Source organism: Actinoplanes sp. NBRC 103695 (assembly GCF_030269485.1).
Taxonomy (GTDB): Bacteria; Actinomycetota; Actinomycetes; order Mycobacteriales; family Micromonosporaceae; genus Actinoplanes.
Genome location: NZ_BSTL01000044.1, coordinates 1 through 55,343, shown reverse-complemented (window position 1 = coordinate 55,343; position 55,343 = coordinate 1). Strand labels below are relative to the sequence as shown.

Genomic DNA, 55,343 nt, shown 5'->3' with positions numbered 1-55,343 from the left:
CGCCACCGAGCAGGATCACCACGACCGCCGCCAGCGCGGTCAGGATGTTCGCCCGGCGCCGCTTCTTGGCCGCCTTGGTCCGGTCCTTACCCGGCGGCGGCGGACCACCAGGACCTGCCAGATCGTCATAGACCGGCCCGGGCACCGGACCGGGGCGGACCGCGGCCCTGGCCACCGGGGCCGCGCCCACCGACGCACGCCCACCGACCCGGGCCGACCCGACCGAGGCCGAGCCCACCGAGGCACGACCGCCGGGAGCACCCGCCGGGACACGGCCACTGTTTCCGCCCACGGAGGCCGAGCCACTCACGCCGGCGCGGCCGGAGCCACGCCGATAGGCGTCAGGCGTGGGAGCAGGCCCGGACCCGGGCACGCTGGCCCGGGCGCGCGCGGACTGCGGATCGCCGTACGAGTTCATCGGTCACACCTACCGGTCATGGTGTCGTGGCCGGGAAGCCCTGGAGGGGCTGCCACAGTCCGCGTCACAGACTGACGTTATGGGCTGCGCGGCGGCAGCCACCCTGTCGGATGTCCAGAATGACCGATTTCGGCGCTGGATGCCCGCACCGGTCTCAAACGTGTCCACGTTAGCGAGGGCGGATCGGTTCATCGACGACCCTCCCATCCGTGTGACATCGACCCCGCTGCCGCCGCGTCCCGTCCGGGCTCGTCGGCGTCCAGGGCATCCCGTCCCAGCAGGTACTGCTCGGTCAGGTGGTTCCACGCGCAGGACTGGCACACCTCCACGACGAACACCTGGAACTCGCGCAGGGTCATCGCCAGAACCGGCAGCTCCGCCACCTTGCGGGCCTGCCCGGCGGACTGCTTGAGCTCGTCGCCGTATATGTAGTGCACCAGAGTCAGGTTGTCGAGGCGGCAGACAGGACAGCGGTCGTCGGTGGGCTCACCGTGGAACCTCGCCGCGTTCTTCAGGTACGGGGATGCATCGCACACCTCGAGGGTGCCGATCCGCCCGTTGTGCAGGTCACGCAGCAGCGCTCGCTTCTGAAGCGAGTAGTCGACGACCTGCCGCTGGGTTCGCACGGCGTAGAGAGTACGCGGTCACCCCCGCCCCGGCGACCGTCATCACGCACCGTGGCGCGGCGATCGCGTACGCATGATCTGGTTGCTGTTTCGGTAAAGCCGATCTACGGTTGCGATGTATCGGGCCGATACATCGGAGAGGGGTGACGCGAGATGCTCGAGCTCGCCATCCTCGGCCTCCTCCAGGAAGCGCCGATGCACGGTTACGAGCTGCGCAAGGAGCTCGCCACCAAGCTCGGCACGATCCGTGCCGCGATCAGTTACGGAACGCTGTATCCCACGCTCAAGCGCTTGCAAACCGCCGGCTGGATCACCGCTGCGGGCAATGCGGACGCCGACGTGGTTCCGCCCCTGACCAGCAAGCGCGGCCGGGTCGTCTACAAGATCACCGCCGAGGGCAAGGAACGGTTCGCCGCCCTGCTCGCCCAGGCGGGACCGGAGACGTACGACGACGCCGGTTTCGGGGTGCACTTCGCCTTCTTCGCCCGGACCGACCGGGCCACCCGGCTGCGGATCCTCGAGGGTCGCCGCCGCCGGGTCGAGGAACGTCGAGAGGGGCTGCGCGACGTCCTGTCGCGAGCCTCCGACCGGCTCGACGCCTACACCCTCGAACTGCAACGACACGGACTGGACGCCTGCGAGCGCGAGGTCCGCTGGCTGGAGGAGCTGATCACGAATGAGCGCTCCGGCCGTTCCCCGTCAGGGCCTGTGCCGCCCGAAGAATCCGTCCCCGCTGATCCCGGCCCACCTGAGGACCGGCATTGATGACCAAGGAGGCAAACGCGATGGGCTCCGTCCGCGTCGCCATCGTCGGTGTGGGTAACTGCGCCTCGTCCCTGATCCAGGGCGTGGAGTACTACCGCAACGCCGACCCGAACGACCGCGTTCCCGGTCTCATGCACGTGACCTTCGGCGACTACCACGTCGGCGATGTGACCTTCGTCGCAGCGTTCGATGTGGACGCCAAGAAGGTGGGCATGGACCTCGCCGAGGCGATCGTCGCCAGCGAGAACAACACCATCAAGCTCTGCGACGTGCCGCCGACCGGCGTGACCGTCCAGCGTGGACCGACGTTCGACGGCCTCGGGCAGTACTACCGGGAGATCATCGACGAGTCGTCCGCCGAGCCGGTGGACGTGGTCCAGGCTCTCCGTGACGCCGAGGTCGACGTCGTTGTCTCGTACCTGCCGGTCGGCTCCGAGCAGGCCGACAAGTTCTACGCCCAGGCGGCCATCGACGCCGGCTGCGCGTTCGTCAACGCTCTGCCGGTGTTCATCGCGTCCGACCCGGTGTGGGCACAGAAGTTCACCGACGCCGGCCTGCCGATCGTCGGCGACGACATCAAGAGCCAGGTCGGTGCCACGATCGTGCACCGCGCGCTGGCCAAGCTGTTCGAGGACCGCGGCGTCGAACTGCTGCGCACGTACCAGCTGAACTTCGGCGGGAACATGGACTTCATGAACATGCTGGAGCGCACCCGGCTGGTCTCCAAGAAGATCTCCAAGACCCAGTCGGTGACCAGCCAGATCCCGCACGAGATGATCAAGAGTGACGTGCACATCGGCCCGTCGGACCACGTGCCGTGGCTGGACGACCGCAAGTGGGCGTACATCCGGCTGGAGGGCCGCAGCTTCGGTGACACCCCGCTGATGGCCGAGCTCAAGCTCGAGGTGTGGGACTCGCCCAACTCGGCCGGCGTGATCATCGACGCGGTGCGGGCGGCGAAGATCGCCAAGGACCGCGGCATCGGCGGCCCGATCCTGAGCGCCAGCTCCTACTTCATGAAGTCGCCGCCGGAGCAGTACAGCGACCACGATGCCAAGGCTGCCGTCGAGGCCTTCATCAAGGGCGAGGTGGAGCGCTAAGCTCCCCGCGTGACGCGTCCGAGGGGCCGAGCCGTCGATGGTTCGGCCCCTCGTGCCATCCGCCCGGCCGTCCCTCGCGGGCCCGGTGCACAGGCCGGTCGTTCAAGGCCGGTCAAAACCCTTCTCATGTGTACGGTGACCAGCGGCGCACTGGTGGCCGCGGTGGCCGCATGCGCCCGCCCCGGCAACACGCCCGAGGGCCACGCGAGCGTCAGCACCGTCACCATGACGGCCGAGGCGCCCGCCGCCTCGATCGCCCAGCCGGACATCACCTCCTTCCTCACCCGGATGCCCGCGAAAGATGGCACGGTGTCCTGCGCCCAGGACCCGATCATCGCCCACCTGCCGTCCGGTGGCTCGGAGCTTTCCGGCGACGCCGCCGAGCGCAGCCGCCGAGCGCTCGCGCAACAGCTGACCCCCTTGCCCCGAAGTGGCGAGATCCCTGAGGCGGCCGCCCGCGGCGCCGATGCCTGCGCCCGCATCCTCAGCCTCGAGCTGAACCTGCTCCAGCACTCGGACATCGGGCTGACCCCGGCGGCGATCACCCGCGCGCTGACCAAGACCGGTCTCCTCGATCCGCTCGTCGCCGCGGACCACTTCGCCGCTTCGACCGGCAAGGCGTGCGTGGCCGGCCGGATCGTCGACGGCAAGCCCGTGCTGTCGATCGCGCCGCTGCCCTGCACGCTCTGATTTGCCGCTGCCCTGCACGCTCTGATTTGCCGCTGCCCTGCACGCTCTGAGTTTTTGTCAGACCCGGCGAGGAGAATCGGTCGCATGCATGTGGTGGTGGACTCCCCGATCGACCCGCTCGGCATCTCGCTCGACGGCGAGACCGTGATCGGCGTGCGGTTCGACGTCTCCGGCCCGACCACGGGTCACGTCTCCGGCCTGGCTGCGGGCCACCTCTCCGGCCCGACCACGGGTCACGTCTCCGGCTTGGCCGCGGGCGGCGTCTCCAGCTTGGCCGCGGGCGGCGTCTCCAGCTTGGCCGCGGGCGGCGTCGGTGTCCGGGCGGCCGACGAGTTGCGGGCCTACTTCGCCGGCACGCTGACCGAGTTCACCGTCCCGGTGGAGATGCGCGGCGGGTCCGAGTTCGAGCGTTCGGTCTGGGCCGAGATCGCCAAGATCCCCTATGGCGAGATGATCACCTACGGCGAGATCGCGACCGCGCTCGGCGACCTCGGCCTGTCCCGCGCCGTCGGCACGGCCTGCAACCACAACCCGGTCCCGATCATCGTCCCGTGCCACCGCGTGGTCGGCGCCGGCGGCAAGATGGTCGGTTTCGGCGGCGGCCTCGACCGGAAACGCAAACTGCTCGAGATGGAGGCCCGCGTCGCCCTCGAGCGCTCCTGGGCCGACCTCCGCTGACCCGCACGACTCCGACCCACCCGCCCGCGTCCACGCGCGCCGACTGCGCGAGGCCGAGCCAAGCGAGCCCCGCACGCGCGAGCCCCGCACGCGTGCCGTTTCCGCACGAGCTCATCCCGCGCAGCCGCCTTCCGCGAGCCCAACCCGCGCGAGCCCAACCCGCGCAGCCGCCTCCACGCGAGCCCGAACCGCGCAGCCGCCTCCACGCGAGTCCGAACCGCGCAGCCGCCTCCACGCAAGCCCGAACCGGCGGCGAGACCTACTCGACTATGCCCTCGCCGCGGGCCCACTTCAGCAGTTCGGCCTCGGCTTCGTCGCGGGCGAGCGGCCCGCGCTCCAGGCGCAGTTCCCGCAGGAACTTCCAGGCCTTGCCGACGACCGGGCCGGGCGGGACGCCGAGCAGTTCCATGATCGCGTTGCCGTCCAGGTCCGGGCGGACCCGCGCCAGATCCTCCTCGGCGGCCAGCCGGGTGATGCGCACCTCGAGGGCGTCGTAGTCGGCGGCCAGCTGCGCCGCCTTGCGCCGGTTGCGGGTGGTCACGTCGGATCGGGTCAGCTTGTGCAGCCGGGGGAGCAGCGGTCCGGCGTCGGTGACGTAGCGACGCACCGCCGAATCGGTCCACTCGCCCCGCCCGTACCCATAGAAGCGCAGGTGAAGGGCGACCAGCTCGACCACCTCGGCGGTCACGTCCTTGGGATAGCGCATCGCCTTCATGCGCTGTTTGGTCATCCGCGCGCCGACCACCTCGTGGTGGTGGAAGCTGACCCGCCCGTCGCGGCCGACATCCTTGGTGGCGGGCTTGCCGACGTCGTGCATCAGGGCGGCCATCCGCAGCGTGAAGTCGGGCCCGCTGTCGCCCTCGAGGCGGATCGCGTTCTGCACGACTATCAACGTGTGCTCGTAGACGTCCTTGTGCTGGGCGTGCTCGTCGATCTCCAGTTTGAGACCGGAGAGTTCGGGCAGGAACCGGTCGGCCAGCCCCGTGTCGACGAGCAACCGCAGCCCGGCAACCGGGTCGGCGCCACTGAGCAGCTTGGTGAACTCGTCCCGGATCCGCTCGGCGGTGATCCGGTCGAGATCAGCGGCCATGTCTCGCATAGCCGAGATGACCGATTCATCCACAGTGAACTGGAGCTTCGACGCGAATCGGGCGGCCCGCAGCATCCGAAGTGGATCATCGGAGAACGACATCGCCGGGGTGGCCGGGGTCCGGATCAGGCCGGCGGCGAGATCTTCCAGCCCACCGTACGGATCGGTGAACTGATGCCCCGGCACCGAGACGGCCATCGCGTTGATCGTGAAGTCCCGCCGCTGCAGGTCATCCAGCAGATTGTCGCCGTAGGTGACGGTCGGGTTGCGGGTGACGCCGTCGTACGCCTCGGCCCGGAACGTGGTGATCTCGATCCGCAGGCCGTCCTTCTGCACGCCGATCGTGCCGAAGTCGCGCCCGGTCTCCCAGATCGCGTCCGCCCAGCCCTTGACCACCGCGAGCGTCTGCTCGGGGCGCGCGTCGGTGCAGAAGTCGAGATCGTCGCCGAGCCGGCCGAGCAGCGCGTCCCGCACCGAGCCACCGACCAGGTGCAACTCGTGGCCGGCGGCGCCGAAACGGCGCCCCAGCTCATCGGAGACGGGCGAGACACGCAGCAGTTCCGCAACGGCGTTGCGCTGCGCCGAGTTCAGTACAGACATGGGACGACCAGCGTATCGGTCGTGGCGGCGACCGCCCGAAGCGGGCAGGATGGGCGCCGTGCCCGTCTCCGAGGCGCTGAGCCGCCTCAGCGAGGACCCCGCGTTCTGGTCCACCATGCTGACCGGCGTCCCCTCGCCGGCTTCCGCGCCCACCGTCCGGATGTCGCTGCCGGTCGCCGGCGGTTACGGCCTGGTCTTCGAGGCCGACCCGGCGACCGGTGAGCGCTCGCTCGGCCTGCGCGGCCCGGCCACCGCCGAACCGGTCCAGCTCGGCTGGACGGGGCCCGGCCTGCCGATCCCGGCCGCCCTGCGCTGGTGGGAGCTGGACCTGTGCGCCCGGGTGATCGCGCTGGAGGACCCCACGCTGCCCCATCCGGGCCTGGTGGTGGCCTTGCTCTCGCCGTTCGCGCCGGCCCTGCCGGAGGACGACGAGCATCAGATCACCGCGGTGCGTACGGCGGCCTACCGCTCGCTGCTGCGCCCGCCACCCGCCACCGACCTGCCCGATCCGCGCCACGAGCCGCCGCTGCCGTTCTTCGCCGACGCCGCCTGGTGGCCGTCGCCGCGGGTGCTCGACGACGCCACGATCGCCGCCTACCTCGCCGGCGACCACCCCCGCGCCGAGGTCCGCTCCGGCCATCGCTTCCCCGGCGACGAGCTGGACCACATGCTCCGCCTCGCCGACAAGCGCCTGTCCGAGCTCTCCCAAGATCCAACCTTCGCCGGCGTACGCCCGTTGGCCCGCACGATCGCCGACGGCGGCGACCTGACCGCCGTGGCTGACCTGGTGCGCGTGCTGACCGAGGCCGGCTGCGACCACCCGACGGTCCTGGACGCCCTGAGCGAGCCTTTGGTCCCCGCCGAGGCCTGCTGGATGCTCGAAACCCTCGCCGGCGCCGCCCCCGGCACCGTCCTGCGCCGCCACCTCTAGCCGCTCGGGAGACCGCCGCGCGTGCGCCGGGCGTCACGGCTTTAGGCTTCGCTGCATCGCCACGACCATGGGAGGACATCGTGACCGGCGGCCTGTACCGCAGTTCGCACGCCGACCACGAGGACGGCCAGCCCGAGGCCACCTACGTCCGCCCGAGCGACCGCACCGCGGCCGACCAGCCCGAACAGGCCGCGCCTGAGCAGGGCGAGCCCGAGCGGGCCACGCCCGAGCGGGCCACGCCCGAGCGGGCCACGCCCGCGTATGCCATGCCCGACCAGTCGGCGCCGGCGCATGCCGCGCCGGACCAGGGTGTGCCGAACCAGGCCGGCCCGACCGGTCCGTCCCCGGCCGATCCCGGCGGCGCCGGCACCGTCTATCCCAGTTCGACCTATCCCAGCGCCGCGGCAGGCTACGACCCGCCCGGAGAGCCCACCGGCTACGACCGGCCCGCTGAGTCCAGCGGCTACGACCGGCCCGCTGAGTCCGGCGGCTACGACCACGCCGCCGGCGCGTCGGCCTACGACCGTCTGTCAGAAGCCACGAGCTACGACAAGCCCGACCCCCTCCCGTTCGACCGCCCGGGCCTGGCGACGTCCGCGCAGGACAGCGGCATCATCCCGATCACCGAGCCCACCCCCGGCCTCGTGGCCGCCGAGGAGAACTCCCTCCCGCCCGAGGAGCCCGGCCCCGGCACCACGAAGCAGAGCGCCATCATGGCCGTCTGGAGCTTCGTCAGCCGGATCATCGGCTTCGTTCGCAACGCCCTGCTCGGCATGACCCTGGGCTCGGCGGTCGGCGACGCGTACACGAGTGCCCAGTTCCTTCCGAACCAGATCTACGAGCTGCTCCTCGGCGGCATCCTGAGCAGTGTCCTGATCCCGTTGCTGGTGCGCCGCCGCAAGGCCGACCCGGACGCCGGCCAGGCGTACACCCAGAAGCTCTTGACCTTTGCCGTGGTCAGCCTGGGCATCGCGACAGTGCTGGTGGTCGCGGCCGCGCCGGTCATCACGTGGATCCAGTCCGGTGGCGGGACCACGCCGGAGTACCGCGATCTCGTCACGCTGTTCGCGTACCTGATGCTGCCGATCATCTTCTTCACCGGCGTGTCCGCGCTGATCGGCGCCGTGCTCAACGTCCGCGGGCACTTCGCCGCACCGATGTGGGCGCCGATCCTGAACAGCCTGGTCGTGATCGCGGCCTGCGGCGTCTTCCTGCTCGTCTTCCAGACCGAGGACGGCCTGTCCGTCGCCGACATGACGCCCGCCATGGTCGCGGTGATCGGCGGCGGCAGCCTGCTCGGCATGATCGTCCAGGCGCTGGGCCTGCTCCCGGCGCTGCGCAAGGTCGGTTTCACGTGGAACTGGCGCTGGGATCCGCGTGGTCTCGGGCTCGGCGAGATCGGCCGGCTGGCCGGCTGGATGCTCTGTTACGTCGTCGCCAACCAGGTCGCGGTCTTCATCGTGGTGCGGTTGCTGAGCAGCGTCTCCGGCAACGACAACGCGAGCACGCTGGCCTACAACTACGTCTTCCTGCTGACCATGATGGCGCACGGGATCATCGGCGTCTCGGTGATGACCGCGCTGCTGCCCAAGATGAGCGCGGCCGCGGCGGAGGGCCGGCTCGCCGACGTCAGCGCCGACCTGCGCCGGGGGATCCGGCTGGTCACGACCGCCCTGGCGCCGATCGTGGCGATCTACGCGGTGCTCGGTGTCCCGATCGCGGTCACGCTCTTCCAGGGTGGCAACTTCAATTTCGACGCCGCGTACGCCACCGGCACGGTCCTGGTCGCCGGTTCGCTCGTCGTGATCCCGCTGTCGATCAGTTATCTCTGCACCTATGCCTTCTATTCGCTCCAGGGCAACAAGACGGTCGCGCTGATCAACATCCCGGTGGTGATCCTGCGCATCGCCGGTTACCTGGTGCTCGCCGAGCTGCTGTCCTCGTCGATGGCCGCCGCGGGCATGACGGCCGCCAACGCCGTCTCGTACGCCCTGTCCGCCGTCATCTCGCTGGCCGTCCTGCGCCGGCGGATCGGGCGGCTCAACCTGAGCTCGCTCGTGCTGGCGATGCTCAAGGTCCTGCTGGCCGCCGCGGTGGCCGGCGCACTCGGCTGGCTGGTGGTGCGCCTGCTGCCGGGTGGTGCCACGCCGGACCGCCTGGAGGCCCTCCTCCAGCTGTTTGCCGGCGCCGCGGTGATCCTGGTGACGTATCTGGGCATCGCGGCCCTCCTTCGCGTTCCGGAGATCAGTCAGGTGATCAGCATGGTCCGGCGCAAACTTGGGCGTTGACGGGTGTGTACAAGCTGTGGATAACTTTCTGTTCGGCTAGTTCAGCTCCGCCATTCGGACGAACCGCCCCAGCCAGGGCTTTGTTTGGCGTTGCCGCGCCAGGGGGATGACCCGTAGGGCGCTGGCGGCGTACGGGTAAGGTCGCTCTGGACACGTGTGCACCACCGAGGAGGACGGGTGACCCAGGTCGGCGAAGGCCAGGAGACCACGGCCGATGAGGCCGGTCCGGTCATGACCTTCGGTGCACCCACCGTCGGTGAGATCCTGGCGGAGCGCTACCAACTTCAGGAACACGTCAACGATGACAGCGCCGGCCGCCAGGTTTGGCAGGGCATCGACGTGATCCTCCGACGACCGGTCGCGGTCGTGCTGCGCTATCCCGGCGGCGACTCCGCGACCGAGATGCTCCAGGCCGCGGTCGCCGCGAGCCGGGTCATTCATCCCAACCTCTGCGGTGTCTACGACGCGATCGACGAGGCCCAGCGGGCCTATGTCGTGCGTGAGTGGGTCGACGGCGAGGCGCTGCGAGACATGGTCGCCGCGAACGGTCCGCTGGACCCGGCTCGCGCCACCGCGATCGCGCACTCGATCGCCGACGCGCTGGCCGCGGTGCACGCCACCGGCATGGTGCACGGCAACGTGCACCCGGGCACCACGCTGATCGGCGACGACGGCCGGGTCGTGCTGGCCGATGCCCGGGCCGATTCCGCGGACACCGCCGAGGGCGATGTGCGCGCGGTCGGTGGTCTTCTCTACTTCGCGCTGACCGGCACATGGCCGCACGCCGAGATCGAGCAGTCCACCCTGCCGGACGCCAGCCGCGACGCGACCGGTTCGATCGTCGCCCCGCGGCAGATCCGGCCGGGCGTTCCGGCCTATCTCGACGACCTGACCATGGACCTGCTGGACAAGCGGGTCGCCGCGCCCGAGGCCGACGCCCTGGCCGCGGAGCTGGACAGGCTGGACGCCGCCGAGGACGAGTACGAGGACGTCGGCCCGCTGCGGTTCGCCCAGGCGACGTCGTCGGAGCCGGTCCGGAGCACCCGCAAGATCGTCGTCGGGGTCGGCGCGCTGGTCGTGATCGCCCTGATCGGCTTGATCTTCGGCATCCGCGCGATCAGCAACTCGGGCAAGCCCAATCCGTCGCAGACCACCCAGGCCGGCAACCCGCCCGCCGGGGCGGAGTCCGGCGCCGGGACCCCGAGCGGTCAGGCCGAGGCGCCCGCGCCTCAGAAGATCAAGTTGACCGCCGACATGGTCCGCATCGTCGACCCGCCGAACGGCACCCGCGACGACTCCGACGAGGCCAAGCTCACCGTCGACGGCGACACCGAGACGGGCTGGGAGACGCAGCGCTACAACCAGTCCAACTTCGGCAACAACAAAAAGGGCATGGGCGTCCTGATCAACCTCAAGGAGCCCCGCTCGGTCTCGGACGTGCGCGTCGAGACCTCGGTCGCCGGTGTCGCGATGGACATCCGGGTCGGCACCAGCGACCCGGGCGACAGCCGCCAGGGCGACGCCAAGATCGTTGCCGACTACAAGAAGCTCGGCGAGGCCGACACCAGCCGGACGGACGGGACCAAGGAGATCTTCCCGGTCTTCGACCCGGACCAGAAATACCAGTACATCCTGGTGTTCCTGACCGACCTGCCGAAGGCCGACGACGGCAGCGGCAAGTACCAGGTGACCGTCGGCAACATCGAGGTCTACGGCAACTGACCGGGTAAGCGGCCACTCGCCCGAGTCGACTAGATTCTCAGCGTGACCATCGGCGGTGCGACAGAGGGCGTAACCGACGCCGACCTCTTGCGCGCCCACGTCGACGGCGACCCCGGCGCGTTCGCGGAGCTGGTCCGCCGGCATCGCGACCGGCTGTGGGCGGTGGCCCTGCGCACGGTCGGCGACCGCGAGGAGGCCGCCGACGCCGTACAGGACGCCCTGCTCTCGGCGCACCGCGCGGCCGCCCGGTTCCGTGGCGACGCCCAGGTCACGACCTGGCTGCACCGCATCGTGGTGAACGCCTGCCTGGACCGCGTCCGCAAGCGCCAGGCCCATCCGACGGTGCCGCTGCCGGACGGCCGGCACACCGACGACGGTGGCACGGCCGGTGGCCCCGAGCCCGCGGCGCCCGTTCGCGACCACGAGACGGCGCTGGTGGTGCGGCAGGCGCTCGCCGAGTTGCCGGCCGAGCAGCGGGCCGCGCTGGTGCTGGTCGACGTGCAGGGCTATCCGGTGGCCGAGGCCGCTGAGATCCTCGGCGTCGCGGAGGGCACGATCAAGAGCAGATGCGCGCGCGGCCGGGCACGGATGGCCCTCCAGCTCGGCCACCTGCGCAAGGGAGACGATGGTCACGGGAACCATCAACCGACCGGCAGCGTCCCATCGAGGTCGGTGCAGGCGAGGTCCGAGGGGAGGGAGCGCCGATGACCGCGGACGAGTTCGGCACGGTCGACGTCGACCTGCTGGCCGATTTCATCGGTGACGCCCTGGACGGTCCCGAGCAGCAGCGGGTCGCCCGGCTGGTGGCGGACGACCCCGAGTGGCGGTCCGCCTACGCCCGGCTGGCGCCGGCGATGGACATGGTGGGTGCCGAGCTGGGTGCGATGGGCACGGCCGCGGAGCCCATGCCCGACGATCTTTGGGTACGCCTGGAGGACGCGTTCACCTCGCCGATCGCCGAGCCGACGACCATCGATCCCGAGCTCGCCGACCCTGCGCTGACCCATCCCACACTCACCAGCCCCGAGCTGGCCGACTCTGAGCTGGCCGACTCTGAGCTTGCCGACTCTGGGCTCGGGTCACCCTCCGAGCCGCATCTCGAACCGGTCCGCGGTGCCGGCGATCGGCACCTGGTCTCCGTACCCACCGGGGTTGAGGACCGCAAGCCGACGTCTCGCCGGCGGCGTCTCCGCTGGGCCGCACCCATCGCCGCGGCCGCGGGTGTGGTGGCCTTCGCCGGTTTCGGCGCCGCCTACCTCACCAGCGACAAGGCCGGTGACGACGCCTCCAACTCCAGCGCGGGCGCTGCCAACGCCCCGATGGCCGCCGCGGACAACGCCGAGCGGGCCGCCGGCGGCTCGTTGGTCACCGGACCCGATCAGACCCTCACCAGCGGGCTGGACTACTCCGAGCAGTCGCTGCGCTGGATGGCCTCGGCCAAGGACCCGATGCTCGAAATCCGGCCGAAGGCATCAGGGTCGGCCGCCCCGGGTTCGTCCGCCGATAACAACTCGACACGCCCCTCCGCGGCCGACTCGACAGCGCGCCCCCAGGAATTCTCGAGCCGCACCGCCGCCGGGCTGGCCCAACTGCGCAGCAGCAGCGACGCGTTGCAGGCCTGTCTGCAGCAGGTGGCGCTGGAGAACGGCGCCGGCCCGATCGCCGTGAAGTCCGTCGACTTCGCCGCCTTCGCGGGTGCACCGGCGCTGATCGTGCGGTTCACCGCGGCCCAGACGGAGTGGGTCTGGGCGACCGGTCCCGATTGCGGCGCGTCCGGTCGCGGCGCACAGGTCCGTTCAATGGTGCGGGTAGGCTGAGGGGCCCTGGATTTCCCAGTTCGTGACGCCGGACACGGGCGTGTTCGGGACGGGAATGGCGCGTCTCCACCTTGACGTTCTAGGGTTCGGATTCGCCGGTGCGTGTGCGTCGGCGGCGACAGACTTTAGGAGTCGGCAGTGGACGAGGTCCGAAACCTGATCATCATCGGCTCGGGACCGTCCGGCTACACCGCGGCGCTGTACGCGGCTCGTGCGAACCTCAAGCCGCTGGTCATCGAGGGCGTCCAGTCCGGTGGCGCGCTGATGACCACCACCGAGGTGGAGAACTTCCCCGGGCACCCCGACGGTGTCATGGGCCCCGAGCTCATGGACAACATGCGCAAGCAGGCCGAGCGGTTCGGCGCGGAGTTCCTCACCGACGACGTGACCCGGGTCGAGCTCGGCGAAAAGGTCACCGAGCCGGGCGCCGAGGGCCTCAAGACCGTGTACGTGGGCGAGACCGAGTACTTCGCCCGGGCGGTGATCCTGGCCACTGGTTCCGCGTGGCGCCCGCTGGGCATCCCCGGCGAGCAGGAGCTGCTCGGCCACGGCGTGTCGTCCTGTGCCACCTGTGACGGGTTCTTCTTCCGCAACCAGAACATCGTCGTGGTGGGCGGCGGCGACTCCGCGATGGAGGAGGCGACCTTCCTCACCCGCTTCGCCGAGACCGTGACGATCGTGCACCGCCGCGACTCGTTCCGGGCCAGCAAGGTGATGGCCGCCCGCGCGCTGAACAACCCGAAGATCAAGGTCGAGTGGAACTCGCTCGTCGAGGAGATCCTCGGCGAGGACGGCAAGGTCGTCGGCGCCCGCGTGCGCAACACCGAGACCGACGAGACCAAGGTCCTCGACGTGACCGGCGTGTTCGTGGCGATCGGCCACGACCCGCGCAGCGAGCTGTTCAAGGGCCAGATCGAGCTGGATGACGAGGGGTACGTCAAGGTGGACGCCCCGAGCACCCGCACCAACATCGCCGGCGTGTTCGCCGCCGGTGACCTGGTGGACCACACCTACCGGCAGGCCATCACCGCGTCCGGCACCGGTTGTGCCGCCGCACTGGACGCCGAGCGCTTCATCGCATCTTTCGTCGAGCTGTAATCAGGAGGTCCATCCCGTGGGAGCAACGAAGGCGGTAACCGACGCCACGTTCGCCAGTGACGTACTGCAGTCCGACAAGCCCGTGCTTGTCGACTTCTGGGCCGAGTGGTGCGCGCCGTGCCGCAAGGTCGAGCCGCTGCTGGCCGAAATCGCCACGGAGATGGGCGACAAGGTGCAGATCGTGAAGCTCAACATCGACGAGAACCCGGAGACGGCTCGCGCCTACCGGGTGATGTCGGTGCCGACGCTGACCATGTTCAAGGGTGGCGAGGCGGTCAAGTCCGTGGCCGGCGCCAAGCCCAAGACCGCTCTGATCAACCTGATCGAGTCGGCTCTCTGACAGAGTTCTCCGGCACCCCGCGTTCGATGAGCGCGGGGTGTCCTTTTTTGTGCCCCTCCGGGGTGATCGGGACTGCTGTGATTGGGTAGTACGCTCCGGACGTTCCCCCTTTCGAGCTAGAGGAGTCGCCCTCGTGCGTGCGATCCGACGTGGAGAGACCGGACCGGCCGTCGCGGAGATCCGTTCGATCCTGGTCCAGCTCGAGTTCCTCCCCGGCGACCCCGACCCCACCGCCACCGTTGCGTCGACGGCCGACGTCTTCGACGAGGACACCGAGACCGCGGTGTGTGCCTTCCAGCAGAGCCGGGGCATCGGCGTGGACGGCCTCGTCGGCACGGAAACCTGGGCGGCTCTGGACGGCGCCCGCTGGAAGCTGGGGGCACGGACGCTCTTCCACTCCGTACCCAATGCACTGGTTGGTGAGGATGTCAGCGCGCTCCAGGAACGCCTGCTGGAGATGGGCTTCGACAGCGGCCGCGCGGACGGCATCTACGGCGCGCAGACGGCGCGTGCGGTGGCCCAGTTCCAGCGCGAGGTCGGCCTCACCTCGGACGGCTCGTGCGGCCCCCAGACCATGAAGGCGCTGCGCCGCCTCGGCCGCAAGGTGGTCGGCGGGCGCCCGCAATGGCTGCGCGAGGCCGAGGCGTTCCGGCAGTCCGGCCCCAACCTGGTCGGCAAGACGATCGTCATCGACCCCGGGCACGGCGGCGGGGAAGACCTCGGCGTGGTGGTCCCCGACGGTCCGCTGCGCTGGACCGAGGCAGACCTGGTGTACGACGTGGCAGCGCGCCTCGAGGGCCGGCTCGCCGCCGCCGGCATGCGGGTGCATCTGACCCGCGGCCCGCAGCCGACCCAGCCGATGACCGGAGCGCAGCGTGCCGACCTGGCCAACGGGCTGGGCGCCGACCTGCTGATCTCCCTGCACCTGGACGAGAACATCAACCCCGACGCGGACGGCGTCGCCGCCTACCACTACGGCACCGGCAGCGGCGTGACGTCGACCGTGGGGGAGCGGCTGGCCAACCTGGTGCAGCGGGAGATCGTCGTCCGCACCGGCATGGAGAACTGCCGCATCCACTACAAGACGTGGGACTTGCTGCGCTTGACGCGGATGCCGGCCGTACGCGTGGACCTGGGTTATCTGACGTCGCCGAAGGACCGCGACCGGCTGGTGAACCCGCTGTTCCGCGAGCAGATCGTGGAGGCCATCCTGGCGGCGGTGCAGCGCATGTACTACCCCGTCGAGAACGATGTGCCGACCGGCTCGATCGACGTCCGCCAGCTGCGCATGGCAATCGCGTCCCGCCGCGCATAGCCCTGTGGACAGCTAACAACTTCGTCAAACCGTTCCGCTACGTTCAACGCCCACCCAGTGACGGGGTGGGGGCGGGGGCGGTGCGCCGCGCGATTTTAAATTTCGAACGCAATTATTCCGCTCCGCCCGCAGTCAGCTCCGCCCGCTGCGCGCGTGGGTCAGCTCCGCCCGCTGCGCGCGTGGGTCAGCTCCGCCCGCTGCGCGCGTGGGTCAGCTCCGCCCGCTGCGCGCGTGGGTCAGCTCCGCCCGCTGCGCGCGTGGGTCAGCTCTGCCCGCTGCGCGCGTGGGTCAGCTCTGCCCGCTGCGCGTGGCCGTCGCGGGTCGGACCGGGCGCAGCAGCGTGTCCGGGCTCATCGAGCCGAGCAGTTTCTCCAGCGCGTACTCGACGTCGGACTTCCAGGACAGGGCGGTGCGCAGCTCAAGGCGCAGTCGCGGGTAGCGCGGATGCGGGCGTACCGTCTTGAATCCCACCGACAGGAAGAAATCAACCGGCGAGACACAGCCCTCTTCGCCCTCGCCCGCCTCGCCGAACTTCGCGTCGCCGAACGCCTCGATCGCCTTGACCCCACGCTTGGTGAGGTCACGAGCGACGCCCTGCACGAGCATCCGTCCCAGCCCGCCGCCGGCGAACGCGGCCACCACGTGCGACGTCATCAGCAGCACGGCGTCGGCGCTGACCGGGCTGGTCGGGAAGGCCATCGAGCGCGGCACGTAGGCGGGCGGCGCGTACATCACGAACCCGGCCGGCATGCCGTCGACGTAGGCGAGCTTGCCGCAGGAGCCCCACTCGAGGAGCGTCTGCGAGACCCAGGCCTCCTTCTCCAGCCCCGGATCGCCGGAGGCGCACGCCCGCTCGGCCGACACCGGGTCAAGCTCCCAGTAGACGCACTGGCGGCATGGCCGCGGCAGATCCTCGAGAGTATCGAGGGTCAGGCTGACAAGGCGTCGCGACATGGGCGAACCCCTCAATCATCGGACGGATATATCCGGACGCCGGCCGCGTCCCCGGCGGAATCTTACGCTTCCCACTCCTTGATCGGCCCGTTAATGACCAGGCTTACGAGTGATGCCAGTGATTAACATGACCTCTTTCCGACCGTTCTTTGAGGGGTGACACGCATGTCCGGCACCACACAGGATGACTACACCGACCGCTATGCGCGGCGGGTCCGGGGGATGACCACTTCCGAGATCCGCGCCCTGTTCGCCGTCGCCAGCCGGCCCGAGGTGGTGTCGCTGGCCGGTGGCTCGCCGTACATCGCCGCCCTCCCGCTCGACGCGGTCGGCGAGATGCTCGGCAAGCTCGCGGCGGAGCAGGGCACGACCTCCCTCCAGTACGGCATCGGCCAGGGCACCGTCGAGCTCCGCGAACGGATCTGCGAAGTGATGGCGCTGTCCGGCATCCACGACGCGTCCCCCGACGACGTGGTGGTCACGGTCGGCGGCCAGCAGGCGCTCGATCTGATCGCGCGGCTGTTCCTGGATCCGGGTGACGTGGTGCTCGCCGAGGGGCCGACGTATGTCGGCGCACTCGGCGTGTTCCAGGCCGCCCAGGCACAGGTGCGGCACGTGGCAATGGACGCCGACGGCCTGATCCCCGCAGCACTCGTCGAGGCCATCGCCGCGACGGGCGGGCGGGCCAAGTTCCTCTACACGATCCCGACCTACCAGAACCCGGCCGGCGTGACCCTGTCCGAGGCTCGCCGCGAGGAGATCCTCGACATCTGCGCCGCGCACGGACTGCTCGTGGTCGAGGACGATCCCTACGGGATGCTGAGCTTCGAGGGGGATGCGCCGCTGCCGCTGCGCGCCCGCCGTCGCGACGGTGTCTTCTACGTGAGCACGTTCTCCAAGACCTTCGCGCCCGGGCTGCGGGTCGGTTGGATTCTGACACCCCATGCCGTACGCGAGAAGCTGGTCATGGCCTCCGAGGCGATGATCCTCTGCCCGAGTGCGTTCGCCCAAGGCGCCGTGACGCAGTACCTCTCGACGATGCCGTGGCGGGAGCAGATCAAGGTCTACCGCGAGGTGTACCGCGAGCGCCGGGATGCTCTGCTGTCGGCGCTCGAGGACATGATGCCGGCCGGGACGTCCTGGACCACGCCGGCGGGCGGGCTCTTTGTGTGGGCGACGCTGCCGGAGGGGCTGGACTCGAAGGCGATGATGCCGCGCGCGATCGCGGCCCGGGTGGCGTACGTGCCCGGGACTGGGTTTTACGCCGATGGGGTCGGGACGCAGAACATGCGGTTGAACTTCTCGTTCTCGTCGCCGGAACGGCTCCGCGAGGGCGTACGTCGGTTGTCCGGGGTTATGGAGCAGGAGCTGGCTATGCGGTCGCTGTTCGGTCCTGAGCTTGGGGACCGGCGGCGGCGCACTGCGGGGGCCGCGGATGTTCCTGGGCCTGACTTGGCATGATCGTCTCCATGCCTCGGGCGTCACGTGATTCGGTTTCACGTGAAACATGGGGGCTGTGGGGTGGTGCTTCTTCCGGGCGCGGCGGTGTCTCGCCGCGCCCGGTTGCCCCCAGCACTCTGAACTCCCTCGACCTGGCATCGCTGCCTATCTCGGCCGCTGCGCTGGTGCCATGCTCGGCGGGACCGTGAGCACCGAGCGCGACCGACGCCCGAAACCCGCACCCGCGGCCGGGCCGACATCTGAGACTTCGCCCACCGCGGTTGCCCAATGGCGCCGCCGAACACCTCGCCATCAGTCGCGCCGAAAGGCCAGCCATGCCTCCAGCACCCGACGCTCCCGCCTCGACCACCGCGGCCGGATCCACCGGTAACGCGCCCGTCGCGGCGAGTGCCCGACACCTGCCCGAGCCCGCTGACTTGCAGGTGCTCGTACTCGCGGGTGGCCTCTCCTACGAGCGGGACGTTTCGCTGCGTTCGGGACGACGGGCGCTCGATGCGCTTCGCGGTGCCGGCATCGCGGCTGAGGTGCGCGACGCCGATGCGGCGCTGCTGCCGTACCTCGAGGCGGATCCGCCGGACGCCGTGGTCATCGCGCTGCACGGCGCCACGGGTGAGGACGGCTCGTTGCGCGGCGTGCTGGATCTGTGCGGCGTACCGTACGTCGGCTGTGATGCCCGCGCCTCCCGCCTTGCGTGGGACAAGCCGTCGGCGAAGTCGATGCTCCGCGAGGCGGGCATTCCCACGCCGGACTGGGTCGCGCTGCCGCACGATCGGTTCTCCGAGCTCGGCGCCGTCGCGGTCCTCGACCGGATCGCGTCGCGGCTGGGCCTGCCGCTGATGGTCAAGCCGGCACAGGGCGGGTCGGGCCTCGGCGCCGCGGTGGTCCGGGAGGCGGCGGCGCTGCCGGCCGCGATGGTTGGTTGTTTCGGGTACGACTCGACCGCGCTCGTCGAGCGCTACATCCCTGGCACCGGCGTGGCGGTCTCGATCGTCGACCTGGGCGAAGGTCCGCAGGCTCTGCCCGCGGTCGAGATCGTCCCGCGCAACGGGGTGTACGACTACGCCGCCCGGTACACCGCCGGGCTGACGACATGGCACGCTCCGGCCCGCCTGGACGAGCCGGTGGCCGCGCGGGTGGCGGAGACGGCGCTGGCCGCGTACAAGGCGTTGGGGCTGCGGGACCTGTCCCGCGTAGACCTGATCGTCGACGCCGACGGCAACCCGCACGTGCTGGGCGCCAACGTCTCGCCCGGCATGACGGAGACGTCTCTGCTGCCGCTGGCCTTGCAGGCCGCTGACCTGAAGTTCGGCAGCGTCCTGACGTCGCTCGTGATGCGGGCGGTCACGCGCTCGGCGGCCTGATCACTAGGCCGGCACCGCTGTTGGACGGCGCTCTCTGCGCCGGCGTGCCACCGCGAGCCCAGGGTGCCACCGCGAGCAGTGGACGCTCCATCTCGTCGAGGCGAAAGCACCCGGCACTCACGGGCACACATCCCGAGTCGGCGTGCCCTTTGCCGACTCTGCGGCAACGGACGCGGCTAGACCCGGCTTGACGTTTCTCCCGTAGCTTGCCGCGGCACAGTCGGGCCGCTCGACGTGTTGCGGTCGCCGGCCGCACCGGAAGCGTCCACGCCGCCAACGTCCGACGACGGTCCGGATGCGGCGCCCGCCGCTGGTTCCACCGACGCGACGGCGGACGTGCTGTCCGCGTTTGATTCCCGGGACATCGCTCCGGACGTACTCGAAGAATCAGCCGCCGCCGAATCGCTTGGGCCGGACACCGACGGGCTGTCGCCGCTCGCGGTGGAGACGGAGGCGGTGGCGGACACGCTCGCCGACGTCTCCGCAGTCGGGGAAGTGCTGAAAGAGGCGGGCGACTCCCACTGGATGTGCGGCGGTTCGGCGTTCGCCTCGCCCCCGAACTCGGCGAGCCAGGCGGCCACGAGCGCCAGATTTTCCCGCCACTGCTGCTCGGGAATCGAGGGGAGGATGTCGTCCCAGAGCGACAGGAACGTGCCGCGCAGCTGCAGTTGGCCGTAGGGGCGCGCGAGGAACCACATGTGCAGGTGCGCCGAGCCGTCGCCCCACCGGTTGACGTGCACTCGTGCCACCCCGTCGAGCGACCGGATCGCGCGCTCCAGGCGGACCGTCATGACACCCAGCTCGGCCGCCAGCAGGTTCGGCAGATCGCCGAGGTCGAGATGCGAGCGGCATTCGAGAATCACGACCATGGGCAGCCCGGTGGGCCGGTCCATCGCTCGCACACGCCAGCGTTCGCTGTGCCAGATGTACGCGTCATCCGGCGTATTGCAGGCCACACACTCGGAGGCATCCTCGCCACTTCGCGGAGGCTCCACCGCCACGGGCGCGGCGATCTGCTTGATGCGCATGTCGCCCTCGAAAGGGAACGACGGCCAGCGCGTGAAGTCCGGCAGAGGGGCGGGGTTTTGGGGCACGAACCTGACCCTAGTGCAGGTCACAGCCCACTGTCCCGGGTCAATTTCGCGGAGCTTCACCCGAGCGAGGCACCCGCCCTCCAGATGCCGCCCCATGTAGAAGTCGATCACTATCCGTGGGCACTGCACCACGCCAGAAGTTATCCACAAAAGTTATCCACAGGCAGCCCCGTTTCACGTGAAACGCGACGTAGAACGCTTGCGCACCCTGTGGATACCCGCGTGTACAAGCGCTCGGCACCCTGCCTCGTTTCACGTGAAACGCGATCCGCCACTCTTCTCAACAGCACTGCCCACAGCCTGTGGATAACGTCGTTTCCCGATGCATTAGGCAAGCTCCATCGATCCGTCCGAGCGGCCTGGTGCCGGTCGCCGAGCCTGCCCAGCGCGACGGCCACGTCGTGCCTGTTGAGGCCCCACTTCGATACTTGCCTATTATTCGATCTCTTGGATTTCGCCCGGACCCGGCCGACCAACGCCGCTGTAACCGCCCTCAGCCGTCGGGCAAGACTGGATAGCCCTCCGGTCAGCCCCAGCCCAGCGGCCTACCTTCCAACCAACGCCTCGCCTATCGCTCGACCTCGAGCCTTCCGGCCACGTCGTCTCCGACTAGTCGCGGAGTCAACTTCGCCGACGGGCCAGCGCTCGCCTTGCCCTCTCGAACCAGACAGACGTCAGGGTCACGAACGCCGGCCGGGCAACCAAGGTGCTTCTCGGAGCCGCGGTCCGGAACCCAGCATCGCGCACGGGGGAGCTCTCGGAAAATCGCGCGGCCGAGCGCCAGAGTCGGTCCCGTCCAGTTGTGGAACCCCGCACGTTCGCTCGGCGTTGTCCCAGACCGTCTCGGCCGGGGCTGCCCGATCTCGCTCGTGCGCGGCTCCTCATGCCAATACAGAGCTAGGCGTGACATCGCCTGCGGCCGGACTATTGCTGCGGCTCCCCCTTCGCCTTCTCTGGTGCCCCAAGGGCGCGTTGCCCCCCTTAGTCATCGCGCAACCGATACATCCCTTGGCCGTCTCTCTCAACGTCACGAGTCAGGTTGAGGAGTCGCGTCAGGACCTGCGCCGCCAACGCGGGGATCGTCGCACAGAGGACCCGCTATCTAGTGGCCGTGGTGCTTGGGTAATCGCCTTCAGGGCCGTCGCCTTCGGATCACTGCACTCGGGCCGGACACACCCCGGTCCGCCGCCCTCGGAAACGCCCCCGGCTGTCCACCCCAAGCTCATCACCGCGGCAGGGCGCCTATGCCGCGCCGCCGTCCAACGGCCGATCGGCTCGCCAAGGGGCCGCCCATTAACCGGCCGTCGACCGCTGGACTCGCCGCGGGCCTTCTTGCCCCAGTCCTTTCGCGCCAGGCCTCACACTGGGCCGGCTTGAGGTCACCGTCTCCGCCCTCGACGTCGTCGCTGGCTTACGTGGCGCCCGCCTGACCCGGAGGGCCGATGACGTCGCCACCGGACGCCGGCTGGCTGCTTCTCGCGCCAGAGGGCCACTCGCCCCTCGATTGCCCCGCCCACCCGAATTCTCGACCAGTCCGCTGGACAGAGTCGCCGATCGAGATATCCCGAACCACTTGGACGGCCGCAGCGCGCTTGCTGCTCGGCTGCACCAATCGGCCGCCAAGGCCTGGCCGCCCAGTACCGTTCAGCACCGCCCGCACAGGCTCCAAGACGTCGCGGATCGTCTGCCGCTCCGGGCGGCTGCAGGGGAGACCACAGTCGGATGGCGGAGGACCATGAAACCTCATGGGTCACAGCTGGCGCACACCATCGGTAGCCCAGCTGCGGTCACGGCACCCAGACCGCCGAGGCTAGTCGGCGCTCGCTCCGACGAGGCGCTCGAATGACCGATGTAGGGATGGCGCCCCGGCCGGCCTCCTCGCCACGGTCCTCAGGCAATGAGCCGACCGCAGCGAGTCGCACGGATGAAGCACAACCCGCCCTGGCACACGTTTCACGTGAAACACCAGCCACCACCCGCCAGGACGAGGTCGAGCCACCACCCGCCAGGACGAGGTCGAGCCACCACCCGCCAGGACGAGGTCGAGCCACCACCCGCCAGGACGAGGTCGAGCCACCACCCGCCAGGACGAGGTCGACTCGGCGTTCGCCTTAGTCGACCATCGGAGTCTTCGGCCTGGGTGCGTTTCACGTGAAACGCAACGGCCGCCAAACAGGGGCAAGCGGCTTCGGGCCGCCTCCGCTGGCCCGCGATGGCGCGAACGTTGTTTCTACCTTTCGTCAGCACCAGGCCCCTCGGCCACGAGGGTCGTCTTGCCTCCGCTGACGTCAGTCTCGTCGGTCGAACGGTTCTTCAGCCTGAAGAGGTAAGGCGTTCCACCAGCCCGTCACTCAAGATGAACGCAATCGCGGACCTGTCATGGGTGCCTGGCGGGACAGCGAAGTTTCACGTGAGACAGGCCAGCGCCGTCCAAATTCGCCGTCCCGGCCCGGTTGACCCCAGAGAGCTGGCAACGTATCGCCGGGTACCAGCGACTGCTGCCGGCATCCACCGGCGAGATCCACGGACGAGGCGAAGGGGCCGAGGCGGTTCGAAAGTCCCCGTTGGTAAGCAAGGGTTCTTGTGCCTCTAGTTCCCAGCTTCGGCCAGACCCGAGCCGCTCGGACCAGAACCGAAGGCCGTGGTTTCACGTGAAACACGGAAGCCGGCAGAGCCGCCGTCAGGGTGGCACCGATCAGGTGGACCGCCTCGCTAGCCACGAGCGAACCGGTAGCCGTCAGCTTGCTCATTTCGACTGCAGAGTTCAACACCGTTGCGACTCAGTCGTCACCAGATCCGGCCGACTTGAGCACCCTGCTCGGCCTCGAAAAACTCAGGAAGCTCCGATCCTGGCGTAGAGACGAGAGGGCTGAGATTCCAAGCTTGCGGTCACACGCCTCCGGCCGGTCCATCGGGCGGTAAGAACCCTCGGCGCGAGGTAGACACCGTCGGGCCAAAAGCGCTTGGTCCCGCGGCGGACGGTAAGGCTGGGCAGCTCCGCAGCAAAGAACAACATGATCCGTTGCGCCCTACGGTCGGGTCACCTTCACCAAACCTGCCGGAGTTGTCCGCCCCGAGTTTGAGGCCGATCGAGCCCGCGGGCCAAGCAAGGTGACCAGCTCGTCGCAGCGTTCGGTCTGGGCCTGAGCGCAAGCACCCCGGCAATACCAAGGTGCCGCTGACCGCCCAGCGTCAAATGACCGAGGGCACGCAAGGCAGGGCCGATCCTCAAAGCAGTGCGCGCTGGCGGCGAAGAAGTGATCATGACCCTGGCTCGCGTTCGATACATCGGGAGCACACGACTGTCACCCCACGTCTGGAACAGAACGCGAGCTAACCGGATAGCGCTGCTGACCAATCGCGATGCGCTAGCCGTATCCAAGGCCGCGAACAGCCGTCATCGGCTGGGTGCCCGAGCAAGGGTCGGCAACGATGGAACGGCTCAATCGTCGCTTCGAGGCACCACACTTCTGCCTGAAGCGCGTCTCGCGCCTGATCCACATCGGTAAGAGGCACCCAAGGGGCCAAGCGGCTTGATCTTGGGTTTTGAAATGACATCCGGGTAGTTCGCCAGGGACCAAGAATCTCAGGAGGATCGCGTTGACAGAAGTTGTTGAAGTGTAAATCTTTGCGGGTATGAATGTGCTGGTCAGAGCATGTGTGTCTACATTGAACAAACACGACTCCGGACATGAAGAAGGCACGTGATCCGGCTGGCTCACGTGCCTTGGGGTCGACCACGGCGAATAGGCACCGCGGACGTGCGCTTCACTCCGGCGTTTCGGCCGCGCCCTCTTCTTCTACGCCGATCATGCCGACGATGCGCTCCAGATCGTCCACGGTCGCGAACTCGATCGTGATCTTGCCCTTGTTCCGTCCTATGTCGACCTTCACTCGTGTGTCGAAGCGGTCGGACAGGCGGTCGGCCAGGTCGTTGAGAGCGGGCGCGTGAACCTTCGGGCGACGTGCCGGTGTCGCCTTCTTGGCCGGGCCGTCGGCAATCGCCAGCGAAACAAGTTCCTCGGTGGCACGGACCGACAGCCCCTCGGCAACGATGCGCAGAGCCAGCTGCTCCTGCGCCTCGGTGTCGTCCAGGCTCAGCAGCGCGCGGGCGTGGCCGGCCGACAGCACGCCGGCCGCGACGCGGCGCTGGACCGGGGCCGGCAGGTTCAGGAGCCTGATCGTGTTGGAGATCTGGGGGCGGCTGCGGCCGATGCGCTTCGCCAGCTCTTCGTGGGTGGCGCCGAACTCGTCGAGCAGCTGTTGGTAGGCGGCCGCCTCTTCCAGCGGGTTCAGGTTGGCGCGGTGAATGTTCTCCAGCAGCGCGTCCCGGAGCATCGCGTCGTCGCGAGTGTCGCGGACGATGGCCGGAATGGTCTCCCTGCCGACCGCCTGGGCGGCGCGCCACCGGCGCTCACCCATGACCAGCTCGTACTTACCGTCGCCGGCGTCGCGGACGACGATTGGCTGCAGGAACCCGACCTCCTGGATGGAGATCTTCAGTTCCTCCAGCGCCTCCTCGTCGAAGACGTGGCGGGGCTGCTTCGAGTTCGGTTGGATCGCGGTGACCGGCAGCTCGGCGAAGCGGGCACCGGGAACCGGCGCCAAGTCGCTGGACGGGTCACTCGCCGGCGGCTCGGGTGTGGGCTCTTCCGGTGGTGCCGGTGCCGTGAACTGGGTCGGCGCGGAAGGCTGCGCCGGGGGAGGAGGGGCGGCCTCTTCGGTCGCGACGGCTGCCGCCGGCGCGGTTGGGATCAGAGCGCCCAGTCCCCGGCCGAGGCCTCCCCGTGGACGGTTCTTCATGCGGTGCCTCCGTTGTCACTGACCCCACGCATCGCGATCTCCAGGGCGGCCTCGAAGTAGCTGGTGGCACCACGCGAGCCCGGGTCGTAGGTCATCACGGACTGGCCGTAGCTCGGCGCCTCCGACACACGGACGTTGCGAGGGATCACCGCATGCAGAACCTTTTCACCGAAGTGATTCCGGACGTCCTGCTCGACGGCGTCGGCCAGGCGCGTGCGGCGGTCGTACATCGTCAGCAGGATCGTCGAAACGTCCAGCGTCGGGTTCAGGTGTTGGCGCACCAGGTTGATGTTATTGATCAACTGGTTGAGGCCTTCCAGCGCGTAGTACTCGCACTGGATCGGGATCAGGACCTCCTGCGCGGCGCACAGCGCGTTCACGGTCAGCAGGCCGAGGGACGGCGGGCAATCGATGAAGACGTAGTCGAACTTCTCGGGATGTGCGGAGATCGCGCGAGCGAGGCGGGACTCGCGAGCCACCACCGAGACCAGCTCGATCTCGGCGCCGGCCAGGTCGATGGTCGCCGGCACACAGAACAGGTTCGGGATTCCCTCAACCGCCTGAGCCACCTCGCTGAGCGGCACGTTGTCGATCAAACAGTCATAGACATCGGGTACGCCCGCGTGATGCGGGACGTTGAGGCCGGTGGACGCATTCCCCTGCGGGTCGAGGTCAACCACGAGCACACGGTTGCCGTGCAGCGCGAGCGCCACAGCCAGGTTCACCGTCGTCGTGGTTTTGCCGACGCCGCCCTTCTGGTTCGCAACGCAGAGGACCCTCGGATGATCGGGACGCGGCATCGTGATTTCGCCGCTCGGGTTGAGGATCTGCACAGCACGCAACGCTTCCATGGCGAGCGGCGGATCGTCCTCATCCCGCTCCGGCGTTTCACGTGAAACATGCTCGTCCGGATGACGGTTGCCGTCACCCGTAGGAGATGTTGCCGTCGGTGCTCCCTGCATCGGAGCGGATCCGGAGACGGGGGCGACCGCCGGGGTCGACAGGCCGGACCGCGGGGCCTGAGCCGGCACATGCGGCTCCGGCGCGTATCCGTAATCAACCGGCTGTCCCGCGCGGCGACCCTCGGCACCATCACTCGGTGGCGTCGGCTGCGGTCCTACCGGACTTCCGTACACCTGACCGCCGGAGGCTTGGGCGCTCGCGTAGCCGGTGCCGACATGCGGCTGAGGAGCGCCCGACCCGCCATTGCCCGTTTCGCCTGCCGCAAAGCCGATGCTCGCCGACGCTGACGAGCCAGGAGAGATCCCCGAGTACGGCGATGACGACGTTGCGTTATCTACACCAGCGAATGTGTTGGTTTCACGTGAAACACCGGGTCGACTCGAGGGGAAACCGTCGAGGCCACTGCCGAACTCATGCACCGTCTTGTCCCTGCCTGCTTGGAATGGGTCGGCACCGCGAGTGCCCACCTCGGCATCGTCGGGCGACGCAAGAGGCGGGGCGAGAGGCGGTGCACCGGGTGCGCCCGCCAACCGGTCCACACTATCGACGCGCGGCCAGCCTACGGCCGTCGGGCGGCGCTTGCCACGCCTGTCCGCCTGATAGGGCGACACGCCGTCAGCCACATCCGTCACTGGAGTGGCATTCGAGAAAGCGATCGATGGAACGCTGCCGATGGGCGTCGACGCATCGACCGGGTGATGCGATGTGGGAGCTTGGGTCGACGCTGCTGGCGCCGAGGTTGACCAGGCTAAGTCCACGACCACGCTGCCAGCAAGACCCAGATCGAAGCCTGTGGAAAACTCGCCGCCACCGTCGGGCGGCGCGGGTCGGCCGCGCTGAGCGACCCCGCCGGCGAGGACCGCAAGTCGCGGTGTGGCGTCCGTCTCAAAGACCATGAAGCCGGGTACGAGAGCCAGCACGGCACCGAAAGTCGGTCCTCGTCGGGCGGGCCACCCGGTGTCCGAAAAGGCTCGGGCCTCGAGCCGCGATCGAGGTGAATTACCCGGCCGGCTCGGATCCTGCTGATGCTCACGGTCAGCGGGGACAGAATCAGAGGCGACCGAGGCCAGCCCCGGGCGAGGAGCTCCTGGCCGTCGGCCGAGGGTTGGGTCGCTGCGGAGATCCGAGCCGACCGTCAAGTCACCCAGGAAATGCGCGGTGCTCGGCGGAGCCAGGGACGGCGCTACCCGGTCAGAGGACGCCGCGTCGCTGGACGGAACGTAGTCGGTGAACGGCGCAGCACAGGACAGCATCGGTGCGCAGTCGGGCATGGTCGGCTCGTCTGGTTCGGGAGCGGGCAATTCGAGGGTCGGCTGACCGCCAACCGAGGAGAGCTCCGCCAACTCGAACCGATCCTCCGCACGACGCCGTAAACCACCCGCAGCGCGAGACGACAGGTCGGCGGTAGGAGACCGCCCAGGTGCCCGACTCGGCACCGGCTCAATCTTGCTATCCGGCAAAGCATTCTGCGCCGGCCCCGGACGCGGAGACCGCCCCACTCGCGTGCGTGTGTCGCGTCTGCCGCCGCCCATCCGTGTTAACCCCTTCGCGTTCTCCTTCGCCCGGAGCCACGTCCATCGCCGGACGCGCGCCCCTTCGCCCCCGGCGACGCCGGGGACCGAGACGGCACCACGACCCGCTCGCGGACGATCTCCACCACCGTTGTCGGCGGCTCGATCACACCCACCCCGCACTGCAGGACCACCGGCTCGGAACCGCCGAGGCCACGCACCGCGTCGGCGTGCTCGGCCACCTCGTCGGCGGCCGACGACCCCTTCAGCGCCAGCACCCGGCCACCCACCGCGGCCAGCGGCAGGCACCAACCGGCGAGCCGGTCGAGGGGCGCCACGGCCCGCGCGGTGACCACGTCGGCCGGCTCCAGGCGGACCTCCTCCGCCCGTCCACGAACAACCGTGACGGTCGAGGACAGGCCCAAGTGGTCCACTGCTTCGTCCAGGAACGCGGTTCGTCGTGCCAGCGGCTCGACCAGAGTGATGCGCAGGTCCGGCCGAGCCACTGCCAGCACGATACCGGGCAAACCGGCACCAGAGCCCACGTCAACCACCGAAGCGCCGATATCTATCTTTTCGGACACGACGGCACAGTTGTCCAGGTGGCGTTCCCAGATGCGCGGAGCCTCACGCGGGCCGATCAGACCACGTGTCACGCCGTCCGTGACGAGCAGCTCGGCGTACGCCACAGCAAGCTCGAACCGGTCACCGAAGAGCGAGGAAGACGAAGGCCCGGGCGAACCGCCCGGGCCGAGGTCATCCCCGCTGAGAAGCGGGTCATTCATCAGTCGACCGGACGCACGACGATCCGCCGGTTGGGCTCGACGCCCTCCGACTCGCTTTCCACACCGGTGATCGCGTTGACCACGTCGTGCACGCACTTGCGCTCGAAGGCCGACATCGGCTCCAGGCGCACGGCGTCACCGTGCTCCTTCACCTTCTCGACGGCGTTGCGTGCGACCGCAGCCAGCTCCTTGCGCCGGTTGGCGCGGTAGCCGCCGATGTCCAGCAGCAGGCGGCTCGGCGTACCGGTCGCCCGGAAGATCGCCAGCCGGGTCAGTTCCTGCATCGCCTCGAGGGTGGCGCCGCGCTGGCCGACCAGGGCCTGCAGTCGACCACCCACGACCTCGACCATCGGACGGCCGGCCGACACCAGCTCGTCGATGTCGCCGTCGTAGTCCAGGATGTCCAGCAGTCCTTCGACGTAGTCAGCAGCGATCTCACTCTGCCGGAACAGCTCGCTGTCGGAAGCCACGCTCTCCGACTTCTTGGTCTCCTCGGGTGCGGCCTCCGGGGAGTCGGTCTCCTGGGCTTCGGAGACCGAGGAATCGGGAGTGCTGGTGTCGGTCACGGTGTCATCTCCGTACTAATCGGTCCCGGACCTGCTCGGTCCGCTGTTCCCACGCCGATCGAGCCGGGCGTGGAGAGGTCTGCGTCGGTCAACTCCGCGGCTTGTTCGCCGGTCGGGCGCCCTTCTTGGGGTTTATCGGCTTGGCGCCGGGTTTGGGCGCGCGCGACTTCTCGTCGACCACCGGGGACTGCTGCGGCTCGGGCTCGACGTTCTTGTTGCGGCCGAAAAGACCTCCGCCGGTACGCCCCGGCTGCACCGGACCGGTCACCTTGGTGCCGTTCTTCTTCGCCGGCGGGCCCGTCCTGGCCGGAGTGGCTTTGCTGGCGGCGCCCGTCTTGTTCATCTGCGGCGGCGGGAACTTGCGGAGCACCCACTGCTGCTGACCCAGCGTGAAGAGGTTGTTCGTCACCCAGTAGATGACCACACCGATCGGGAACAGCGAGCCGGAAACGAGCAGAGACAGCGGAATGCCGTACAGCATCAGGCGCTGGATCATCTTCTGCTGCGGGTCCTCGGCCCAGCCGGTCTTGAGGATCATCTGGCGGCTGGTGAGGTACGTGGTGGTCATCATGATCAGCACCAGTACGGCGGCGATGACCTTGACCGTGGTGCCGTTGCTCGTGTTCAGCGCGGCGAGCTGGGCGTCGGTCGAGCCGAACTGTGCGGGCAGCGGTGCGGTGAACAGGGCCGCATGCGTCGCGCTCTCGAACTGGTCGACGGTCCATCCGTACAGCGTCTTGCCCTGGTTTTCCGGGGAGAGCCGCCGCAGCACGTGGAAGAGGCCCAGGAAGACCGGCACCTGGAGGAACATCGGAAGGCAGCCCATCAGCGGGTTGGCCTTCTCGGTCTTGTAGAGCTCCATCATTTCTTTCTGGAGCGTCTCCCGGTCACCCTTGTGCTTCTCCTGCAGCAGCTTGACCTTGGGCTGGAGCGCCTGCATGGCCCGCTGTGACTTGATCTGCTTGACGAAGACCGGGAACAGAACGACCCGGACCGTCACCACGAGGAACACGATGGCGAGGATCCACGCCCAGTTGGTGCCGAGGAACGGGCCCTCGGGCACTCCGATGAAGTCCCACAGGGCATGCCATTGCAGGAGGATCCACGAGATCGCGTAGTAGATCCAGTCGAGACTCAATTCAAGCTCCAGTCACATCGGCGGCCGGCTGGTGACGGATCGGATCGGGCACCGGGTCGTACCCGCCTGGGTGGAACGGATGGCAGCGCAGGATCCGCCAGACTGCCAGGCCGATACCCCGGAGAGCGCCGTGTCGCTCCAGGGCTTCCTGGGCGTATGCGCTGCACGAGGGATAGAACCGACAGCGGGCCGGCAGAGCCGGGCTCACGTATCGACGGTACGCGACGATCGGCAGCGCGAGCAGGCGGGCGACCCCGGTCATCGCCGCCGCCGAGGGGTCCGAGCGACGGTGAGCGCGGCGTCCAGGTCGGCGCCGAGCGTCTCGGCGGTCGCGGTCGCCGCGGCGGGTAGGGCACGCACCACGATCGTGGCGCCGACCGGCAGGTCAGCCAGCCGGTCGCGGACGAGATGGCGAAGCCTGCGCCGGACGCGGTTGCGCACCACGGCGTTGCCCACCGCCTTGGACACGACAAAGCCGGCGCGTGCCGTGGAGGCGAGCGCCGGCTCGTCGATCTGCAGATGTACGACCAAGGTGCCGCGGCCGACTCGGCGGCCACCGCGGAACGCTGCGGTGAAGTCGCTGCTCTTCCGCAGTCTCTGAGCTGCGGCCAGCACGACTACCTGGGCATTTCCGGGCGGCCCGTGTGTCGGCTCAGGCCGACAGCGTGGCGCGACCCTTGTTGCGGCGGCTGGCGAGGATGGCACGACCTGCCCGGGTGCGCATGCGCAGCCGGAAGCCGTGGGTCTTCGCGCGACGGCGGTTGTTCGGCTGATAAGTGCGCTTGCTCACGTGAGGACTCCGAATCAGTGCAAAACAAAGACAAGGGGCATCGCTGCCAGACGACCACTCTAGCAGGGGCGCGGCAAGGCAACCGCTCGACCCTACGCAGGCTGCACGCGGTGGTCAACGATGCGAGCGATGGCACGCCGCCGATGATCTCCGCGTCGATCTTAGGACGGCACAGATGCACGTCTTTCTGCGCTTCAAGTGAATCTCCACGCGGGGGAATGCTTCCCGGGGTGGGACGCCGGTTGAAGCGGCGGTGGCAGCGCTGTTAGCGTGCCCGTTTGCTGGTCTCCGGCGTCGTACTCAGCAGGGCTCGTTCCGGGCAGTACCGGGCGGGCCGCTGAATCGTTCGGCACGGTGAGCCTGTTGAAACGCGCCAGCGCAGGCTCCAGGGGTCCGCCGCCAGACTCTCGGCCGGGGGGAGCGCCTGCCGACGCGCCCACAGCTTGTGGATAACCTGTGGATAGCCGGTGGATGAGGTTGGGGGAAACCGGCCAGAGCCTGCTCGGTACGACAGGTACGGGCGGACGGCCGGACAAGGCCACCGGGGGTCGGTGGTGATGGGGGTGGCGCGGCGGTGGCCGAATCGGGCGACCTGAGCGAGGTGTGGGACGCGGCGGTTGCCGAGCTCGCCGACGAGATCGTGTCGGCGCAGCAGCGGGCGTACCTCCGCCTCACTCGCCTGCGCGCGATAGTGGAGGACACCGCGCTGCTCTCTGTGCCCGACGCCTTCACCCGTGACGTCATCGAGTCGCGGCTGCGGCCGGCGATCACCGATGCGTTGTCCCGCAGGTACGGGCGGCCGATACAGGTCGCTGTCACGGTGCGTCCGCCGGAGGACGGGACCGGTATGCCGGGCAAGGTCTACGGCACCCCTCCGCCGGTTCAGCCGCCACCGCCTCCCGCGCACTACGCCGAGCCGACCGGTTCGGCTCAGCACTCCTCGCCTTCTACTCCGTACGCGCGACCGGTGCCGTCCGCCCGCGAGGCGCAGGACGGCCTGTTCGCCGCGCCCGTCCCGATGCCGCAGGCGTCGATGATGGCGCCGCCGCAGCCGACCACCGCACAGCCGACCGGTCCCACCGAGGTGAAGCAGCCCAACGAGTCGAGCCGGCGGATGGCAACCGAGCAGGCGCAGCTGCGGGACAACCTCGGCTACGACGACCGCCGCGACGACTCGATGCGGATGGGGCAGGGCGGCGACTCCGGCCCGATGCGCAACACCTCCGGCAACGACCGGCGGCCGGGCGGCGACAGCGGTAACCGGCTCAACCCGAAGTACATGTTCGAGACCTTCGTCATCGGGTCGTCGAACCGCTTCGCCCACGCCGCGTCGGTCGCGGTGGCCGAGTCGCCGGCGAAGGCGTACAACCCGCTGTTCATCTACGGCAGCTCCGGGCTGGGCAAGACGCACCTGCTGCACGCCATCGGTCACTACGCGACGACGCTGGGCCACGCCCGCTCGGTCCGCTACGTGTCCACAGAGGAATTCACCAACGACTTCATCAACAGCCTGCGCGACGACAAGACGCAGGCCTTCCAGCGCCGTTACCGCGATGTCGACATCCTGCTGATCGACGACATCCAGTTCCTGGAGAACCGCGAGCGGACGCAGGAGGAGTTCTTCCACACGTTCAACACGCTGCACAACGCGAACAAGCAGATCGTGATCAGCTCGGACCGCTCACCGCGCCAGCTGGCCACCCTCGAGGACCGCATGCGCACCCGCTTCGAGTGGGGCCTGCTCGCCGACATCCAGCCGCCCGACCTCGAGACGCGCATCGCGATCCTGCAGAAGAAGGCCGCGCAGGAACGCATGTTCGCCCCCGACGACGTGCTCGAGTTCATCGCGTCGCGGGTCTCCAACTCGATCCGCGAACTCGAGGGCGCCCTCATCCGGGTGACCGCGTTCGCCAGCCTGACCCGCAGCTCGGTCCAGCTCAGCCTGGCCGAGGAGGTACTGCGCGACTTCATGCCGGACGGCGCCGGCCCGGAGATCACCGCCGACCAGATCATGGTCTCGACGGCCGACTACTTCGGCGTCAGCCTGGAGGATCTGCGCGGCCACTCCCGCAGCCGGGTGCTGGTCAACGCCCGTCAGGTCGCGATGTATCTCTGCCGCGAACTCACCGACCTCTCCCTGCCCCGCATCGGCCAGGCCTTCGGCGGCCGCGACCACACGACCGTGATGCACGCCGACCGCAAGATCCGGCAGCACATGGCCGAGCGCCGCTCTCTTTACAACCAGATCGCCGAACTCACCAACAGGATCAAACAGAACACCTAGGGGTACGCGGGACGCACAGTCCCGCCCCCTCGGCGGCCTGCCTGCGACTCAGGGCCGTCCCACGGCATCCGGCCCGGCGGTGGGGTCACCGGCTCGGGCTTCCCGATCGCATGACCCACGCACCGCGCTGACGAATCCGCGTGATCTCCCCGGCCGGCCCTCGCTCACCAGCCGCCGGGATGCCGACCCGCCGCCGCGCACCAGAAGCCGGTGGTAGCTCCGGGCGGCATCCGCTCGTCGAACACCACTGTCCCCAAGCCGGCCGGGCCCGAGTGCACACCCGACGGCGTCGGGTCGCATGCGGGGACTCCCGGGGCCACGTTTCGCGCTCGCCCGGGTGTGGGAACAGTCGTGGCCCCGCCAGACCACGACCGTGAACCGACTTTGCCCTGGTGAGCGTGCCATTGTTATCCACCGTTCGTCCCCAGGGGTTGTCCCCAGCGGTGGATAACCTTCACCGCCGTTCCCCACAGATGTGGACAACTCCTGGGGAAATCGATGTGGACAAGCACTCACAGTCACATCTCTGTCCACCGCCTGTGGAGGAGTGTGGATTTCCTGTTGAAGGTTCTGGGGACGACGAGTCGGTAGCGTCCCGGCGTCGTCCACAAGCCTGGGCACAAACCCGGTGGACAACCGGTGGATAGCCGGTGGACAACGGTGGACAACCGCCGTCTCGTCGGAGACTGTGGACGCGGACGGGGGTTTATACCCTGGTTGCCCACAGGCAACCCACCGGTGGATAACCCGCTGACCAGCGCAAACGTGAGTTCTCCACACTGTGCACAGGACCGATGGTTATGACGAGTTATCTCTTCTAAGAAAACAAAAACCAATCACCGGCGTTGGGCAAGGTGTGGACAAGCGGCTTCGCGGTCGAAGAGGCTCCACAGCACCGGGGTCGGGGAGACGCTCGTCGCCGGAGCGCCATAGAGTTCGTGGTCCGGCCCCTCACCGAAGACCGTCAAAGAAGACCTGAGACCGAGGAAAGCTCGCGGAGGACAGCATGAAGTTCCGGGTGGAGCGAGACGCACTCGCCGACGCCGTGGCGTGGACGGCCAAGAGCCTGCCCAGCCGCCCGTCGGTGCCGGTGCTCGCCGGCGTCATGCTGCGCGCCGCCGACGGCCGGTTGCACGTCTCCGGCTTCGACTACGAGGTCTCCAGCCAGGTGAGCGTCGAGGTGCAGGCCGACGCCGACGGCGCCGCGCTGGTCTCCGGCCGGCTGCTCGCCGAGATCACCAAGGCATTGCCGAACAAGCCGGTGGACATCGCCGCGGTCGGCGCGCATCTGGAGTTGGTGTGCGGCAGCGCCCGCTTCACGCTGCCGACGATGCCGGTGGAGGACTACCCGACCCTGCCGGACATGCCGTCCAGCGCCGGCACCGTCGACGCCTCGTCCTTCGCCGCCGCGGTGCAGCAGGTGGCCATCGCCGCGGGCCGCGACGAGACGCTGCCGATGATGACCGGCGTACGGGTTGAGCTGAACGGCCGCAACCTGTCGATGCTGGCCACCGACCGCTACCGGCTGGCGATGCGGGAGATGGAGTGGTCGCCGGACGACCCGGACATCAGCCTGAACGCGCTGGTACCGGCGAAGACGCTGAACGACACGGCCAAGACCCTGGGCACCGTCGGTGGCGACGTCACGATCGCCCTGGCGCAGGGCAGCGCGGGCGAGGGCATGATCGGCTTCGCGGGCGGCACCCGGCGCACCACCAGCCGGCTGCTGGACGGCGCCAACTACCCGCCGGTGCGCTCGCTCTTCCCGGCCAGCCACAACGCCGAGGCCCGGGTGCCGGTCGCCGCGCTGATCGAGGTCGTCCGCCGGGTGGCCCTGGTCGCCGAGCGGACCACCCCGGTGCTGCTGAGCTTCAGCGAGGACGGTCTGGTCGTCGAGGCGGGTGGGACGGAGGAGGCGCGCGCCAGTGAGGCGATGGAGGCCACCTTCACCGGCGAGGCGCTGACCATCGGCTTCAACCCGCAGTACCTCATCGACGGCCTGCAGAACCTCGGCGCACCGACAGCCCAGCTCGCATTCGTGGACGCGTTCAAGCCCGCGGTGCTCTCGCCGGCCTCCGAGGACGGCGAAATCGTGCCCGGTTACCGCTATCTGATCATGCCGATCCGGGTAACCCGCTGATACTTGGGCTGAGAGAACCACACATCTAGGGGGACACCATGCAGCTCGGCCTTGTCGGTCTCGGCCGAATGGGTGGCAACATGCGGGAGCGGATTCGGGAGGCGGGACACGAGGTCGTCGGGTACGACCGCAATCCCGACATCGCCGACGTCGCCAGTCTCACCGAGCTGGTCGAGAAGCTCGAGGCGCCGCGTGTGGTCTGGACCATGGTCCCGGCCGGCGCCATCACCGAGGGAACCATCGACCAACTCGCCGACCTGCTGTCGCCCGGCGACCTGATCATCGACGGCGGCAACTCCAAGTTCACCGACGACAAGCCCCGGGCCGAGCGACTGGCGCCGAAGGGCATCGGCTACATGGACGCCGGCGTCTCCGGCGGCGTCTGGGGCCACAAGAACGGGTACGCCCTGATGGTCGGCGGCGAGGCCAAGAACGTCGAGCTGGCCATGCCGATCTTCGAGGCGCTCAAGCCGGCCGGACCGTACGGCTTCGTGCACGCCGGCCCGGTCGGCGCCGGTCACTACGCCAAGATGGTCCACAACGGCATCGAGTACGGCATGATGCAGGCCTTCGCCGAGGGCTACGAGCTGCTCGCGGCGTCGGAGTACGTGGACGACGTCCCCGGCATCATCAAGAGCTGGCGCGAGGGCAGCGTGGTCAAGTCCTGGCTGCTCGACCTGTTCGACCTGGCACTCGACGGCGACCCCAAGCTGGCCCAGCTCAAGGGCTACGCCGAGGACACCGGCGAGGGCCGCTGGACGGTCGACGAGGCGGTCCGCCTGGCCGTCCCGCTGCACGTCATCGCGTCGTCGCTGTTCGCTCGTTTCGAGTCCCGGCAGCCCGACTCGCCGGCGATGAAGGCCGTCGCCGCACTCCGTCAGCAGTTCGGCGGCCACGCGGTCGTCAGCTGAGCTGAGCCACCCAGGCGGCTTCGCCGGAATGCACGGGAAAGACAGAGGATGCACGTCCGCCGGGTCGAGCTCACCGACTTCCGCTCCTACGAGAGGGTGGCCGTCGAGTTCGAGCCCGGCGTGACCGTGCTGGTCGGCCAGAACGGGGTCGGCAAGACCAACCTCGTCGAGGCTCTGGGTTACGTGGCCACTCTGGACAGTCACCGGGTGGCCACGGACGCCCCGCTGGTCCGGGCCGGCGCGACCGCCGCCGTGATCCGCTGCGCGATCGTCCATGATGGACGCGAGCTGCTGGTCGAGCTGGAGATCGTGCCCGGCAAGGCAAACCGCGCAAGACTCAACCGTTCTCCGGTACGCCGTGCGCGTGAGGTTCTGGGCGCACTGCGGATGGTGCTGTTCGCCCCGGAGGACCTCGAACTGGTCCGCGGCGACCCGTCGGAGCGCCGCCGCTACCTCGACGACCTGCTCGTGGCACGCCAGCCCCGGTTCGCCGGCGTCCGCGCCGACTACGACCGGGTGATCAAGCAACGCAACGCCCTGCTCCGGACGGCCTATCTGACCCGCAAGGTCGGCGGCTCCAAAGGACAGGACCTCTCCACGCTCGCGGTCTGGGACCACCACCTGGCCCAGCACGGCGCCGAATTGCTGGCCGGGCGGATCGAGCTGGTCGCCGCGCTGGCGCCGCACGTCACCAAGGCCTACGACGCGGTCGCCGCGGGCCGGTCGACGGCCGTCATCGCGTACGCGTCGAAGTTGGGTGAGGGGTTGTCGCCGGACCGGGCCGCTCTGGAGGAGGCGTTGCTGGCCTCGCTCGCCGAGCGACGGCCGGCCGAGATCGAGCGCGGGACGACCCTGGTGGGCCCGCACCGCGACGACCTGCTCCTGGCGTTGGGCGAACTGCCGGCCAAGGGGTACGCCAGCCACGGCGAGTCCTGGTCGTTCGCGCTGGCCCTGAGGCTGGCCGCCTACGACCTGCTCCGTGCCGACGGGATCGAGCCGGTGCTGGTCCTGGACGACGTCTTCGCCGAGCTGGACGGCGGCCGGCGAGACAGACTGGCGGCGCTGGTGTCGGACGCGGCACAGTTGATCGTGACCTGCGCCGTGCCGGAGGACGTACCGACCGCCCTGTCCGGCGCCCGCTTCGAGATCGCTCCCGGGACGGTGACGCATGTCTGAGCCTTCAACCGAGGGGCCGCGGAGGCCGCGGTCAACGGGGCGCCCGCAAGGGCCGCCCCCGGCGCGGCAGGATGGGCCGGCCGCTGCTGGTCCGGCTTCGTCCGACGGGGCGCAGGAGCCGAAGAAGGGCCCTGAGCTGGCTCGGGCCGTCATCGAGGCGGCGTTCGCGAAGCGGCGGGCGGCGCCGAAGAAGACCCGGCAGTACGGCGCCGCCGACCCGGAGCGGCGGCTGCGTGGCTATTCCGGTCCGGGGCCGGACCCGCGGGATCCGCAGCCCTTCGGTGCCGTGCTCGAGCGGCTGATGCGCCAGCGCGGGTGGGAGAAGCCCAAGGCCGAGGCGACCGTCTTCGGCGCCTGGGAGAAGGTCGTCGGCGAGGACATCGCCAAGCACAGCCGCCCGATCAAGCTGGACGCCGGCGTGCTCACCGTGGAGGCCGAGTCGACCGCCTGGGCGACCCAGCTGCGGATGCTCGCCGCCGGCCTGCTCCGGAGCATTGCCGTCGAGGTGGGCCACAACGTGGTCACCCGCCTGAACATCCACGGTCCCGCCGCCCCGTCGTGGAGCCGGGGCCCGCGCCGCGTCCAGGGCCGAGGCCCACGAGACACCTACGGCTGAGCCTGCCGCGCGCTGAGCTGCCGCGCTCGATCGCGCGTGCGCCGCTGAAGCGGATGAGTTCGAACGGCGTCCGACGACGGCTCCGCCGGCGGCGACCGTCGTTCGAACTCATCCGCGCGGCAACGCGCTCCTCGCTCCGCCACGTGGTTCCCGCCCATCCGTGGGCCGCGCCACCTGCACTGCACGGCGGCCGCACCGCGCCTTCCGCACCGCGCAAACCACGCGGTCTCAGCGCAGGCGCGATCACGCGTTGTCAGCTCAGTGGCCCAATCTAGTAATCAGCGAAGATGGCGAAGCCGCGCTCGGCGCAGCGGCGGTAGAAGCCGGCCAGAACGACCAGTTCGGTGCGGGCGAACGTCCAGTGCGGCGCGTCGCCGGACTCGTCGCGCATGCCCTCGAGCCTCGAGTTCAGCCAGCGCATCTGCTGCTCGGCCAGCCGGCTGGCCGACACGGCGGCCCGCATCACCGCGGTCACGCTGTCGAACGTCACCAGATCGCCGTGGTCCTTGTGGCCCTCGACGAACCGCTCCAGGCCGCCGGCGATCCACGCGCAGCCGTCCGGGTCGATCACCGGGTCCTCGTCCTCGGCGGCGGCTTCAGTGGCGTACAACACACCTTCGAGCCCGAGCAGAAGATCAACCAATTCGGTGTACGCGGTGGCCCGCACCGTGCCGGTCTTGGCGATGTGCAGCGCGAGGGCGCCGGTCGGTGCGGCGATCTCCGGCCGGTCGGCGATCTCGCCGAAGTCGACGAACTCGGCGGGCGCGACGGGGTCGTAGTACTGGTTCGTCCGCGGCCAGTGGACCGCGACGTTCTCCACGCCCTTGTCCAGCGCCATCAGGCCCACCTCTCCCACTGTGGCCACAGCTTCTTCACGGGTACAGCTCCATCACGGCCACAGCTCCGTCGCGGCTCGCTCCGTCGCGGCTCGCTCCGTCGCGGCGAAGATTAAAGCACCGCCGCGTGGCGTCGTCAGGCAGTGTCGCAGTGCGTGGCCGCCGGGCCTGGCAGGCGCGCGCATTCGGATGCCGTCCGTATCATTCGTCGCCGTCGGCCAGTCGCGGTCCGTGTGGGGGGACGCGCGGGAGGCGGGGTCATCGGCGCTACGGCAATCTGAGGCACCCGGACGGGGTGCCGGACCCTCTATAAGTCGCGTCGGCGGAGTAGAATTCTCGGAGACCGGGAAACCGCCGCGCGAGGCGTCGCACAGAGTTGTCGGACGTCACGCTACGCGGTTTTCCAGCCGATCACGATCCGCGGGTGACCCGCGGCGACCGGCGTGCTCGGTTCCACCGGTGGTCCGCCTCCCCCCGCGGGTTGTCGTCGGTGGCGCCTGCGCGTTACCGGGCTGCCGAGGTCCCGCCAAATCTGTGTCGGGGCCTTCGGGCCGCGTCACGAGAAAGTGGCCGAGGGTGGCAGAGAACAAGCAGGAGTACGGCGCGGAATCGATCACCGTGCTCGAGGGCCTCGAGGCAGTCCGTAAGCGTCCCGGTATGTACATCGGATCCACCGGTGAGCGCGGCCTCCACCACCTGGTCCAGGAGGTTGTGGACAACGCTGTCGACGAGGCCATGGCCGGGTTCTGCGACACGATCGACGTGGTGCTGCTGGCCGACGGCGGCGTCTCGGTCACGGACAACGGACGCGGCTTCCCGGTCGACCTCCACCCGAAGCTGAAGAAGCCCGGTGTCGAGGTCGCCCTGACCATCCTGCACGCCGGCGGCAAGTTCGAGGGCATGGCCTACAAGGTCTCCGGCGGTCTGCACGGCGTCGGCGTCTCGGTCGTGAACGCGCTGTCCACCAAGATGTTCGTGGAGATCCACAAGTCCGGCAACGTCTACCGGCAGCACTACACGATGTCGAAGCCCGGACCGCTGGAGAAGGGCGAGGAGACCACCAAGACGGGCTCCACCGTCCAGTTCTGGCCGGACCCGACGATCTTCGAGACCGTCGAGTTCGACTTCCAGACGATCTACCGGCGTCTGCAGGAGATGGCGTTCCTCAACCGCGGCCTGGCCATCAACCTGATCGACAACCGTCCCGAGTACGTGGACGACGAGGGCAAGCCGCGTCAGGTCAACTTCAAGTACGACGACGGCATCGCCGACTTCGTCCGGCACCTGAACGCCACCAAGAGCCCCATCCACAAGACGGTGATCGAGTTCATCTCCGAGGACGAGGCCGCGGGCATGGCGGTCGAGGTCGCCATGCAGTGGAACGAGTCGTACGGCGAGTCGGTCTACACCTTCGCCAACACGATCAACACGCACGAGGGCGGGACACACGAGGAGGGCTTCCGGGCCGCTCTGACCAGCCTGATCAACCGTTACGGCGCGGAGAAGAAGTTCCTCAAGGGCGACGAGAAGCTGTCCGGTGAGGACGTCCGCGAGGGGCTGGCCGCGATCATCTCGGTCAAGCTGACGAACCCGCAGTTCGAGGGCCAGACCAAGACGAAGCTCGGCAACACCGACATGAAGGGTTTCGTGCAGAAGGTCGTCAACGATCAGTTGGCCGACTGGCTGGAACGCAACCCGGCGGACGCCAAGATGATCATCACCAAGGCGTCCCAGGCGTCCCGCGCCCGGATCGCCGCCCAGCAGGCCCGCAAGCTGGCCCGGCGCAAGTCGCTGCTGGAGTCCGGTTCGATGCCCGGCAAGCTGGCCGACTGCCAGTCGACCGACCCGACGGTGTCCGAGCTGTTCATCGTCGAGGGCGACTCGGCCGGCGGCTCGGCCAAGCAGGGCCGCGACAGCCAGATCCAGGCGATCCTGCCGATCCGCGGCAAGATCCTCAACGTGGAGAAGGCCCGGATCGACCGGGTGCTGAAGAACAACGAGGTCCAGGCGCTGATCACCGCGCTGGGCACCGGCATCCACGAAGAGTTCGACATCGCGAAGCTGCGCTATCACAAGGTCGTGCTGATGGCCGACGCGGACGTCGACGGCCAGCACATCCAGACGCTGCTGCTGACGCTGCTGTTCCGTTTCATGCGGCCGCTGGTCGAGGTCGGGCACGTCTACCTGGCGGCGCCGCCGCTCTACAAGATCAAGTGGAACGCGAAGGGCGACGACGCGCAGTACGCGTACTCGGACCGGGAGCGTGACGGGCTGATCGAGCTGCGTCAGCAGAAGAAGGCGAACGCCAAGCCGAACGACATCCAGCGGTTCAAGGGTCTCGGCGAGATGAACTTCCAGGAGCTGTGGGACACCACGATGGACCCGGCCACCCGGACGCTACGCCAGGTGACGCTGGACGACGCGGCGACCGCGGACGAGCTCTTCAGCGTATTGATGGGCGAAGATGTCGAGGCCCGGCGGTCGTTCATCCAGCGCAATGCCAAAGACGTGCGATTCCTGGACATCTGACGTGAGTGAGCGGCGCCGGTACCGGTACCGCTCACCCAGGGTTATGCACAGCTTCGGCGACTTTCCACAGTGTTATCCACAGCGATATGCGTAGTCCAGGCCGTAATGTCTGGTTTTACCTTCAGTAAGGGTTAACAAGTGACAGACACACCCGAGACCCCGGACGCCGCCGCCGATCAGCCGCAGGACGAGACCGGCGCGGTGGCCCAGCGGGTCGAGCCCGTCGGCCTCGAGGTCGAGATGCAACGGTCGTACCTCGACTACGCGATGAGCGTCATCGTCGGCCGCGCGCTGCCCGACGTCCGCGACGGACTCAAGCCCGTGCACCGCAAGATCCTGTACGCGATGTACGACTCCGGCTTCCGGCCGGACCGCGGGTACGTGAAGTGCGCGCGCGTGGTCGGCGACGTGATGGGCAACTACCACCCGCACGGCGACTCGTCGATCTACGACGCCCTGGTCCGGATGGGTCAACCGTGGTCGCTGCGCTACCCGCTGATCGACGGCAACGGCAACTTCGGCTCGCCGGGTAACGACCCGCCGGCCGCCATGCGGTACACCGAGTCGAAGCTCGCGCCTCTCGCGATGGAGATGCTGCGGGACATCGACGAGGACACCGTCGACATGCAGGACAACTACGACGGGCGTACCAAGGAGCCGACGATCCTGCCGGCCCGGTTCCCGAACCTGCTGGTCAACGGCTCCGAGGGCATCGCGGTCGGCATGGCCACCAAGATCCCGCCGCACAACCTGCGCGAGGTCGCGGCCGCCGTCCAGTGGTACCTGGACAACCCGGAGGCAGACGAGGCCACGACGCTCGAGGCGGCGCTGGGATTCGTCAAGGGCCCCGACTTCCCCACCCGGGGCCTGATCGTCGGGCAGCAGGCGATTCAGGACGCCTATCGCACCGGTCGCGGTTCGATCCGGATGCGCGCGGTGGTCGAGGTCGAGGAGGACGCCCGGGGGCGCCCCTGCCTCGTGACGACCGAGCTGCCGTACCAGGTGAACCCGGACAACCTCGCCGAGCGGGTGGCGGAACTCGTCAAGGAGGGCAAGCTCACCGGCATCGCGGACATCCGGGACGAGAGCTCCGGGCGTACCGGCATGAGGTTGATCCTCGTCCTGAAGCGCGACGCGGTCGCCAAGGTCGTGCTGAACAACCTGTACAAGCACACCCAGCTGCAGGAGACCTTCGGCGCGAACATGCTCGCGCTGGTCGACGGCGTGCCGCGGACGCTGAACCTGGCGCAGTTCATCCGCTACTACGTCGAGCACCAGATCGAGGTCATCCGCAGGCGCACCGCCTACCGCCTGCGCAAGGCCGAGGAGCGCGCGCACATCCTGCGCGGCCTGGTCAAGGCACTGGACGCGCTCGACGAGGTGATCGCCCTGATCCGGCGCTCGCCCACCGTCGAGGAGGCCCGGAACGGCCTGATCGCGCTGCTCGACATCGACGAGATCCAGGCCACCGCGATCCTGGACATGCAGCTGCGCCGGCTGGCGGCCCTGGAGCGCCAGAAGATCATCGACGAGCTGGCCAAGATCGAGATCGAGATCGCCGACCTCAAGGACATCCTCGCCAAGCCGGAGCGGCAGCGGGCCATCGTCAAGGAGGAATTGGGCGAGATCGTCGCGAAGTTCGGTGATGACCGGAAGACGCAGATCATCCCGTTCGATGGCGAGGTCTCCATGGAGGACCTCATCGCTCGCGAGGACGTTGTGGTGACGATCACACGGACCGGCTACGCGAAGCGGACCAAGGTCGACATGTACCGGTCCCAGCACCGCGGTGGCAAGGGTGTGAGCGGCGCCTCACTGCGGCAGGACGACATCGTCAGCCACTTCTTCGTGATCAGCACACACGCCTGGATCCTCTTCTTCACGAACAAGGGCCGGGTGTACCGGGCCAAGGCGTACGAGCTCCCCGAGGCGAATCGGGTGGCCAAGGGACAGCACGTCGCGAACCTGCTGGCGTTCCTGCCGGACGAGCACATCGCCCAGGTCATCCAGATCCCGAATTACCAGGTGGAGCCCTACCTTGTGCTCGCCACCAAGAATGGTCTCGTGAAGAAGACCCGGCTCGAGGAATTTGACTCCAACCGCAGCGGTGGCATCATCGCCATCAACCTGCGGGAGGATGACGAGTTGGTGGGCGCCGCGCTGGCCGCTGCGGAGAACGATCTGCTGCTGGTGTCGAAGAAGGCACAGGCGATCCGGTTCAACGCCACTGATGAGGCGCTGCGCCCGATGGGCCGCGCCACCTCCGGCGTGATCGGGATGCGGTTCGGCGACAGTGACGAACTCCTCGCGATGGAGGTGGTTCGTGACGGCCTGGACGTTTTGGTCGCTACCAACGGCGGGTATGCGAAGCGGACGCCGATCGAGGAGTACCCGGTGCAGGGACGGGGTGGCAAGGGAGTGCTGACAGCCAAGATCACGGAGCGTCGTGGTGGGCTCGTCGGTGCGCTCGTGATCGACCCGGAAGACGAGCTGTTTGCCATCACCAGCAATGGTGGTGTCATCCGGACTCCCGTGAAGCCTGTACGGCGTACACGGGATCGGAACACAATGGGGGTCAAGCTGATGGACCTCCCTGAAGGTGTAACCATCGTGGCGCTTGCTCGTAATGCCGACGAGCCTGACGAACAGGACTAGTTGATGACGGAGACAACGGCGAAGTCGGGGAGCACGGGGACCTCGACGACTCCGGCCGACCAGACGCCGGGCAAGACCGGTGCTGATCAGGCCGGACGCGAGGCCGCCGGCCGTGAGGCCGCCGGCCGCGCGGCGGTGCCCGCCGAAGGCCCGTCGTCCGCGCCCAAGTTCACCAGGGCTCCTGGCATGGCCCCGCCGCCCGGCGAACCCGCCGGCGGCAAGAGCGAGGCCAAGCCAGGCGCCCAAGGCGCGGCGAAGGGATCCGCGACTGTGCCGATCGTCACCAAGAGCGGTCCGTCCGGCGGTCAGCCCACCGGCGGACCGGCCGGTCGGTCCGGCGTCGTCCCGCAGTCGCCCCCGCAACGGCCCGGCAGCACCCCGCCTCCGTCCGCACCCGGCAAGCCCGGAACGGCACAGGGCGCGGCCGCCGTCGGCGCCGCACGGGTCACCGAGACCGTCCGGGCCGCCCGCCAGACCGTCACCTCGGCCGCCGGCCGCGGTCCCCGCCGCGCACGGCTGAACCTGAAGCGCATCGACCCCTGGTCGGTGATGAAGTTCTCGTTCGCCGTCTCGGTGGTGCTCTTCATCGTGGTCGTCGTGGCCACGTCGGTGCTCTACCTGGCCCTCGACGCCATGGGTGTCTGGGCGACCGTCAACTCCAGCCTCGGCGACCTGGTCAACGCCAGCGGCGGCGCCGCCAACGGTGGCTTCCGGGTCACCGCCTGGGGCGTCATCGGCACGTCGATGCTCGTCGGCGCGGTCAACGTGGTGCTCTTCACCGCGCTGGCCACCCTCGGCGCGTTCATCTACAACGTGTGCGCCGACCTCGTCGGCGGCGTCGAGCTCACCCTCGCCGAGCGCGACTGACCGCAGCGCACCTGACCTCGGGGGCAGCCACAGAGCTGCCCCCGATTTTGGGTGGTGCGGCGCGGTACGCTAATCTTCGGATCGCTGTTACGGGGCTATAGCTCAGTCGGTTAGAGCGCAGAGCTGATAACTCTGAGGTCGATGGTTCGATTCCATCTAGCCCCACCGTTACGGAATTCCAGGGCAGTCATCAAGAGGGGACAGCCATGCTGAAGAAGCTCCTGATCGTCGCCGGTGTCGTCGGCGTGGCGACCCTCGTCTTCAAGCGGGTCAAGGCCTCCAACGACGAGCGTGCCCTGTGGCACGAGGCCACCACAGCGCCCGACCTGCGCTGAGCGTCGGCGGTTCGCTGAGGCCGGCGACAACGGGGCCCTAGCTCAACTGGCAGAGCACCGCCTTTGCAAGGCGGGGGTTAGGGGTTCAAGTCCCCTGGGCTCCACGAAACTGCACGTTGACCTGGGCAAACTCAGTGCCTTGATCATCGGGAACACTTTGGGACCACCTCAGCTCAACTCCGGTGTTCCGGCCGATGCCCGACGCAGCATCTCTCCGACCACTCCCCGACGCCGTTCTCGGCGAGGCCAGAAGTGGACGTAGGTCTCCAAGGTGATCTGCAAAGTTCGATGACGCAGCGCCTGCTGGACTTCCTTCGGATCCGCGCGGTTCGTGATCAGCGTTGTTGCGAAGAAGTGCCGCAGCGCGTGGAAGCCGCCGTGCTCCTTCGGCCAGTCGGCCCGCTCGCGCCACTTGACCCACTCCGCCGACCAGGTCCGATCCGTGAATGGATTCCCCCGCGTGGTCGTGAATAGAAGTGGGACCAGCCGTCGGCGCGTCTGACGCTGCGTGATGTCGAGGAGTTCGACCTCCACCGGCGGGAACTCCCCGACGTGGCAGCGCAGTGCCTCATCGACCATCGGATCCAGGTCGACCGTCCCAGACGATTCGGTCGATCACCCAGACCGATGTGGCTCGGGCTTCCCGATGTCCGTTCCCGCGGACAGCTCGACCGGAACGTAGAGCGAGCTCAGTTCGACCGGTCCGATCTCGGTCACGACCAGGCGCCGTCGGGCGATGACGGGCGTGTCGGGGTCTAGCTCAAGTGCAGATGCTGCGCGGTTGGGTGCCATGACCGCACCGACGCGAAGCAGGCTGACGCTTGCGGACTCGCCTTGATTGAGCAGGTCGGTGGCGCGGCTGTCGGAACGAGGAGCTGGGGGAGTGGGCCGGCCTTTGGCGAACCGGCCCTTGCCCTGCTGCGACTCGATCCATCCGTCCTGTTGAAGGATTCCCAGAGCGCGCACGATCGTCGGCCGTGACGTGTCGAACTCGGCCATGAGCTGCGACTCGCTCGGAATCGCAATGCCAGGGAGGTAAGACCCGTCCTCGATGCGCTGCTGGATGGCGTCAACCACGACGGCGTACTTGGGCGGACGGATGTTGATGGCCACGAACTCCTCCGTCCGCTCGGCCAGTCAACTGCTTGACTTGTCGACACTGTAGAACAACGCCCTGCGTACGGGAACCGAAGGGGTGTACTAGAAACAACTAGTCGTGAGACTATTACTCGCATGGCCGGATTGTCGAGATCCGACGAAGACCCGCAAGCTGGACGAAGACTTCGCGTTGCTCGATCACGGTGCCGTCCTGGTCTACGGAGTAGCCGTGAAGCCAGACCCAGCCCGAGTACGTCGGACGAGGGTCGGCATGAGTGACGCGTAGACGCAGCGCGCGAGAGTCAGCGAACCTCACGCTGGCGCTGGCCGTCAGCTCCACCAGGTCGCCAGGGTCCAGTACGGAATTTCTTAAGGGTGCCCTGCGGCGTCGTGGGCGCCCGGCAGCGGCGGGCGCCCGGTGACTAAAGGTCTCCACGCAAGATCTGTTCCTGCCAGTGCTGCGGTACATGCCAGTCAATCAAGAGATCTTTGACGCACCGCGGGTTGCATTCGAGCGTCCACCACGCCTCCACGTCATCGCCGGCCCGTTCCAGTCCGGTGATGCCGACGTACTGCCCGCCGATCCTCGCGTCGATCTCGGCGCTTCGGGGGAGAAGCAGCAAGGCCCCGATCAGCTCATCCCGGGTGATCGTCCGACCCCCGTCCACGATGACCTTCTCTAGTGGGTCAGCCTCACGGCGGTCGAAGTCATCCACGACCTTGCTCAGCAGCACCGCCAAGGTCGCAGCTTCGGCCGTTGACAGCCGGACCCGCCCACTGGCGCCGTTGCTCGTCGTGATTTGAAGCTCAACGCGGTCGCCAAGCTGACCTAGGCTCTGCGGTTCCACCAGCTCAGCAGACAGTGCAAGGCGTGCATCGGTGGCCGGCGATTGGGTGTGGCCCGTGATCTCGATTCGAGTGGTCATCAGTTCGCCTTAGTTGGGAGGACGAGGTCGTCGAGCCCCAACGAGCTCAGGAAGCCGCGCAGCGCGAGATCCCGGCCGTGGCATGGAACGAGCTTCACCGGGACGCACGTGAGGCAAGCCCCGTCACCGTTCGCCCTGTGATCCTGGAACAGGCGATGAGCCATCGCCCACTTCAGCGGGTCGTCGCATCCGTCCGGCGGGGTGTGCGGTGGATCGCTTCTGTCGAAAGGCAGTAAGGACAAGGCGTTCGCTCCTTAAGCTTGCCGAGGTGTCGTGGGTCTGGCGTGCAGCTGAGACTCACGGAAGGCGTGGGTGAGACGGAGGGGAGCAGTCAGGGCAACCCCGACGTACGAGCTGAACGGCGCCCTCGACGATCCGGGTCGTCCGACGCGGCGAGGCAAACTTCCAGCCTCGTCCCTCGCACGACGAGCACCTGCCCGACGAACTCTCGACGCCGGCACGGTGCGGGCTGTCGATCGGCTCCTCGCCGCCGTTGCCCGACGGGGGCACCACGCTCTTTGGCATAGCCGGTCAACTCCCTCCGCTGAAGCACCACGCAGGTTGCCCTGAGGTGTAGAGTGCAAGCTGACTTTGTATTCAAAGAGCGTCATCTCTCGATGACTATGAGTACGATTGCTTGCCCCATATGAGACTCTCGCCGTTTTGATCCAACAGGCAGGGCGCACGAGGGGGCGCACATGTGCACTCGGGGGTGCACCCGTTGGCCGGCTACAGAGAAACGGGAGGTGGCGAGGCGAAGGTGACCGATAAGAAGGCTCCGAACCGACACCTTGAGACCGTGATGACCCAAGCCGCGGTCACCAACAAGGGACTCGCGGCCCGGGTACGCGCGGAGGCCGCCCGCAGCGGCCTGAACATCTCCCCGGACCACACCTCGGTCAAGCGCTGGCTCGACGGCGGCCATCCCCACGAAGACACGATCAGGTGCATCGCCACCGCTCTCGGCACCAAGCTCGGCCGAGTTGTCACCTTCGACGAGATCGGCTTCGGCTCCACCGCCGCAGGGACTTCGATCGATCTCGCGCAGGACGCAGTGCTCTTTCCTGCCAGCCCGTCGCGCGCGACTGACGTACTCGACAGCTTGACCGCAGCCGACATGACCGACGACTCAGCCGTGAACTCGACCCCCTGGGATCCCACGCCGGTGCCGAGCGTCATCACCGGATACCTGTTCTCCGCGCCCAACTGGCAGGACACCCTGGGCGTACCCAATGGCGGTCATGACGGACTAGCCGGCCGCATACGAGCCACGGTCCGGACGCTCGTCGACCTGGACTTCCGATATGGCGGCGGACATAGCCGGAGATTGCTGCTTGCCTACTGGCGAGCGGAGATAGTTCCGGCGCTCAGAGGTGCACGCGGAGAGACAGCCAGCCGAGCGATATACGCGGCAGCAGCGGACGCCGCGGCGATGCTGGGGTGGAGTGCCTACGACGCCGGACACCATGGCGCAGCCCAGCGCTACTACACCCAGGGCCTTCGACTCGCGCGCGACGCAGGCGATGCCCTCATGGGTGCGAAGATCCTATCCAACCTGAGCCACCAGGCGAACTACCTGGGCAACTTCAACGAAGCCGTCCACTTCGCACGCGCAGCCCAGAGCACCATGCTCGGCTTGAAGTCCAGGACAGTCAGCTCCATGGCCCTCGCGATGGAGGCGCGCGCCCTGGCCAGCCTCGGGGATGCTCGCGGGTCCGGCACCGCCCTCAACCGAGCTGAGCGGGAGTTCGCACTTCGGGTAGAAGCCGAAGACCCGGAGTGGATCGCCTACTTCGATGCCCTTGAGCTCGCAGGAGAGGCTGCGCACTGCTTCCGCGAACTCGGCCAGGCACAGAAGACCCAGCTCTTCGCCGCCCAGGCCATCGACCTACAACTCACCCCAGCCCGTACGCAGTCCTTCATCAACATCGTGCACGCGGAAGGCGCCTTGGCAGCCGGCAACCTCGACGAGGCGGTGACGCTGGCCACGAGGTCAGTCGAGCTCGCCGGATCCGTGCAATCCAGCCGCCAGCTCCGATACCTCACCGACTTCTGCAAGACGCTCGCCGCAGGCAGGCACCTCGACCACCCGTCGGTCCGCGATCTGGCCGAGGGCCTGATCCTGAAGGACCGAGCCCTGGCTGCGCACCTACGTTAGAAGGCCCGCCAGGTCTCCGAGGCGCCTCCGCGGATCGTCCGCATCCGCACCTGAAACTCCTCAGAGATCTGGGGCGACTCGTTAACGTTCTGCATGAGCCAGGTCGTCATCTTGAGCTCGTGTACCCGGCGGAGTACGTCGAAGCCCTCTTCCCACGACATGACGTCGTACCCGTAGGCATCAACGAACGTGCGGTACTCCTCAGGACTCCACCAGCCAGCTGACGCGTACTCCGTTGCCGTCATTGCGAGGTCCCACTCCGGCTGACCCCAAGCGAAGCGCTCGAAGTCGATCATCACAGCCTCACTGTCTCTGATCATGATGTTCTTCACGTGCGCGTCCCCATGGGTCGGAGCCGGCGCCAGCGGAAAAACTAGTCCTTCGAGCCTCGAGGTGAGGTCGTTCACCAGGCGTCTGAGGAAGCGTTTGTCTTCGTCGGATACCGCTGCGTTGGAGACACGAGAGTCGACTCTGCCGAGGATGTCCTCGGACGGCAGGTTGAAGGACGTTGGGCGTGGAAGCGAGTGCAGCCGCCTGAGGACCGCGCCCAGGGCGCCAATGTCATCGCGGCCACCGTCCCGTCCATCGATGAAACGCCAGAAGGTCACGGGATGACCGCCGACTTCAATCGGCTGTAGAACGTCAAGGACCTCGGCGCCCGGGAAAGACCTATCCCCGAGCCAGCGGGCGACGTTGACTTCGTTGACCGCATCCGACCAGTACGCCATCGCCCGGGCGATGCGGACCACTACCGCCGAAGCCGGAAGCTGGAACAACGCGTTCTCGCCGAGCCGTAGGGGCTGAGCACTAGTGGCATCCAGCCCAGCGACATAGCACGCTTCGTCCAACAACTCTGTGGCGAGCTGTGCGGTCAGCGGAGGTACAGACGGACTCGGAGAACGACCCACGCCATCACCTTAGGGTGACTCATCCGATCCGGGAGGCCGGCCGCCTACGCCAGGCCGCGGACGGCGGGCGTGCCATTCGACGATGGTCGAAGGCTTCCATGCCTGAGTCCGTCCCAGCTTCATGTCCGGCTCAGGCATCTGACCTCGATTCCGGTAACCGCTCACCGTAGAGATTCGAACGCTAAGGTAGGCGGCTACGTCCGAGGTGGTCCACCACTCGGCGTCGATATCGGGGACTTGGGGCACGCATCAGCACCTTAGTCGACGATCCCTGCACCATCTGGGGCTCTGGGCCGGCGTAGGCGAGCTGCCATCTTCAAGTTCTAACGCGGACGGCTCAGGCGAGTCCGGCTCGAAACGAAGCCGACGCTTCCGCGGACGTTGCGATCCTCCAACGCCGTCTGAAGCGCTGACTCCGCAGCTTCCACCGCTCGCTGCTTGACAGCGTCCCTGGTCGAAGCGGGCAGAGTCCCCGACGAGACCGATCTGATGCGACGGTCACGGGTCGCGCTGCTTCCGTGCGACTGTCGGAGCAAGCTAAGCAAAGTCACTACGGCCCCCCTCAGACACTCCTCCTGATAACGAGACTACCGCATGTGACTGTTGCCTGGGAGCCCACGTTGGGTTGAAACGCTGGTCAAAGTAGTGCTTACGTCTGATCCAGACAAAGCCGTCACCCGGCGATATAACGGCCACATCGATGGCCCCGCCGACGGTCTCGTCGCGGTCGATTGACACACGGTTGCGCAGGGAAGCGAGATTAACCATGTTCTCGGCGAGGCTGGCGATCTCACCCTTCGATAAGTAAGCGGCGCTCGCCTCGATGGGTCCGTAACGGAGCTTTGAATGAAGCTCGTTCATGAACTCGGCGAAAAGCGACCAGGACGCGCCACCAAAGCGGGTGAATCGACGCCCAATGTCCTCAACCTTTCGCTTGCTCAACGAAGGAGCTTCGCGGGATACTATCCGTTGTGCAGCCGGCCCAAGGCGCTCATTGAGCCATGTGCCCCACCAGATTTCAATCTCCTGCTTTACGGCCGGATCAATGCCGAAGAGAAACGTGGCTGCCTCTGTTGTTTGGGCAAATGGGCGGATGATTGATGGGCGCTCAGCCGTGACTTCCATCGTTTGGTCATCGGAGACAACGAGGCGGCCCGCAAACAATCCGCCTATCTGTACGTGGACTGCGCTTGGGAATACGTCCGATTCGCCGAATCCGGCGATGACTACTCCGGTGGTAGCAGGCGTCTCCGAATTTCTGAGAATAATCGATATGGCAGAACCTAGGACACGCAGACGGTTCTTCTTAGTTAGCTGAGTTCCTTGCATGCGGTCAGGAACTAATTCCACCAGGCTGGCGTAATCTCTAATTATTTCGGCCTCGGTGAGACCGATTGCCCAGGGCGCGACCTCATCGGTATTTGCCTCCAGGCCCTGTAGGAGGCTCTCCAAGACCGCTTTGCGAACTGACGCATTGATTCGCGGGAACTTTCCCTCTTCTACGGCTTCTAGAGCAAGGTCCTCAGCCGTCTCGATGATCCGGTTTACTAGTTGCGAAACAGTCAACTCGGCGTACGTCTTCTGAGCATCCGCTGGAATTAGTTGTTCGACATTTTCCCTAAGGAAAGCGCAGAAATCGGCAACATATTCAGGTACCGTGTTGAATGACGCGCCGACCCTGCGTGACCTGTAAACCTTGACCAGGGTTTCCCATGGTACTTGGACGAAGTCGGCACTATTGTAGATCATGATCCCGACAGGCCGGCCACGTATCAGTTCGAAGAGCTTGTTGGCGTTCGCGTAGATCTTCCGTACCTCTCCTCCATCCGAAGAAGGAGAAGTAATCGTTACTGCGGAGTCGGCCGCCAACGCGATCGCAGACCGATTCATCACGACCATCTCGGCCGTCATCGATATTCCTGCTTCCTGGCGTGTCGTGCCGAAGGTGGTTCGAAGGATCAGGCTGGAAGGGAGCTTAATACATCTCTGGCCAATTGGGGATTCTGGCGAATGGCGGCCTTCAGCTGAATGTCGCGAAACTCTTCCCGGGTTTCTGAGAGGCGCTCGCGCCAGTCGTCCTTCGCGTTTATCAGTTGTTCGTCAATCAGAAACTCTAGGACGTCTTCGAGCGCGGGGCGAAATCGCCTTCCTCCTACGGGAAAGTGAAGCTCGCCCATGCTCTTCTTCTTTCGTCTCGTGCATAGGGCATGCATCATCGGCGTTAAGCCCGTGTTCTCGCCTAGAACCTGAACGTGAGCCTCGGTGTATCCGGCCTTGTTGCGTTCATAGTCGTAGTGGAAGAATGGATCTTTAGCATCCCGTAAGCCATATACGCCGAAGAAGGATGTCGCAACCGTTAGATAATGATCTTCAGTTTTTTCAAGGAAGAGCTGATACTGAACGTCAAGAAAGCACTGGAAGTCTTTGCTGGACGAGAGAAGGGGCGTTGGTTTAGTGCTGAGGTCTCGTAGGCTGAGGTGGGTGCCGACTGTGATCATCTGATCGGCATCGACTACGCCGGCAGAGACCTGGGCATGATCAGCTACAGTTTGATTCAGAAGTGTCCGGATTTTGTTAGCGAAGGCACGGGCTTGTGCCGGCAGGTCAGGCCGGGTCACCGATGATCATCCACAGTTTGCGAGCTTCGGTAGAGCTGAAGTTTCGCTCGCGTGCCTGCTCCTTGAGTTCCGCCCGCGTTAGTCCAACGCGCTCCAGGCCGCGAAGTACCGCAGCCTGCCACTCCTCTGGTGACAGCTCGAATACCTCAGACTCATCCGTGTTGTTCGTCGCCTCGTGAGCGTCTGCCGTCATCATCAACCTCCCCTCAACGTCGCTTGCCATGCTATAGCGACCGTACGACAACATCTACGCTCCGTGTTGGAATGTGAACCGAAAGTACGTCTGGCCCTCGGGTGCTTGGGGCGCGTAGCAAGCCCTATGAATGAAGTGATCGAAGTCTGGCCGTGCCGGTGCTCGTGGCCAGGCAAGCCCTGGTGCACTGCCGAATAGATCTCTTCTCTATCAAGGCGCCGCGGCGCGCAAGCGCGGCGCGGCCGCCGCGCTCGGCCTGCTGGCGACCTTCGGTCGGCATCGGCCGGCGCGCCGGTCAGTCTCTGCTGGCGACCGAAGCGTCATGAGCCTCCGGCGGGAGCACTCAGGCTTCTGGGATGGCCATCCCACCCGCCATCGAGCCAGGCGGAGCCGAGCAGACGTGCCCCAGGGCGCCAAGGTCGTACGTCCGGTAGGGCGCTCCACCTTGGCGCCCTGGGGCACGTCCGCACCACGATGTGTGGGTCGACGGCGGACGGGATGGCAAGGGCACGTTGTACGAAGATCGCACTCAGGACGTCATGCTCTGAAGTCTCTGGTCTCATTAGAAATGCCCCAAGCGCTGCCTCTTCGCCCTGCCCAATCCAGAGCTAGGAGGCACCACTCCATCGAATTTCCGTCCTTGAGGTATTGCGAGACGGTCTTGCCACGGATTTCGACAAAGAGGTCGGCCGGGTGGAATCCCTCACCTACTAGCCGGGTAAGCGTGTCGACGTCGAGCGGATCGACGCCCAATTTCCACCACTGAAGCGTCTTTTCGACGTTGTAGTCGCATAAACGTGCCCATGCGGCGGCGACTTCATCCCGGTTCGCGGTTGTTTCGTTCCAGTTGACTCGTTCATCGAGGTAGAACCTAAGCCGTTTCACCGCGTAGGTCTTGTCATCACGGCGTGGCCTAGGGGCGTTCCTTCGCCCGCGCCACTGTTCTCGCTCACGACGGTTCAGTCCGAGGCTCCGAAGTCCCTCTTCGAGTTCGGCGTCTCGCTGAAGCGCGCTCTCTGAGACCATCTTGGAATTCGATTGCTTGGCGCCCTGGGATGCTCCCAGCAGATTCTCACGGATGCGGCGGACATCGTCTTCTTCGTCTTGATAGTCCAACTTCCCCCCAAAGTCGGTTGTAGTGGGAATTGTAGACGGGACTTGTCAGTGATGCGTCAAGAAGATGTGGCCGCGGAGAAAGTTAGGGAACAATCACCCATTGGTGTCTCAAAAATAGCCGGCCCCGCCGATATCCGCGGACGCTCTGCCTGATTTCGCCGATCGGTGCGCCGCCTCAACCGGAGGGCCTTGTATCCGCGGTCAGTCTCGCGTCACGGCAGAGGCAGCACAAGGAAGGCGAAAGAGTCAGGAAGATCATCGGGACCACATCGGGACCACCAGAGCGTGTAAACCGCTGTCAGACGCTGGAAGGCCGTATCGGACAACGGCAGCTCAGGCTGGGGAGGTCGACTCGGTGACCTAGCGTACGCGTTTTGGGGTTCAAGTCCCCTGGGCTCCACAAAACTTCGCTCTGAGCTGCGGAAACGCAGGCCCATGATCATCGGGACCGCTTACGGACCACATCAGGTCTGGTCCGGTGTTCCGGCCGCTGCCTGTCGCAGAACATCTCCCACCACTCCGCGACGCCGTTCCCGGCGAGGCCAGAAGTGCACATAGGTCTCCAGGGTGATCTGCAGAGTCCGATGCCGAAGCGCCCGCTGGACCTCCTTCGGGTCCGCGTGATTCGTGATCAACGTCGTGGCGAAGAAGTGCCGCAGTGCATGGAATCCGCCGTGCTCCTTCGGCCGGCCAGCCCGCTCGCGCCACTTGACCCACTCGGCCGGCCAGCCCGCTCGCGCCACTTGACCCACTCGGCCGGCCACGTCCGATCCGTGAACGGGTTCTTGTGCGTGGTCGTGGAACAGGCGAGGCACCCGGCGCTCGATCGTGGGGCCTGCTGTGAATTCGACCATTCCAACCTCAACCGGCGGGAACGTCCGCACGTGCTGGCGCAGCGCGGCAGCAACCATCGGGTCTAGGTCAACCGTGCCGGCCGAACCGCTCTTAGCCTCAGTCTTTCGCTTGGCCGTCGGCCCATAGCTATGATTCGATGAATGCGATTCGCGTGCTTTTAGCTGTTCTGTAGGCATGGTGAGGGCCCGGCGCTCGGCCGGGTTCCTCCGTGTTGCTGG

The 55,343-nt window shown here is 67.6% G+C and carries 46 protein-coding genes, 2 tRNA genes and 1 pseudogene; 26 read left to right on the top strand and 23 right to left on the bottom strand.

What is annotated here, in order from left to right:
* Positions 1 to 418 (bottom strand): annotated as a pseudogene (locus QSK31_RS44235) (transglycosylase domain-containing protein); the annotation flags it as partial.
* A gap of 188 nt (positions 419 to 606) precedes the next feature.
* Positions 607 to 1,044 (bottom strand): DUF5318 domain-containing protein, encoded by a 438-nt coding sequence (locus QSK31_RS44230; protein ID WP_285691036.1) that lies wholly within the window; start codon positions 1,042 to 1,044, stop codon positions 607 to 609.
* A 153-nt stretch (positions 1,045 to 1,197) separates the two neighbouring features.
* On the opposite strand from QSK31_RS44230, the gene QSK31_RS44225 reads away from it, so the two are divergent.
* The 4 genes from QSK31_RS44225 to QSK31_RS44210 all read left to right on the top strand — a co-directional run bounded on the left by QSK31_RS44225 (position 1,198) and on the right by QSK31_RS44210 (position 4,277).
* A complete protein-coding gene (locus QSK31_RS44225; protein WP_285691035.1) occupies positions 1,198 to 1,809 on the top strand; it encodes a PadR family transcriptional regulator in 612 nt (203 codons plus the stop codon).
* 20 nt (positions 1,810 to 1,829) lie between these two features.
* Positions 1,830 to 2,909: an inositol-3-phosphate synthase gene (locus QSK31_RS44220; protein ID WP_285691042.1), complete on the top strand. Its 1,080-nt coding sequence runs from the start codon at positions 1,830 to 1,832 to the stop codon at positions 2,907 to 2,909.
* A 135-nt stretch (positions 2,910 to 3,044) separates the two neighbouring features.
* Positions 3,045 to 3,599 (top strand): hypothetical protein, encoded by a 555-nt coding sequence (locus tag QSK31_RS44215; RefSeq protein ID WP_285691034.1) that lies wholly within the window; start codon positions 3,045 to 3,047, stop codon positions 3,597 to 3,599.
* A gap of 84 nt (positions 3,600 to 3,683) precedes the next feature.
* Complete coding sequence (locus QSK31_RS44210) at positions 3,684 to 4,277, top strand: methylated-DNA--[protein]-cysteine S-methyltransferase (RefSeq protein WP_285691033.1); 594 nt, start codon at positions 3,684 to 3,686, stop codon at positions 4,275 to 4,277.
* A gap of 259 nt (positions 4,278 to 4,536) precedes the next feature.
* Here QSK31_RS44210 and QSK31_RS44205 read toward each other — a convergent pair whose 3' ends face one another.
* Positions 4,537 to 5,967, bottom strand: coding sequence for a CCA tRNA nucleotidyltransferase (locus tag QSK31_RS44205; protein WP_285691032.1), 1,431 nt, complete (start codon positions 5,965 to 5,967; stop codon positions 4,537 to 4,539).
* 49 nt (positions 5,968 to 6,016) lie between these two features.
* Here QSK31_RS44205 and QSK31_RS44200 point away from each other — a divergent pair, with 49 nt between their 5' ends.
* The 8 genes from QSK31_RS44200 to QSK31_RS44165 all read left to right on the top strand — a co-directional run bounded on the left by QSK31_RS44200 (position 6,017) and on the right by QSK31_RS44165 (position 15,478).
* On the top strand, positions 6,017 to 6,898 hold the full coding sequence (locus QSK31_RS44200; RefSeq protein WP_285691031.1) for a hypothetical protein: 882 nt from the start codon (positions 6,017 to 6,019) through the stop codon (positions 6,896 to 6,898).
* Positions 6,899 to 6,978: 80 nt separating this feature from the next.
* On the top strand, positions 6,979 to 9,186 hold the full coding sequence (murJ, locus tag QSK31_RS44195) for a murein biosynthesis integral membrane protein MurJ (RefSeq protein WP_285691030.1): 2,208 nt from the start codon (positions 6,979 to 6,981) through the stop codon (positions 9,184 to 9,186).
* A gap of 177 nt (positions 9,187 to 9,363) precedes the next feature.
* The gene (locus QSK31_RS44190; protein ID WP_285691029.1) at positions 9,364 to 10,908 is read left to right on the top strand and encodes a protein kinase family protein; all 1,545 of its coding nucleotides are present in this window, start codon (positions 9,364 to 9,366) and stop codon (positions 10,906 to 10,908) included.
* Between the two features lie 42 nt (positions 10,909 to 10,950).
* Positions 10,951 to 11,616, top strand: coding sequence for an RNA polymerase sigma factor SigM (gene sigM, locus QSK31_RS44185; RefSeq protein WP_285691028.1), 666 nt, complete (start codon positions 10,951 to 10,953; stop codon positions 11,614 to 11,616).
* Positions 11,613 to 12,725, top strand: a complete 1,113-nt coding sequence (locus QSK31_RS44180; protein WP_285691026.1) for an RsmA family anti-sigma factor — start codon at positions 11,613 to 11,615, stop codon at positions 12,723 to 12,725. The genes sigM and QSK31_RS44180 overlap by 4 nt, the downstream gene beginning before the upstream one ends.
* Positions 12,726 to 12,863: 138 nt before the next feature.
* Entirely contained in the window at positions 12,864 to 13,823 is a 960-nt protein-coding gene (gene trxB, locus QSK31_RS44175; protein ID WP_285691025.1) for a thioredoxin-disulfide reductase, read from the top strand.
* A gap of 16 nt (positions 13,824 to 13,839) precedes the next feature.
* Complete coding sequence (trxA, locus tag QSK31_RS44170) at positions 13,840 to 14,163, top strand: thioredoxin (protein ID WP_285691024.1); 324 nt, start codon at positions 13,840 to 13,842, stop codon at positions 14,161 to 14,163.
* 133 nt (positions 14,164 to 14,296) lie between these two features.
* A complete protein-coding gene (locus tag QSK31_RS44165; protein ID WP_285691023.1) occupies positions 14,297 to 15,478 on the top strand; it encodes an N-acetylmuramoyl-L-alanine amidase in 1,182 nt (393 codons plus the stop codon).
* 288 nt (positions 15,479 to 15,766) lie between these two features.
* Here QSK31_RS44165 and QSK31_RS44160 read toward each other — a convergent pair whose 3' ends face one another.
* Positions 15,767 to 16,432: a GNAT family N-acetyltransferase gene (locus tag QSK31_RS44160; RefSeq protein ID WP_285691022.1), complete on the bottom strand. Its 666-nt coding sequence runs from the start codon at positions 16,430 to 16,432 to the stop codon at positions 15,767 to 15,769.
* Between the two features lie 165 nt (positions 16,433 to 16,597).
* On the opposite strand from QSK31_RS44160, the gene QSK31_RS44155 reads away from it, so the two are divergent.
* Together QSK31_RS44155 and QSK31_RS44150 are read left to right on the top strand one after the other, a co-directional pair.
* Positions 16,598 to 17,893 (top strand): aminotransferase-like domain-containing protein, encoded by a 1,296-nt coding sequence (locus QSK31_RS44155; protein WP_285691020.1) that lies wholly within the window; start codon positions 16,598 to 16,600, stop codon positions 17,891 to 17,893.
* Between the two features lie 314 nt (positions 17,894 to 18,207).
* Positions 18,208 to 19,254, top strand: a complete 1,047-nt coding sequence (locus QSK31_RS44150) for a D-alanine--D-alanine ligase family protein (protein ID WP_285691019.1) — start codon at positions 18,208 to 18,210, stop codon at positions 19,252 to 19,254.
* A gap of 176 nt (positions 19,255 to 19,430) precedes the next feature.
* Here QSK31_RS44150 and QSK31_RS44145 read toward each other — a convergent pair whose 3' ends face one another.
* From QSK31_RS44145 to rpmH, 9 genes are all read right to left on the bottom strand, one after another.
* Positions 19,431 to 20,348, bottom strand: a complete 918-nt coding sequence (locus QSK31_RS44145) for a hypothetical protein (protein ID WP_352244596.1) — start codon at positions 20,346 to 20,348, stop codon at positions 19,431 to 19,433.
* A gap of 3,768 nt (positions 20,349 to 24,116) precedes the next feature.
* Positions 24,117 to 25,151 (bottom strand): ParB/RepB/Spo0J family partition protein, encoded by a 1,035-nt coding sequence (locus tag QSK31_RS44140; RefSeq protein ID WP_285691018.1) that lies wholly within the window; start codon positions 25,149 to 25,151, stop codon positions 24,117 to 24,119.
* Positions 25,148 to 26,287 (bottom strand): ParA family protein, encoded by a 1,140-nt coding sequence (locus QSK31_RS44135; RefSeq protein WP_285691040.1) that lies wholly within the window; start codon positions 26,285 to 26,287, stop codon positions 25,148 to 25,150. Before QSK31_RS44135 ends, QSK31_RS44140 begins: the two co-directional genes overlap by 4 nt.
* A 1,364-nt stretch (positions 26,288 to 27,651) precedes the next feature.
* Positions 27,652 to 28,410, bottom strand: coding sequence for a 16S rRNA (guanine(527)-N(7))-methyltransferase RsmG (gene rsmG, locus QSK31_RS44130; protein ID WP_285691017.1), 759 nt, complete (start codon positions 28,408 to 28,410; stop codon positions 27,652 to 27,654).
* Positions 28,410 to 28,976, bottom strand: coding sequence for a Jag family protein (locus QSK31_RS44125; RefSeq protein WP_285691015.1), 567 nt, complete (start codon positions 28,974 to 28,976; stop codon positions 28,410 to 28,412). The genes rsmG and QSK31_RS44125 overlap by 1 nt, the downstream gene beginning before the upstream one ends.
* Before the next feature lie 88 nt (positions 28,977 to 29,064).
* Positions 29,065 to 30,114: a membrane protein insertase YidC gene (gene yidC / locus QSK31_RS44120; RefSeq protein ID WP_285691014.1), complete on the bottom strand. Its 1,050-nt coding sequence runs from the start codon at positions 30,112 to 30,114 to the stop codon at positions 29,065 to 29,067.
* Position 30,115: 1 nt separating this feature from the next.
* Positions 30,116 to 30,358, bottom strand: a complete 243-nt coding sequence (gene yidD, locus QSK31_RS44115) for a membrane protein insertion efficiency factor YidD (RefSeq protein ID WP_502873108.1) — start codon at positions 30,356 to 30,358, stop codon at positions 30,116 to 30,118.
* 14 nt (positions 30,359 to 30,372) lie between these two features.
* Positions 30,373 to 30,729, bottom strand: coding sequence for a ribonuclease P protein component (rnpA, locus tag QSK31_RS44110; RefSeq protein WP_285691012.1), 357 nt, complete (start codon positions 30,727 to 30,729; stop codon positions 30,373 to 30,375).
* A 37-nt stretch (positions 30,730 to 30,766) separates the two neighbouring features.
* A complete protein-coding gene (gene rpmH, locus QSK31_RS44105) occupies positions 30,767 to 30,904 on the bottom strand; it encodes a 50S ribosomal protein L34 (protein ID WP_285691011.1) in 138 nt (45 codons plus the stop codon).
* 574 nt (positions 30,905 to 31,478) lie between these two features.
* Here rpmH and dnaA point away from each other — a divergent pair.
* The 5 genes from dnaA to QSK31_RS44080 all read left to right on the top strand — a co-directional run bounded on the left by dnaA (position 31,479) and on the right by QSK31_RS44080 (position 38,031).
* Entirely contained in the window at positions 31,479 to 33,188 is a 1,710-nt protein-coding gene (dnaA, locus tag QSK31_RS44100; protein ID WP_285691010.1) for a chromosomal replication initiator protein DnaA, read from the top strand.
* A gap of 1,006 nt (positions 33,189 to 34,194) precedes the next feature.
* Positions 34,195 to 35,328 (top strand): DNA polymerase III subunit beta, encoded by a 1,134-nt coding sequence (gene dnaN, locus QSK31_RS44095; RefSeq protein ID WP_285691009.1) that lies wholly within the window; start codon positions 34,195 to 34,197, stop codon positions 35,326 to 35,328.
* 38 nt (positions 35,329 to 35,366) lie between these two features.
* Positions 35,367 to 36,239, top strand: coding sequence for a phosphogluconate dehydrogenase (NAD(+)-dependent, decarboxylating) (gnd, locus tag QSK31_RS44090; RefSeq protein ID WP_285691008.1), 873 nt, complete (start codon positions 35,367 to 35,369; stop codon positions 36,237 to 36,239).
* A gap of 48 nt (positions 36,240 to 36,287) precedes the next feature.
* Complete coding sequence (gene recF, locus QSK31_RS44085; protein ID WP_285691007.1) at positions 36,288 to 37,415, top strand: DNA replication/repair protein RecF; 1,128 nt, start codon at positions 36,288 to 36,290, stop codon at positions 37,413 to 37,415.
* Positions 37,408 to 38,031 (top strand): DciA family protein, encoded by a 624-nt coding sequence (locus tag QSK31_RS44080; protein ID WP_285691006.1) that lies wholly within the window; start codon positions 37,408 to 37,410, stop codon positions 38,029 to 38,031. The genes recF and QSK31_RS44080 overlap by 8 nt, the downstream gene beginning before the upstream one ends.
* Positions 38,032 to 38,302: 271 nt before the next feature.
* Here QSK31_RS44080 and QSK31_RS44075 read toward each other — a convergent pair whose 3' ends face one another.
* Positions 38,303 to 38,869, bottom strand: coding sequence for a hypothetical protein (locus tag QSK31_RS44075; protein ID WP_285691039.1), 567 nt, complete (start codon positions 38,867 to 38,869; stop codon positions 38,303 to 38,305).
* 574 nt (positions 38,870 to 39,443) lie between these two features.
* On the opposite strand from QSK31_RS44075, the gene gyrB reads away from it, so the two are divergent.
* From gyrB to QSK31_RS44045, 6 genes are all read left to right on the top strand, one after another.
* Complete coding sequence (gyrB, locus tag QSK31_RS44070) at positions 39,444 to 41,396, top strand: DNA topoisomerase (ATP-hydrolyzing) subunit B (protein ID WP_285691005.1); 1,953 nt, start codon at positions 39,444 to 39,446, stop codon at positions 41,394 to 41,396.
* Between the two features lie 138 nt (positions 41,397 to 41,534).
* Entirely contained in the window at positions 41,535 to 44,051 is a 2,517-nt protein-coding gene (gene gyrA, locus QSK31_RS44065; protein ID WP_502873107.1) for a DNA gyrase subunit A, read from the top strand.
* Between the two features lie 3 nt (positions 44,052 to 44,054).
* Positions 44,055 to 44,918, top strand: a complete 864-nt coding sequence (locus tag QSK31_RS44060; protein WP_285691001.1) for a DUF3566 domain-containing protein — start codon at positions 44,055 to 44,057, stop codon at positions 44,916 to 44,918.
* 91 nt (positions 44,919 to 45,009) lie between these two features.
* Positions 45,010 to 45,083 (top strand) — tRNA-Ile (locus tag QSK31_RS44055).
* A 41-nt stretch (positions 45,084 to 45,124) separates the two neighbouring features.
* Positions 45,125 to 45,253 (top strand): DLW-39 family protein, encoded by a 129-nt coding sequence (locus tag QSK31_RS44050; RefSeq protein WP_285690999.1) that lies wholly within the window; start codon positions 45,125 to 45,127, stop codon positions 45,251 to 45,253.
* A 31-nt stretch (positions 45,254 to 45,284) separates the two neighbouring features.
* A tRNA-Ala gene (locus tag QSK31_RS44045) sits at positions 45,285 to 45,357 on the top strand.
* A 64-nt stretch (positions 45,358 to 45,421) separates the two neighbouring features.
* Here QSK31_RS44045 and QSK31_RS44040 read toward each other — a convergent pair.
* From QSK31_RS44040 to QSK31_RS44030, 3 genes are all read right to left on the bottom strand, one after another.
* Positions 45,422 to 45,832, bottom strand: a complete 411-nt coding sequence (locus QSK31_RS44040; RefSeq protein WP_285690998.1) for a tyrosine-type recombinase/integrase — start codon at positions 45,830 to 45,832, stop codon at positions 45,422 to 45,424.
* Positions 45,833 to 45,868: 36 nt separating this feature from the next.
* The gene (locus tag QSK31_RS44035) at positions 45,869 to 46,366 is read right to left on the bottom strand and encodes a GntR family transcriptional regulator (protein ID WP_285690997.1); all 498 of its coding nucleotides are present in this window, start codon (positions 46,364 to 46,366) and stop codon (positions 45,869 to 45,871) included.
* 407 nt (positions 46,367 to 46,773) lie between these two features.
* Entirely contained in the window at positions 46,774 to 47,277 is a 504-nt protein-coding gene (locus tag QSK31_RS44030; protein ID WP_285690996.1) for a hypothetical protein, read from the bottom strand.
* A gap of 760 nt (positions 47,278 to 48,037) precedes the next feature.
* Here QSK31_RS44030 and QSK31_RS44025 point away from each other — a divergent pair.
* Complete coding sequence (locus tag QSK31_RS44025) at positions 48,038 to 49,435, top strand: NsdA family TPR-like regulatory protein (protein ID WP_285690995.1); 1,398 nt, start codon at positions 48,038 to 48,040, stop codon at positions 49,433 to 49,435.
* Here QSK31_RS44025 and QSK31_RS44020 read toward each other — a convergent pair.
* The 6 genes from QSK31_RS44020 to QSK31_RS43995 form a co-directional block, all read right to left on the bottom strand.
* Positions 49,432 to 50,211, bottom strand: a complete 780-nt coding sequence (locus QSK31_RS44020; RefSeq protein WP_285690994.1) for a phosphotransferase family protein — start codon at positions 50,209 to 50,211, stop codon at positions 49,432 to 49,434. The genes QSK31_RS44025 and QSK31_RS44020 overlap by 4 nt on opposite strands.
* Before the next feature lie 669 nt (positions 50,212 to 50,880).
* A complete protein-coding gene (locus tag QSK31_RS44015; RefSeq protein ID WP_285690993.1) occupies positions 50,881 to 52,254 on the bottom strand; it encodes a hypothetical protein in 1,374 nt (457 codons plus the stop codon).
* 47 nt (positions 52,255 to 52,301) lie between these two features.
* Positions 52,302 to 52,961, bottom strand: a complete 660-nt coding sequence (locus QSK31_RS44010; protein ID WP_285690991.1) for a hypothetical protein — start codon at positions 52,959 to 52,961, stop codon at positions 52,302 to 52,304.
* Positions 52,948 to 53,184: a hypothetical protein gene (locus QSK31_RS44005; RefSeq protein ID WP_285690990.1), complete on the bottom strand. Its 237-nt coding sequence runs from the start codon at positions 53,182 to 53,184 to the stop codon at positions 52,948 to 52,950. Before QSK31_RS44005 ends, QSK31_RS44010 begins: the two co-directional genes overlap by 14 nt.
* A gap of 507 nt (positions 53,185 to 53,691) precedes the next feature.
* Positions 53,692 to 54,270 carry a hypothetical protein gene (locus QSK31_RS44000; RefSeq protein WP_285690988.1) on the bottom strand — a complete coding sequence of 193 codons (579 nt, stop codon included), beginning with the start codon at positions 54,268 to 54,270 and terminating at the stop codon, positions 53,692 to 53,694.
* Positions 54,271 to 54,734: 464 nt separating this feature from the next.
* Positions 54,735 to 55,343 (bottom strand): tyrosine-type recombinase/integrase (locus QSK31_RS43995; RefSeq protein ID WP_285690987.1); only part of this gene is annotated, 609 nt, incomplete at its 5' end.

Bases quoted from the DNA above. Each gene is read 5' to 3' on its own strand.
- QSK31_RS44225 (WP_285691035.1), top strand. From the start codon at position 1,198: ATGCTCGAGCTCGCCATCCTCGGCCTCCTCCAGGAAGCGCCGATGCAC.
- QSK31_RS44220 (WP_285691042.1), top strand. From the start codon at position 1,830: ATGGGCTCCGTCCGCGTCGCCATCGTCGGTGTGGGTAACTGCGCCTCG.
- QSK31_RS44210 (WP_285691033.1), top strand. From the start codon at position 3,684: ATGCATGTGGTGGTGGACTCCCCGATCGACCCGCTCGGCATCTCGCTC.
- QSK31_RS44205 (WP_285691032.1), bottom strand. From the start codon at position 5,967: ATGTCTGTACTGAACTCGGCGCAGCGCAACGCCGTTGCGGAACTGCTG.
- QSK31_RS44200 (WP_285691031.1), top strand. From the start codon at position 6,017: ATGGGCGCCGTGCCCGTCTCCGAGGCGCTGAGCCGCCTCAGCGAGGAC.
- QSK31_RS44180 (WP_285691026.1), top strand. From the start codon at position 11,613: ATGACCGCGGACGAGTTCGGCACGGTCGACGTCGACCTGCTGGCCGAT.
- QSK31_RS44160 (WP_285691022.1), bottom strand. From the start codon at position 16,432: ATGTCGCGACGCCTTGTCAGCCTGACCCTCGATACTCTCGAGGATCTG.
- QSK31_RS44155 (WP_285691020.1), top strand. From the start codon at position 16,598: ATGTCCGGCACCACACAGGATGACTACACCGACCGCTATGCGCGGCGG.
- QSK31_RS44150 (WP_285691019.1), top strand. From the start codon at position 18,208: ATGCCTCCAGCACCCGACGCTCCCGCCTCGACCACCGCGGCCGGATCC.
- QSK31_RS44140 (WP_285691018.1), bottom strand. From the start codon at position 25,151: ATGAAGAACCGTCCACGGGGAGGCCTCGGCCGGGGACTGGGCGCTCTG.
- rsmG (WP_285691017.1), bottom strand. From the start codon at position 28,410: ATGAATGACCCGCTTCTCAGCGGGGATGACCTCGGCCCGGGCGGTTCG.
- dnaN (WP_285691009.1), top strand. From the start codon at position 34,195: ATGAAGTTCCGGGTGGAGCGAGACGCACTCGCCGACGCCGTGGCGTGG.
- gnd (WP_285691008.1), top strand. From the start codon at position 35,367: ATGCAGCTCGGCCTTGTCGGTCTCGGCCGAATGGGTGGCAACATGCGG.
- recF (WP_285691007.1), top strand. From the start codon at position 36,288: ATGCACGTCCGCCGGGTCGAGCTCACCGACTTCCGCTCCTACGAGAGG.
- QSK31_RS44080 (WP_285691006.1), top strand. From the start codon at position 37,408: ATGTCTGAGCCTTCAACCGAGGGGCCGCGGAGGCCGCGGTCAACGGGG.
- QSK31_RS44075 (WP_285691039.1), bottom strand. From the start codon at position 38,869: ATGGCGCTGGACAAGGGCGTGGAGAACGTCGCGGTCCACTGGCCGCGG.
- QSK31_RS44060 (WP_285691001.1), top strand. From the start codon at position 44,055: ATGACGGAGACAACGGCGAAGTCGGGGAGCACGGGGACCTCGACGACT.
- QSK31_RS44050 (WP_285690999.1), top strand. From the start codon at position 45,125: ATGCTGAAGAAGCTCCTGATCGTCGCCGGTGTCGTCGGCGTGGCGACC.
- QSK31_RS44040 (WP_285690998.1), bottom strand. From the start codon at position 45,832: ATGGTCGATGAGGCACTGCGCTGCCACGTCGGGGAGTTCCCGCCGGTG.
- QSK31_RS44030 (WP_285690996.1), bottom strand. From the start codon at position 47,277: ATGACCACTCGAATCGAGATCACGGGCCACACCCAATCGCCGGCCACC.
- QSK31_RS44015 (WP_285690993.1), bottom strand. From the start codon at position 52,254: ATGACGGCCGAGATGGTCGTGATGAATCGGTCTGCGATCGCGTTGGCG.
- QSK31_RS44005 (WP_285690990.1), bottom strand. From the start codon at position 53,184: ATGGCAAGCGACGTTGAGGGGAGGTTGATGATGACGGCAGACGCTCAC.